Raw genomic sequence first — 57,671 nt, forward strand, 5'->3', positions numbered from 1 at the left:
TATCTAAAGCAGCAGGCAATGAAGCAGTGTATAATGAAACCTATGATGTTTTTGGACCAGAAGTGATTACCTATAAAGATATGTTACTACAATTTGCTGAAGTTAGGGGCTTAAAACGGTACATATTAACAGTGCCTGTGATGACGCCTAAATTGTCTTCTTACTGGCTATATTTTGTAACATCCACCTCATACAAATTAGCATCGTCTTTAGTGGATAGTATGGGGATTCAAATCATAGGAAAAGAAAGTGATATTAATGCATTATTAGAGGTTAATCCAATAACCTATAAAGAAGCAGTTGCACTAGCTTTTGAAAAAATTGAGCAGAATAGTATTGTTTCCAGTTGGAAAGACTCTATGGTAAGTAGCGGCAGACTTAGAAATAATTTACATAAATATGTGAATGTACCTAAGTTTGGTTGTTTTAAAGATTACAAAGAACGCTATGTGATTGATACCAAGGAAACCATTGAAAAAATATGGAGTATTGGCGGTACTAATGGCTGGTATTATGGCACCATCTTATGGCGTATTAGAGGCTATATCGATAAACTTTTTGGCGGTATTGGTTTAAGACGAGGACGTACAAACCCAACTGAGTTGAAAGCAGGTGATGCTTTAGATTTTTGGCGTGTTATTTTTGCCAATAAATCCCAACAAAAACTACTGCTTTATGCAGAAATGCGCTTACCTGGAGAGGCTTGGTTAGAATTTAAAATAGAAGACAATAAATTAAAACAAACAGCAACTTTTAGACCTCGCGGACTTTGGGGTAGATTATACTGGTACACTGTACTTCCCTTCCATGGATTTATTTTTTCTGGAATGATTAATAAACTTGTTAAAGTTGAGTCACAAAAAGCAACATTTACCACAGAAAACGTGTCTAATTTGTAAACGCCCTTTCGCATGGAGAAAGAAATGGGAAAAGAATTGGGAACATGTAAAATATTGTAGTGAACGATGCAGGAGAAACAAAACAATATCGGCTTAGTATGGTTTAGAAACGATTTAAGAGTTGAAGATAATACCGTTTTAAACCAAGCCATTAAAAACCATAAACACGTTATTGCAGTTTACTGTTTTGACCCAAGGCATTTTGAAATGGACAAGTTTGGTTTCAAAAAAACGGAACAATTTAGAGCCAAGTTTTTAATTGAAACTATACATGATTTAAAAAAAAATTTAAAGGCTTTAAATATTGACTTGCTCGTTTATATAGAAAAACCTGAAATAGCTATTAAAGCTATCATTGAAACTTTCAATATTAATAGTGTTTACCTTCAAAAGGAATGGACAACCGAAGAATCATCAGTATTTCAAAATGTAAAATCCGCTTTATCACATACTATCTTATTTAAAGGCTATTTTGATCAATTTCTATTTCATCCAAAAGATATTGATATGTCTTTTTCTGAAATCCCGAAAGTGTTTACTAATTTCAGAAAGCATATTGAGAAACAGAGTAAAGTAAGATTTTCTGTTGAAAATAACGAAATCAAAAATAATATCTCATCTGAAAACAACACACAAATACCTACGCTTAAAGATTTAGGTTTTGAAGATTTTGAAGCTCATCCTAATACTGCTTTTCCATTTAAAGGCGGAGAAACAAACGCTATAGAGAGGTTACAGCATTATTTTTTTGAAACAAAAAAACTTGGGTTTTACAAAAAGACAAGAAATGGTTTAATTGGAAAAGACTACAGCTCAAAATTTTCGCCTTGGTTAGCAAATGGTAGTATTTCAGCTAGAACCATTTATTGGCAAGTGAAACAATTTGAAAAAGAACATTATAAAAATCAATCCACATATTGGCTCATTTTTGAATTAATCTGGCGCGATTATTTTAAATACATTTCGCTAAAACATGGAAGTAATATCTTCAAAATTGGTGGCATTCTTCAAAAAGATTACGAGTGGAAGAATGATAAAAATGTAATTCAAAAATGGATTAATGGAGAAACAAAATCGGCTTTTGTAAATGCCAATATGATTGAACTAAAAAAAACAGGCTGGATGAGTAATAGAGGGAGACAAAACGTAGCCTCTTATTTTGCAAAAGACCTTAAACTAGATTGGAGAATTGGTGCTGCTTATTTTGAGTCAATGCTTATTGACTATGATGTACATAGCAATTATGGTAATTGGTTGTATGTGTCTGGTGTTGGTAACGACCCCAGAGATAGAAAGTTTAATGTGAATTTACAGACTGAACGTTATGATTCGTCTGGTAAATTTCAAAATTTATGGTTACAAGAAACCTTATTTTAAATGAAAATACTTAGGCTCATATTAGGTGATCAACTGAACATCAAACACTCGTGGTTTAAGGAAACAAACGATGCTATTATGTATTGCATGTTTGAAATGCGTCAAGAAACAGACTATGTAGCCCATCATATTCAAAAGGTTATCGGTTTTTTTGCTGCAATGCGTGAGTTTTCAAAAGACATGAAGAGCAAAGACCACAAGGTTATTTATTTAAAAATTAATGATGAAGATAACACTCAAAGTCTTGCCGATAATCTTTCATTTTTAATAAAGAAGCTTGAGATTGAAACTTTTGAATACATCTATCCTGATGAGTATAGATTAGATGAACAATTACATACATTCTGTAAATCATTATCCATCCCCTCAAAAGTAGTTTCGGCAGAACATTTTTATACAAAACGTGAAGATTTAAGCAATTTCTTCAAAGGCAAAAAGCAATATCTCATGGAAAACTTCTATAGAGACATGCGTAAAAAGTACAATATCTTAATGATTGCCAATCAACCTGAAGGTGGTAAATGGAACTACGATAAAAGCAACAGAAATAAATGGAAAGGCGATGTTGAAATCCCAAATTACAAACTATTTAAAAATGATGTTTCAGAAATAGCAAAAGACATAGAAAACACTAAAATTAAAACCATTGGAACCTTTGAAACCAAAACATTCTCCTACCCTATTTCTCGTACTCAAGCCTTAGAACAGCTCAAATATTTTTGCGAACATCTGCTAATTCATTTTGGCGATTATCAAGATGCTATGCATACTGATGAAGACTATTTATTTCATTCACGATTATCATTTGCAATGAATTTAAAACTCATTTCTCCAAAAGACATTGTAACTACAATAATGAATTATTATAGGAAACATGGAGAACACATCAACATCTCTCAAGTAGAAGGTTTTATTAGACAAATAATTGGCTGGCGGGAATATATGCGTGGAATGTATTGGACATTTATGCCTGAATACAAAACTAAAAACGAACTCGAAAATCATAATAAACTACCCGACTTTTTCTGGACAGGTAATACCAAAATGAATTGTTTAAAACACGCCATTACTAATTCTCTGGACAATGGTTATGCACACCACATTCAACGTTTGATGATTACTGGAAACTACGCTCTTTTAACACAAACTAATCCAGACGAAGTTGATGCTTGGTATTTGGGTATTTATGTAGATGCAATAGAGTGGGTTCAACTTACCAATACTAGAGGTATGAGTCAATTTGCTGATGGTGGTAAAATTGCAACAAAACCTTATGTGTCTTCAGGGTCATACATCAATAAAATGAGCAATTATTGTTCGGGTTGCCATTACAACAAAAGCAAGAAATTAGAAGACGATGCATGTCCGTTTAACAGCCTATACTGGAATTTTTTAGATGAAAAACGCGAATATTTAGGAAATAACTTCAGAATGGGGATGATGTATAATTTACTTGATAAGATGGATAAAACCGAACTACAAAATATAAAAGAAAAAGCGCAACATATCATAGCAAATCAGGATGACTACTAAACCACAAATACATATAGTTTGGTTGAAGCGTGATTTACGCCTTCAGGATAATGAAGCCATTTTTAATGCGCTAAAATCTAAAAAAACTGTACTTCTATTATATTGTTTTGAACCCTTACTTATCAATGATCCTCATTATAGCAAACGCCATTGGAATTTTATAAAAGAATCCATTTTAGATTTAAATAAAACGCTAGAAACCCACAACTCTAAAATACTTGCTATTCAGTCTGATATTATCGCCGCAATTAATCAATTACAAAATCATTATAGTATTTCAGACATCTATTCACATCAAGAAACAGGCATTTTAACAACTTTTGAACGTGATAAAAATTTTAAGCGATATTGTAAAAACAATCTAATTAATTGGCACGAAAACGTAAACAATGGTGTTCAAAGAGGGTTAAAAAACAGAGATAGTTGGAATAAAATGGTAGATGCTTTTTATGCCCTAGAACCATTACCATTTAATCCTAGTGAAAATCAATTATTATCTATTCAAGATATTACTATTTTAGAACAAAACTTCAATCTTCCAGAGTTAAAAACACCTGAGCAGACCCCATTTCAAAAAGGCGGACGCACTATGGGGCTTAGATATTTAAAATCGTTTTTTGAGGGTCGTTATCAAAATTACATGTTCAATATTTCTAAACCAGAACAAGCAAGAACAAGCTGCAGTAGAATTTCGCCATACATTGCTTGGGGTAATTTATCAGTAAGAGAAGTGTATCATCTGGCCTATCATTTAAAGAAAACATCAAAACACAAAAAAGCTTTAGAAGCCTTTATGTCTCGTTTACGTTGGCAAACGCATTTTATTCAAAAGTTTGAAATGGAACACACCATGGAAGAAGCTAGCGTAAATAAGGGGTTTCATAAATTAAAAAAAGCCATTTCAAAACAATACCAAATAGCTTGGAAAACAGGACAAACAGGCTACCCACTAGTTGATGCCTGTATGCGTTGTTTGAATGAAACAGGTTATTTAAATTTTAGAATGCGTGCTTTAGTGGTTTCTTTTTTTACACATAATCTTTGGCAACCATGGCAAGAAGCTACTACACACCTTTCACAAATGTTTTTGGATTTTGAACCTGGAATCCACTTTCCACAACTGCAAATGCAGGCTGGAGAAACTGGAACAAACATGTTACGCATATATAATCCTGTTAAGAACAGTTTGGAACACGACCCTGATGCTATATTCATTAAGAAGTGGGCTCCAGAATTAAAACATTTGGACACACCTTTTGTGCACGAGCCTTATTTAATGACAGACATGGAACAACAATTCTATAATTTCAAATTAGGTGTTGATTATCCAAATCCGATTGTAGATATAGAAACAACAAGAAAAAAGGCAGGAGATACACTCTGGAATCTCAGAAAAAACAAAACTGTAATAAAAGAAAGTAAAAGAATACTCCAAAAACATACCCAAAGAAAACGTTCACCTAACACGTAACTCTATAAATATCAAAAACTTAAACTAGCTATAAGTTTTATCAATACTATGATTTTATTTTTTGTTTAACTTTTTTTATAATAAGTTAAACATTTTGTATATTTGAAGTATCAAGTAATAAAAATGATACTAGATACTACATACCTCGACAAAAAACATAAACACCTATTAAGTGATTTAGTGGGTAGATCTTTCACTTTATTAGAGTCTTTGAAAATGAAAGGTATTGGTTCTAAACGCATGATAATTGAAGATGTTAGCCCAAACTTACAATCTTACATGAATACAGTGTCAGACGCTAACTATGCAAATATAGAATTACGGAAAAATGGCATTTTACTATTCATAAATAAAGGATTACAAAATTTTACTTGGGCAATCCCTTACTATCAATTAGTTATTTACAAAACAAACGGAGCTAGTATTCATGCGCAAGGAAAATTTATTCACTTTAAAAACAATAAAACATTTAAAGAGAATAAGCGATTTTTTGAGAAAATGCTAGATGAAAAGATTAAATATGACGAACAGTATAAATTTCAAAATATATGACTTTAACTGTTGAAGATATTGATAGAATTATAGAAATGGCTTGGGAAGACCGAACTACTTTTGAATCTATACATTTTCAATTTGGTTTAAAAGAGCAGGAAGTTATTGAATTAATGCGAAGAGAAATGAAACCTAGTAGTTTCAGAATGTGGCGCAAACGGGTTCAAGGGCGTTCCACAAAACATGAAAAATTAAGAGTATTTGAAAAGGGACGCTTTAAATGTAGTAGACAGAAACAGATAACACACAATAAAATATCAAAACGTTAACGTGCTTTGATTGGTTGTAATAGATTAAGACAGCACATAAAAAAGAAGCTATGCAATTAGAAAAATTAAGAACAAACGGACACAAGTTAAACGGATTCTCTTTAGATGATATTGGAGATGACCATCTCTATACAGGTCTAGAAACACCAATGAAAGCTGATGCTTTCAAATTATCTGACGAAGAAAAAAAAGAACGTATTGCCATTTTGTTTGAAGAAATAATGGATGTTATGGGCTTAGATTTAACTGATGATTCGTTACAAGGCACTCCTAAACGTGTTGCAAAAATGTACATAGATGAAATATTTTCAGGTTTAAACCCTGCTAATAAACCAAAAGTAGCCTTGTTTGATAATAAGTATCAATACAATCAAATGTTGGTTGAGAAAAACATCACGTTCTATTCAAATTGTGAGCATCATTTTGTACCTATTATTGGTAAAGCACATGTGGCTTACATTTCATCTGGAAAAGTAATTGGCCTTTCAAAATTAAACAGAATAGTACAATATTATGCGAAACGCCCGCAAGTTCAAGAGCGTTTAACAAACCAAATAGCTAACGAGTTAAAATCAATTTTAGACACAGAAGATGTAGCAGTAATAATAGATGCTAAACATTTATGTGTGTCTTCTAGAGGTATTAAAGATGATACTTCTTCGACGGTTACCGCGTTTTATGGCGGACAATTTAATACTTCAGAAAAAATTACAGAATTGCAAAATTATTTAAACAGTTAATATTATGGAATTAATAAACAGAGCCTTAGAATTTGAGCAAAGAAAAATGAGATCATTGTCTACTAGCGATCGTGTTAAAATCTCTAGAGAAGCAAAAGCATTAATATTAGATTTAAATCAAATCTATAAACAGCATAAAGATGAGCATATAATGGATATCATGAAGCGCTTAACCGTTATTAAAAGAAAAGTGGAAAAGCGATTAAAAGGACGTTTATTATGATAGTATAACTTTCAATATATATATTGAAATATTAGTAAATATTAAATTTTACCTAATAATCATCAATAAAAATAGTTAATCTCACATAATTTACTATATTGGCAAAATTGGTATGCAAATTGCACCAATTAAGATAGATTAAAGATTAAAAAAAATTATGGAGATTATTGACAAAGCTTTAGAGTTCGAGCAACGTAGACACACGTTTAAGACAACGAGTGAGCGTATCGAGTCATCTAGAGAAGTAAAAAGTTTAATATTAGGTTTAAACGATATCTACAAAGTAGAAAAAGATCCTGAGATTATGGATTTAATGAAGCGTTTAACAGTCATTAAACAAAAAATAGAAAAGCGGCTAAAGGGCAGGCCATAAAAACTAAATGCCCTGAAACCCATGAAAACGATAATAGTAGTTGGTGGAAGTAAGGGCATTGGAAAAGCTTTAGTTGAAAAACTATTAGCCAATTTTAATGTTATAAACATTAGCAGAAGTACTCCAGAAATATCGCACAACAACCTAACTCACCACCAATGCGATGTTACACAAGACGAATTACCAGAAATTGATAATGCAGACGGACTTGTTTATTGTCCTGGGAGCATTAACTTAAAACCTATAGGACGTTTAGGTATTGATGATTTTAAAAATGATTTTGAAATCAATGTACTTGGTGCTGTAAAAGTGATTCAAAAATATCTTCCAATCTTAAAGAATGGAAGCAAACCTTCTATTGTTTTATTTAGTACTGTGGCAGCAAAACTAGGTATGCCTTACCACGCTAGTATAGCAGTTGCAAAATCGGGTATTGAAGGCTTAGTAAAATCATTAGGTGCAGAACTAGCGCCTACCCTACGTATAAATGCAATTGCGCCAACAGTAACTGATACAGATTTAGCTTCAAAGCTATTACGAAACGAGAAGATGATAGAAAATATTACTGATCGTCATCCACTAAAGAAATTTTTATCTCCAGAGGAAGTTGCAGATATGGCTGCATTTCTATTATCTGAAAAGTCATCATCTCTTTCAGGGCAAATATTTGAAATGGATTGTGGTATTGTAAGTTTTAAAATTTAAATTATGAATACACTAAAAGCATTTGTAGCAACATTCAGTTCAAAATCAACAGTTAAAAAGATGGATATAGACTCTATTTATGATATTAAAATTAATGCTCTTAACGATAAACCTATTGACTTAGCTAATTTTAAAGGAAAACACGTCCTTTTTGTAAATGTAGCTTCAAAATGTGGTTTTACGCCGCAGTATGAAGGTTTACAAAAGCTACACGATACTCATAAAGATAAAATTCAAATTATCGGTGTGCCTTGTAACCAATTTGGTGGACAAGAGCCTGGTAATGCTGAAGCTATAGAATCCTTTTGTCAGGTAAATTATGGTGTTACATTTCAAATTACAGAAAAAATTGATGTTAAAGGAAAGCACCAACACCCTTTGTATACTTGGTTAACACAAAAAATTAATAATGGCGTAAAAGATTCTTCTGTAAAATGGAATTTTCAAAAATATTTAATTGATCCAGATGGCAATTTGATAGATTATTTCTTTTCATCTACAAATCCATTAAGTTCAAAAATCACAACACATTTAAAAAAATAAAGTTATGTTCGGATTATTTAAAAAGAAATCAAAATTAGAAAAACTAGAAGACAAGTTTAAAAAACTGATGAAAGAATGGCATGAGTTATCTACCATAAACCGGTCTGCAAGTGATGAAAAATATGCAGAAGCGCAAATTATTGCAGAACAAATTAATGCATTAAGAAATGAAGCTGCTTAAATACATCTTTGTCTTTTTAATAATAAATTTTGGTGCCTTAGCTATTGGCAGTTGGCTTATGGATAATGGCCCTCAAACTGTATGGTATACCAATTTAAATCAAGCACCTTGGACACCTCCAGGATGGGTTTTTGGTGTTGCTTGGACTACTATAATGATTTGTTTTTCAATCTACATGGCATATTTATATAAATTGAAACCAAACGCAACAGTCATCTTTTTATTTGTTGTTCAATTTATATTTAATGTTATTTGGAACTATATTTTTTTCAATCAGCATTTGATTGGTTTTGGATTTACAACCATTTTATTACTAACTTTTATTGTTGCTACATTTACTTTTTACTTCAAAAAAGATATGGGTGCAAAAACACTTCTTATTCTCCCATATCTAATTTGGCTTTGTATTGCTACCTCTTTAAATGGATATATTTTACTGAATAACTAAATATGAAAATATACAGACTTCATAAAAAACAGAATTTACCAATTACTATAGATCAAGCTTGGGATTTTCTATCAGACCCTAAGAACTTGAAAACTATTACGCCCGATTATATGGGGTTTCATATTCTATCTGGTGCAGACAGACCTATGTTTGCAGGACAAATTATTCAATACATCGTAACTCCAGTATTAGGTATTAAAACCAAATGGGTTACGGAGATTACACATAGTGTTGATAAGCATTATTTTGTAGACGAGCAACGCTTTGGCCCTTATGCACTATGGCATCACAAGCATTTTATTAAAGAAATTAAAGGTGGTGTAGAAATGGAGGACATTATTGATTATAAAGTGCCTTTTGGTTTGCTAGGGCAACTTGTACACCCTATTTTAGTAAAACCAAAATTGGAAGAAATTTTTAGTTATAGAACTGAAAAACTAGAGGAACTTTTTGGTAAATACTAATTCTATTGTCATTAAATTTATTTTTTTTAAATGAAACAAACAGTAAATATATTCTGGTTTCGTCGTGATTTAAGATTAAATGATAATGTTGGTTTTTACGAAGCTTTAAAAGGTAAAAATCCTGTTTTACCCATTTTTATTTTTGATTCTGAAATTTTAGATAAACTCCCTGAAGACGATGCTCGTGTAATGTTTATACACGAAACACTTCAGGAAATGAAATCTACTTTACAAGACAAACACAACAGTAGCATTGCTTTGTTTTATGGTAAACCGATAAGTATTTACAAAGCATTAATTGAGGCATATAATATTGAAGCGGTTTACACCAATCATGATTACGAGCCTTATGCTAAAAAGCGTGATGCTGAAATAGACACGTTTTTATCTAAACATCATATTCAATTTAACACTTTTAAAGATCAGGTTATTTTTGAAAAAGACGATGTAACAAAAAGTGATGGTAATCCGTATTTGGTATACACACCATACATGAAACGTTGGAAAGAAACGTTTAGGAAACTGGATTTTAAAATTTATACTTCTGAAAAATTGCTTGATAATTTAATTTCGGGAGTAGATTTACCAAGTTTAAATTTATCGGATATTGGATTTAAAAAATCTAACCAAAAGATTGAACCCTATACTGTAAATCCAAAATTGATTCAAGACTACGAAGCTACACGAAATTTCCCTGCACAAGATGCGACTTCTAAATTAGGACCACATTTGCGTTTTGGAACAGTAAGTGTACGTAAAATGGTAAAAAAAGCCATTGCTGAAACCAATGAAATATTTTGGCAAGAACTTATTTGGCGCGAGTTTTTTATGCAGATTCTTTGGCATTTTCCTCATACAAAAGATTCCAGTTTTAAGCCAAAGTACGACCGTATTGAATGGCGTAATAACGAAAACGAGTTTAAAGCTTGGTGTGAAGGTAAAACTGGCTACACGTTAGTTGATGCTGGTATGCGCCAACTAAATCAAACTGGGTTTATGCATAACCGTGTACGTATGTTAGTAGGTAGTTTTTTATGCAAACATTTACTTATTGATTGGCGCTGGGGAGAAGCCTATTTTGCAGAAAAACTCCACGATTACGATATGGCAAGCAATGTTGGTAACTGGCAATGGGTTGCTGGTTGTGGTGTTGATGCTGCACCTTACTTCAGGATTTTTAACCCAACTACACAAATACAAAAGTTCGATAAGGATTTAAACTACATAAAACAATGGGTTCCAGATTTTCAGGAACTGACGTATCCACAACCTATTGTAGATCATAAATTTGCTAGAGAACGCTGTTTGGAGACATATAAGCGTGCTTTGAATTTGTAAATAAAAACTACGCAAAACAACGTTTATAATTAATTACTAGTATTCAACTACCTACAAAAAACCATGTGGTTTTCTATTTGATTAGTATTTGTTAAATTAGTTCCTCAAATACTCAACGACATTATACACAAAGCCGCTAATTCAAAATCAAATAAAGATGAAAGTTACTGCAGAAAAAAATGAAAAAGTCGCTAATATGATATTTGCATTCATTTATCCGCTTTACTTGAATAGGCTGGTGAAAAATGATAGAACAAAAGAAGAACTTGACCAAGTAATAGAATGGTTTACTGGTTTTGATAAAGATGATTTACAAACACTTATAAAAGATAAAGTAACTTTTGGAACATTTTTTAAAAAAGCAAAAATACACCCTAATGCACACTTGATTAAAGGTGTTGTTTGTGGTTATAGAATTGAAGACATAGAAGAAGAATTTGAATTGTACAAACAGTGCAGACAAATGGAAAAGCTGATTGATGAATTAGCAAGAGGTCGTAAAATGGATAAAATTTTACGGGAAGAAAAGAAATAAATCTGGTGTTTAAAAAATAATTAACTTGAAGCTACTTTGATAAATCATATTCAAATACGCTAAAACTAACCTCTCCAAAAGTAATATACCTGTTAATTAAAAACTTAAGCTTTCAAACCGACCCGCGTTAGGGATTGCAGCGGCATCCTTTTTTGAGGTACGATAAAAAGATATAGCGGAAAGCCCGACCCTTGTGGTAACGCCCAAACAAATACACAAAAAAATCATAACATTTTATTAAGGTTTGTGTGTTTAAAATTTTAGTACTTTTATAATTCATCAAAAACAAACTAAAATTATGAATACGCAAGAAGTAGCAAATAAATGGGCGCAAATGTGCCGTGAGGGAAAGAATTTAGAGTGTATACAAGAACTTTATGGCGAGCATGTAACGAGTAAGGAAATGCCTGGGGTGCCTTATAGCGAAGTAGTTACGGGTAAGCAACATGTTTGGGAGAAAAGCAAACAGTGGTTGGACAACGTGGTGGAGTTTCATGGTGGTGAGATTAGCGATCCTGTGGTGGCTGATAATCATTTTACTAGTAAAATGAGTTTTGACGTGACGTTTAAAGATCGTGGAAGACAGCAAATGGAGGAAGTTTGTGTGTTTGAGGTTAACGACGGTAAGATTGTGAACGAGCAGTTTTTCTATACGATGTAGGCTTTTAAAACTCTTAATATTAAATTCTAATAAGGTTATACTACTTTTAAAAATAGAATGATGAAAAAGATTTATTCGGTTGAAGAGTATATTGAGGAGCACGAAAATTTTGGTGAAGCCTTAACGCTTCTTCGATCTATTATAACATCTACAGAGGTTGGAGAAACCGTAAAGTGGAGCGCGCCTGTTTATACCGTAAATGGCAAAAATGTTTTAGGGCTAGGTGCTTTTAAAAACCACTTTGGTATATGGTTTTTTAATGGTGTTTTTCTTAAAGACCAACATAATTTACTGGTTAACGCCCAAGAAAACAAAACTAAAGCCTTGAGGCAAATGCGCTTTAAATCGATTGATGACATTGACAAAAACATTGTGCTGAGCTACGTCAAGGAAGCTATTGAAAATCAAAAATTGGGTAAAGAAATTAAACCCGATAGAAAGAAAAAGGAAACGGTTATACCTGTGGAGCTTAAAAGTGTTTTAGATGCTAATACGGAGTTAAACTTGGCGTTTAATAACTTATCGCCATATAAACAACGGGAATACTGTGAATATATACAAACAGCCAAACGAGAAGCTACCAAACAAACAAGATTGGAAAAAATAACGCCTATGATTATACAAGGTGTTGGATTACATGATAAATATAAAAATTGTTAGGTTTTATTGCTGATTCTTAATTTAAATTCATAAAAAAAGCTTCCAAAAATGGAAGCTTTTATATTTTATTGCAATTAGCTAAATTACTTTACAGTAGCAGGAGCATTAAGTTTAGAACTCATTTCCATAGAAATAGCAGATCTATCAAACTTTAACTTTCCAGCCATAGTTTCAATAACACAACTATTATCTTTATCATTTAAATCTGCAATTTTACCATGTAAACCGCTTTTGGTAATTACTCTATCACCACGTTTTAATTCGGCTGCAAATTTCTTTTCTTTTTTAGCTCGTTTCATTTGTGGTGCAATCATAAAGAAATACACTACAACAAACATTAGCACAAATGGTAGTAAACTACCGAATCCTCCTTCTCCCATTATTTAATTTATTTAGCTTTTGGCTGCTACAGGTTTAACAACTTTATTAGGGTCTGGTTTTACAAAAGCTGTAATTCTTACAGTTTCAGAACCTTTTTCAGTATTAGCAGTAACTGTTATTGTTTTAGATACTTTGTTAGATCCACTTCCGTTAAACTTAACAGAAAACTTTCCAGATTCTCCTGGTAATAATGGTGCTCTACTCCAATCTTGAGGTACTGTACAACCACAAGAACTTTTAATATCAGTAATTACTAAAGGAGCATCACCAGAATTTTTATAGTTAAATGTAGTTTCTACAGCTGTTTTAGCTTCAATTTCACCAAAATCATGTTCTTTTTTATCGAACTCAATTACAGGAAATTTTGTTGCTACAGCATCTCTTTCAGCTGCTGCTGCGATATTTGTTTCGTCAATTTTTTTAGCTGCATTCTCTTTACAAGAAGCAAATGCAATTAAACACATTGCGCTAAGGCCTAATATTATTTTCTTCATAATAGATATTTTTAATATTTTTTTAGTTGAGCAAAAATAGTAATTATTTAACCGATTAAAAATTTTTGTATTCTTCTTAACAATAATTTACACTTATTAATACTATTTACATTAAGCCTCTGCCCATTTTATTTAGTTCTCCAGCAGCTTCATACTCTTTAACCAACTTATCTAAAATACCATTAATAAAAATGCTGCTTTTTGGTGTAGAGTATTCCTTAGAAATTTCTAAATACTCATTAATAGTCACTTTTACAGGTATAGAAGAGAAGTTTTTTAACTCGCAAATAGCCATTTGTAACAACACAAAATCAACAGTAGCAATACGTTCAGAATCCCAATTTTTGGTTTTTAAATCAATCTCCTTATTAATAGCTGTTCTGTTTAAAAGTGTTTTCTTAAATAAATCCACAGCAAACTGTTTATCATCTATATCTTTATACAGTTTTGGTGTAAAATAATTCTCAGGTGCATTTACTTTCACCTTTCTAAGTAGCTTCAAAATGGTAGTATTCACCGTTGGAAGATCATCTAACCAAGTTAGGTTTTTATCCTCCATATAGTCATAAAGCTTATCGTTTGGTGCAATAATATCCTTAAAAACATCAACAATAAAATCTTTATCTTCCTTAAAATCAGACACCCTAGTTTTCATATAATCCTTATACAAATCACTAGCAATAATAGCCTTAAAAATAACATCAATATACTCCCCGTCAAGCTCCCAATTAGTAATTTTATGGGCTTCTAGTTGGTTTTTTAACTGGACATTTTCTTTAAGCAGTTTCAATAACTGGTTGTTAACAAACTTCCTATTAGGGTCTTTGTCTTCTTTAGTGGCAAGATGTTTTTTTTGCTTCTTTTGTAAGTCGTTTTCGGCTCTTTTCTGAACCTCAATCAATAAAGACATCAACAATAAATACAAGTTGTACATATTATCAATACTAAAAAGTAAAAATTTCTGATCTTTAGCAAAATCATCACTCTCATTACCTTTAAAAGCATACATAGTCTGCATCACTTTTACACGTATATGTCTTCTATTTAGCATCATTACAAAGAACTTTTTTAAAAATTATGAAATACTTTCATTGTTTTTAGAGCTGCAAAAATAACACTATATTTTAGTACACAATAATATAATTAAAGTTATTTGGCCGTTACCCAAAAAGGGTCGGGATAAAGTTTATCCTGAGCGCAGTCTAAGGGTTACAAATCCTCGCACCTCTTCCGATAGCTATCGGGATCGGGCTGTGGGCTATCCACTACTCTCCCTAACGCAATCATACTTAAAAACACCAGCTCATATTCCATACTTATTTCATTTTTTTAAAGGATATTTAACACTTTGCAAACCTTATAAACCATCATATTCCTTATTAATAAGTTATATTTGCAATCCTATTCCCAATAGTATAAATGAAAGAATTAAGGCATCTAAACAAATACTTTTTTAAATACAGATTGCACCTTATAATTGGTTCTATAATAACCATTGTAGCACGTTTGTTTTTACTTTACACACCGCGTTATGTAAAGAAAATATTTATTGCCATCGAAAAATATTTTGATAAATCTATCTCTGAAGATGTTTTTAGAGCAGATTTACTAGAAGCCATTTTATATATTATTGGTGCCGCAATTATTGCTGCTATCCTCACCTTTTTCATGAGGCAAACTATTATTAATGTGTCTCGTTATATTGAGTACGATTTAAAAAATGAAATTTATGCGCAATACCAAAGGTTATCCTTAAACTTTTACAAACAAAACAGAACTGGTGATTTAATGAATCGTATCACTGAAGATGTTTCAAGAGTTAGAATGTATGGTGGTCCAGCCTTAATGTACAGTATCAACACGCTTGCGCTTTTCGTTATTGTAATTATTTACATGATAAATGCATCACCAAAATTAACGCTGTACACAATAGTACCGCTTCCTATTCTGTCGGTTATCATTTATAAATTAAGTAAAGAAATACACAAGCGAAGCACTATTGTACAAGAATACCTTTCGAAACTTTCAACCTACACACAAGAATCTTTTAGTGGTATTTCTGTAATTAAAGCCTATGGCATAGAGCCACAAACGTCTGTAAATTTCAAAACACTTGCTGCAGAAAGTAAAGCAAAACAAATAAACTTAACTAAAGTACAAGCTTGGTTTTTTCCAATGATGATATTACTTATAGGCACAAGTAACCTTTTGGTAATTTACATTGGTGGCATGCAATACATCAACGGAGAAATTGAGAGTATTGGCACCATTGCAGAGTTTATTATATATGTAAATATGCTCACATGGCCAGTGGCAACTGTAGGCTGGGTAACATCCATTGTTCAACAAGCTGAAGCTTCTCAAAAACGAATTAACGAGTTTTTAAAAATAGAGCCTGAAATTAAAAACACTGTAAATACACAAACAGAAATTACTGGAGATATAGCTTTTAAGAATGTCTCCTTTACTTATGATGACACTAACATACAAGCATTAAAAGACGTTAATTTTGAAATAAAAACAGGACAAACCTTGGCCATTCTAGGAAAAACTGGATCGGGAAAATCAACTATTTTAGATTTAATAGGTCGGCTTTATGACATTGATGCAGGTTCCATTTCAATTAATAACACAGAAATTGATAAGCTAAATTTAACAGATTTGCGCGATAGCATTGGTTATGTCCCTCAAGATGCTTTCTTGTTTTCAGACACCATAAAAACTAATATTAAGTTTGGAAAACAAGATGCTACAGATGATGATGTTATTGAAGCAGCCAAAAATGCACAAGTACACAAAAACATCATAAAGTTTAATAAAGGTTATGATACCGTTTTAGGAGAACGTGGTATTACATTATCCGGTGGACAAAAACAGCGAGTATCAATTGCTAGAGCGATTATTAAATCGCCTAAAATCTTATTGTTTGATGATTGTTTATCGGCAGTAGACACTGAAACTGAAGAGAAAATCCTAAAAAACCTCAGCAAAATTTCTAAAGGCAAAACATCAATTATAGTAAGTCATAGAGTGTCCTCAGCAAAAAATGCTGACAAAATAATTGTTTTAGATGATGGTAAAATTGTACAAGAAGGCAAACATGACACACTTATAGATATTGATGGTTACTACAAAGATTTATATCTAAAACAACTAAGCGAAACCTCTTCCAATACGTCTTAAATATTTAAAATATAAGCATATAAATTGTGTATTTAATTTTTAGTTTCATAAAATTGATGAAAATCAATTTTAAATTAAATGCAACAAAATTGAATATTTTAAAAAGAAAATTTATTATTTATTGGTTATTACCGTTTTTTTTTAGATTTTTGATACTATAATTAGATAATAAATTTATAGAATTTTAATGATATGATGGAGAAAGAGGAAATTTTTTCGAAAGTATTAAGAGCAGGCAGAAGAACCTATTTTTTTGATGTAAGAGCTACTAAAGCTGAAGATTATTACTTAACAATTACAGAAAGTAAAAAATTCACTAATGACGATGGATCGTTTCATTACAAAAAACATAAAATTTACATTTACAAAGAAGACTTTGCTGAGTTTAAAGAGATTTTAGCTGAAATGACTGATTATATTATTGCTGAAAAGGGTGATGAAGTAATTAGTGACCGTCATCAAAAAGATTTCAAAAAGGAATATGAAGACGACGGATCTCGAGTTACTGAAGCAGATTTAAAAACTAAAACACCAGAAAGTTTTACTGATATAGATTTTGATGATATTTAATCTTCAAAAAAATAAGTAAAAAAACCGCAATTTTAAGTTGCGGTTTTTTTATGCCTTAACTGCAACTATAGAAATAATTATTATAGCTATTAAACATAAAGAAGCTAAACTCCAACTTAAAGTAACTCCAAAAGCTAGAAATAAAATAATTAACCATACTGGAGCTAAAGTTACAACAGCTGCAAATCTAAAAGTTGATAAAAACTCTATTTCTTTAATTCTTGGTTTTATTAAAAACTTCCATAAAATATAAGGGATTGGAAATATTAAAATTAAAAGGAATTTAGAGAAATACTCTAAAAACATGTTTCGTCTTACCTTCTTTATTTTACAATCTTTAAAGTTAAAGTCTATGCATGCATTAACAGCTTTCGGGTTTAAAAAATCAGTTTCCATTAACTTTAACTTCCCTAAAATAACTTCATAATCGTCTTTTGGAATATTTGTAGTTAATTGAGAGATTTCAGATTGAATTTTAGACTTCAAACTAACTACATCATTATTTTTATCTCCTGAAATATAATTTTTAGCTTCAATTGTTTTTCCAAAATAAATTGCAGTACTATCGGGAAATTTTACAGCATCTTGATAGTTTAATCCAACAGGAAGCAACTGTAAATCTATATTAGGGTATTTTTCAAAAGTGTTTAAAACTATTCTTGTAAAACCTTTGCTTAACGGTCTTACTCTTCGCATTAAATTATGATTGCCTTCAGGAAAAATAACAACACATTCCTTTTTATTTAAAAGCTCAGAGCAGGTTTCAAAAATAGCATTGTTATTACTTAAATTACCCCAACCATCTCTAACTCTATAAACTGGGAGCATTTGTAAACTCTTCAATAATTTTGCTACAAAAGGTTTTTGAAAAACACCAGCTCTAGTCAAGAAATAAGAATATCTATTTGATTTTGTAGCAATCAATAGAGCGTCTAAAAGCGCATTTTGATGATTGCTTAATAGCAAAACGGATTTGTTTTTAGGAATATTTTCAATACCAAAAACTTTAATCCTTCTAAAATAGAAAAACATTCCAGCGCTTATATAAGCTCTAACACATAATAACCAAATACGTCTCAAATCTGTTCTTTTTTTCTAGACCAAAAAAAGGCTAATAACAATCCTGATATAATATGCCATATTCCCCAAAAAGCTGCCAGAATTGCCATTCCACCTAAATCATTAAAAAACGAAAAAATTAATAACAAGCCTAGACCAGAGTTTTGTATTCCCGTTTCTATAGCTAATGTTTTTTGATTTTTAAAAGATAGTTTAAATAACTTCGCTATACCAAAACCAAGTAAAAGTGCCAATATATTATGCGCAATTCCCAAAGCTAAAACATGATGTATGTATGTATTAAAAACATCTATATTTTTTGAAAAAGCAATAACAACAATTGCTACAAATACCAAAATGGATAATGGCTTTAAGAATTTAGATAACTTTATTGCTAAAAGTGGACATTTAAACCGAAGTAACATTCCCAAAACCAGAGGGATTCCTAAAATAAGTAATACGAGTTTCACCAATGCAAACCCGTCTAATTGAACTGTTTTTAATATCTCAGCAGTAGGTTCGTATAATCCACTATAAAACTGAAAGTTAAATGGCGTCATAAACATAGCCAAAAAGGTTGCAAATGCTGTCAAGCTAACTGATAATGCCGTATTTCCTTTTGCCAAATGCGTCATGAAGTTTGAAATATTACCACCAGGACAAGCAGCAACCATTAGCATTCCTAAAGCAATACTAGGTTGTGGCTTAATTAAAACAACTAAAAGAAACGATGCAAGAGGTAATAATATAAATTGACATAAAACACCCAATAAAACTAACTTAGGCTCTTTGAATAATTGCTTAAAGTCATTTATAGTAATGTTTAGAGCTACTCCAAACATAACAACTGCAAGAGCAATATTCAACACCCATAATCCGCTACTATCAAAATTTATCTGAACTGCATCTAGGTCTTCCATAAATTAATTTACAGGTGTTCCGTTTTTAACTTTACTTTCTGGGTTTAATAGTATAACATCTTTACCATTAACAGCACCAAGCACTAAACATTCACTCATAAATTTAGCAATTTGCTTTTTGGGAAAGTTAACTACTGCAATAATTTGTCTATTTAATAAATCTTCTTTTTTGTAAAGCGTTGTGATTTGTGCAGAAGATTTTTTAATACCTAAATCTCCAAAATCGATAGTTAGTTGGTAAGCAGGGTTTCTGGCTTCAGGAAAGTCATTAACTTCAATTATGGTTCCTACTCGTAAATCTACTTTAGTAAAATCTTCAAAAGATATTGTATCGCTCATTTTTTAAAAATACAAATAATTACGAACTTTGAAGAAATTAAAATTATGGCTAGAACACCTTCAAATATGCTTCCACTAGGAACCACAGCTCCAGATTTTTCGCTATTAGACACCGTTTCTGATGCAGTTTTAAAATTGAATGATATTAAAGGTGAAAAAGGCACAGTTATAATGTTTATCTGTAACCACTGTCCTTTTGTGATTCATGTAAATCCTGAATTGGTTTCTATTGCAAACTTATATACTAGTAAAGGCTTGAGTTTTATTGCTATTTCTAGCAATGACGCTGTTAATTATCCACAAGATTCTCCAGAAAAAATGAAACTTCATGCTGAATCTGAAAATTATCCTTTTCCCTATTTATATGATGAAACACAGGATGTCGCAAAGGCTTATGATGCAGCTTGCACACCTGATTTTTATGTTTTTGATAAAGATTTAAAATTAACTTATAGAGGGCAACTTGATAATTCTAGACCTGGAAATGGTATTCCAATAACAGGCAAAGATATGAGACACGCTATAGATTGCTTACTTGAAGGTAAAGACAATACACAAACCCAAAAACCAAGTATTGGTTGTAATATCAAGTGGAAATCTAGCTAAGTTTTAATTGCCAGATACCAATGTTTTGCCATTCTCCAAACTTCATACCTACTTCTTTCAGGTTAGCTACCTGCTCGAAACCTAATTTCTCATGAAGTTTTATACTTGCATCATTAGGAATAGTTAAAACACCGAGAACTGAATGTAAATCTGTTTTTTTGAGTAATCTAATTAATTCTTCATATAACTTGGTTCCTATTTGCTTGCCATGTGCTGTATGCTTTACATATACAGTAGATTCTGCTACAAAATCATAGGCGGGTCTTGGTCTAAATCTGCTTCCATAAGCATATCCTAAAATTTCATTGTTTTCCTCATAAACGATATAAGGATAATTAGGAATTATATGATTTAACTTTTTAGTAAAAGTCTCAAGCGATAAAGGCTCAATATCAAAGTTTGCAGTTGTATTTATAACATAATAATTATAAATTTCTAACAATTCTTGAGCATCATCAATTTTAACTGGTCTTATCATTTACAACCAACCTTTACGTTTCATTACGTTTTCAATATGTGCATAATGGTGGTTACTATGCCACGCATAATTACCAACATTATAACTAAGTAATACCTCACTATTACTTTCTGGGTGAATAAAACTCTTCTTTAAATCATCTTCAGATAATGATTTTAAAAGATTTACTAATTTATAATGTATCGCTTTTAAATGCTCTATTGACATTTGGATAGGTGCTGATTTACTATCGCTTAATTCTGCCCAAAGTGCTTCATCATAAGCTTTTATAACAGGTTTATCTTCTGTTAATGCCCATTTAAAACGTGTATAACTATGATGATGACTATCAGAAACATGGTGAACCGTTTGTCTAATAGTCCACCCACCAGGTCTGTAAGGTGTATCTAACTGCTCTTTAGTTAGATGTTTTACAAGAGCTTCAAAACGAATAGGAAATTGCTCTAAAGTTGTTATCCAGTCTTCAATATGTTGTTTAGAAAGATTTGTTGGATATTCAAACTGTCCTATAGGATATTTTAGTTGTTCTAGTTCTGAAGCATTCACGAGACATAATTTTTAAGTGAACCTCTAAAATAAGTATAATTTACGATTATGCAACCTCAGCAGTTCCTTTTTTAGCCCAATTAATTGCAGAATATAATGAGCTAAAACTTTTAATTTTATTTTTAAAAAATAAACTTTCTACCATTAAATTGAGTTTTCCAACAGGGCTATCTGAAACCACATAGTACCCTTTTAAAAAGTAACTATTCTTGAAAAATTTTAACCAATCCATAGCGACTACTGCATAAGAATTAATACGATTGGAAATATAAATTAAATCGCTTCCATCAGTACCTAAAAAGCAAGATACATCTTGTACGATTTGATTAGCATGTTCACTCCAACTAAAGTTAACACCAGATTTTATCTCAGATACTATAAAACCTTTGAAAATGAAGATATCACCAAAAGAATAATTGAGTTCTTTTAGTACTTCTGATTTTAAGTGGGTTTGGTTGATACTAATCACAAAGCGAAAATAAATATCATTTTCGCCTTGTTAAAATATAATCGATAATTAATATAATTAAACGTTATGCTACCAAAACAAACAAGACACCTTAAAAAAGGTGTCTTGTTATCGAGTTTATATATTCTTTATCGATTATTTCACATCCATTAACTCCACATCAAAAACAAGTGTAGCATCTGGTGGAATAACACCACCTGCACCAGCACTTCCGTATCCTAAATGACTAGGAATTACTAAACGTGCCTTATCTCCTACTTTTAATAAGCTAATCCCTTCATCCCATCCTGGAATAACTTGACCAACACCTAATGGAAAATCTATTGGTGCGTTACGTTTGTATGACGAATCAAAAACAGTTCCGTCTGATAACTGACCTTTGTAGTGTACAGAAACAGTTTGTCCTTTTTCTGCTTTAGCACCAGAACCTTTTTGGATAATTTGGTAACGTAAACCACTATCGGTTTTATCAAAACCAGTTGCTAGTTTATCTAATTCTGCCTCAGCAGTAGCTTTTGCTTCTGCTATTCTTTTAGCTCTTGATCCTTCAAAAGTTCTAAATGCTTCAATAGCGTTATAACCTTCTGCATCTGCGCCTACTCTTACTATTTCTAAACTTTCAATTTTATCACCTTGAGCAATAGCATCAACAATATTTTGACCTTCTACTACTTTACCAAAAACGGTATGTTTACCATCTAACCAATCCGTAGCTGTATGCGTGATGAAAAACTGACTTCCGTTTGTTCCTGGGCCTGCATTTGCCATAGATAACACTCCTGGGCCGTCGTGTTTTAAATCTGGGTGAAACTCATCATCAAACTGGTAACCTGGATTTCCAGCTCCTGAACCTTGTGGGCATCCCCCTTGAATCATAAAATCTGGAATCACTCTATGGAATTTTAAACCATCATAATATGGTGTGCCTTGAGCTTTTACTTTGTTTTCTAAATTACCTTCAGCCAAAGCAACAAAATTACCTACTGTTCCTGGTGTTTTTTGGTACTCTAAAGCAACAAGAATCTCTCCTTTTGTTGTATTAAATTTTGCGTATAATCCGTCTTGCATTGTTCTATTTTTTAATAAGTTGCAAATATATAAAACATACATAACTAAAACTTAATACTTATACAAAATCATAACATGTATATCACATTTATCCTTCTTACTATATATAGATAAAATTTCATGAAATGATTTACTACTTTAGTTTTGCTCTTATTAATTATAATTCTAGTTTTACAAAAAACGTAATACAATGAAATTTGGTTTAAATAAAATTCGTGCTGCTTTTAGTGATAAGAAACAAACTCATAATGAAAATCAAATAGATGATATTATTAAGTCTATTGATGAAGAAGCGTTTGCTGTTTCTGAAGAAAATGTGTTATTTGGAAAAACCTCCGAACTTGGAGGCTATTTTTATGTAATAACCATTATAGTAGGTGCTTTTAAAATTAAAACTAATAAAGGTGCTAAACTTGCATTAAAGGGTCAGGATTTTGATTTGGTTTTAAACTCAGATATGGATGAGTTTGAATCTGACCACTCTTATATTAATAATAGATATATTACCAGAATAGATTTCCAAATTGAAAAAGAAGATGTTGCTAATTTTGATAAAAATAAGATTACTGCTTTAACCTTGAGTGTTAAGAAACAAGAGGTTGTTTTTAAGACGCTTTAAGCTGAAGATTTTAGTTTACTTTACTACTTGATTTTGTCAGAAAATTTTTCTAAATTCGTTTAGAATTGGATATAAAACACATGTACAGAGCTTCTTTTAATATTAAAATAATTTCATATCCACTGAATATTATATAAGATATGAAAAAATCACTTCAAATATTTATAACAATCGCTTTAATTTCAAGTTTCTTGTTTTCTCAAAACCAGAAAATGGAAAATAATATTAAATACTTTGACGAAAACTATAACCCAATTTTAAAAACGGAATATGAAAACAGAAAATGGGAAAACGGATTATTAAGTATTCAAGGAGATTCTATTAACCATAAAATTCTTTCTGTAAGGGAAAATCGGGGAACTATAGAAAACAAAAAAAAACTTGATTCATTGCTAACTTCAATCATAAATAAAAAAATTGATTCATCTAAAACAATAGTAATTATTTATTACCCAGGAAAAGACCTTTGTAATTCAAGTGGTTCTGCTTCAAAAAGTTACATAAAATCTTGGTTTAAGAGACTTGAAAAAAAACTGTATAAAATAACTCAAACGAAACCTATATATATTTATAAAGACAAAGAGGGTCTTGAAAAATATGGGAATGGGGTAATGAATTGGTATAAAGACCCTAATGAAATAATTGAAAAACTCTTTTTTAAGTACCATTATCCGTGTAGCAGTTTTGTAACCATCTCAAAAAAAGGAGATTTCATTAGTTATTTTGGAGAGTTCTCCAAAGAATACGTTTGGAAATCAGCTGAAATATTAACAAAATAATGTTTAGATTAGTTTGCTACTTCGCTAATGAATTTGATACGGTATAGACGGAGTTCTTCATCGTCATAATCACCATCAAACTCATCGATAGCTGCGTCTATATCATCTGTTTCGGATTCCATAAAGTAATCGTGGATTTCTTCTTGTTGGTCTTCATCCAAGATATCATGCAACCAATAATCGATGTTTAATTTAGTGCCTGAATAAACGATGACTTCCATTTCTTTAATAAAATCTTCCATAGACATACCTTTTGAAGAGGCAATATCGTCTAGCGGTAATTTTCTATCTACATTTTGAATGATATATAGCTTGTTTGCAGAGTTGCTTCCGGTGGATTTTACCACCAAATCGTCTGGACGAATGATATCATTTTCCTCAACATAGTTTGCAATAAGGGCTACAAAATCTTTACCGTATTTTTTAGCTTTCCCCTCGCCTACACCGTGTACATTACTTAACTCGGTAAGGTTTATTGGGTATTTCAAAGCCATATCTTCTAAGGATGGGTCTTGAAAAATAACGAATGGCGGTACACCTAACTTTTTTGCGCTCTTTTTTCTGAGGTCTTTTAACATGCCCATTAAAACTTCATCAGCAACAGCTCCTGCACCTTTTGCTGCAGTAATTATTGAACCATCCTCTTGCTCACCTTCAAAAATATGATCTTCGGTCATCATGAAAGACACTGGTTTTTTTATAAAGTCTCTACCAGAATCATGTAACTTAATTACACCATAGGTTTCTATATCTTTTTTTAGAAAACCTGATACTAGTACTTGCCTTAAAAGCGCCATCCAGTACTTATTATCTTGGTGTTTTCCTGCACCAAAAAAGGGTTGTTCGTTTGTTTTATGGGAGTTAATCAGGGCGTTTTCTTTACCTATTATAACGTTTACTAAATCTTTAGATTTATATTTTTCATTCGTGTTATCTATCGTTTCTAGTAGAAGTTTTACATTGTCTTTGGCTTCCACCTTCTTTTTTGGATGTCTTACGTTATCATCCATATCACCACCATCACCTGTTTTGGTATCAAACTCTTCACCGAAATAATGAAGGATAAATTTTCTTCTGGAAATAGAAGTTTCAGCAAAAGCGACCACCTCTTGTAATAATGCTTGACCTATTTCTTGTTCTGCTACAGGTTTTCCAGACATGAATTTTTCTAATTTTTCTATGTCTTTATATGCGTAGTAAGCTAAACAATGGCCTTCGCCGCCGTCTCTACCTGCTCTACCCGTTTCTTGATAGTAGCTTTCTATACTTTTAGGAATATCGTGATGGATTACAAATCGTACATCGGGTTTATCAATCCCCATACCAAAGGCAATGGTTGCAACCACAACATCTACATCTTCCATTAAGAATTTATCTTGATGGCTAGAACGTGTTTTAGCATCTAAACCTGCATGATAGGGCACTGCATTTATGCCATTTACTTGAAGTACTTGTGCTAATTCTTCAACACGTTTTCTACTTAAACAATAAACGATACCAGATTTACCTTCGTTCTGTTTTATAAAACGAATAATATCTACATCTACATTTTTTGTTTTTGGCCTTACTTCATAATATAAATTAGGTCTGTTAAAGGATGCTTTAAAAGTTGTTGCATCTCCAATCCCTAAATTCTTAATAATATCTTCTTGAACCTTTGGTGTTGCTGTAGCTGTTAAACCAATTATTGGAATATTATCGCCTATACGTTTTATAATATGACGTAGATTTCTGTACTCTGGTCTAAAATCATGTCCCCATTCACTAATACAATGCGCTTCATCTATGGCCATAAAAGATATTTTTACGGTCCTTAAAAACTCAACGTTTTCTTCTTTGGTTAAAGATTCTGGAGCTACATAAAGTAATTTAGTAATCCCATTAGTGATATCCTCCTTAACCTGCTTAATTTCAGTTTTATTTAATGAAGAGTTTAACACGTGTGCTACACCATTTTCTTTTGACACACCTCTTATGGCATCTACTTGGTTTTTCATTAAAGCAATTAGCGGAGAAACAACTATTGCTGTACCTTCTTGCATTAAAGCGGGTAATTGGTAACAAAGAGATTTACCACCGCCTGTTGGCATAATAACGAAAGTGTGATTTCCTGATAGTAAACTTTCTACAACATCTTCCTGAAGTCCTTTGAATTTATTAAACCCAAAATATTTTTTAAGAGCAGCATGCAAGTCACTTTTTGTTATTGACATGAATTGTATAAAATTATTATTTGATTAAATCTCTAAATAGCAGAAATATTGGTTGATTAATTTCATATGGCATTTAGAGAACCCTCATATTTTTTTCGTTAGTTTTGTAACGAATTTTCAAATTACAACAAAATTCAATTTGATTTACACTAAAGATAACAAAATCTTTAAATATCAACTCAAAAATAATAAATTTTGAAAGACAAAAGTTCTATTATTGATATTGCGAGACAAACTATTGAAATGGAAAGTAAAGCCATTTTAAACTTGTCGAGTTTAATTACAGATGATTTTGCAGAGGCAACACAACTTATTTACAACTCTAAAGGGCGTGTTATAATTACGGGAATTGGTAAAAGTGCCATTATAGCAAACAAAATTGTAGCTACTTTAAATTCTACAGGAACACCTGCCGTTTTTATGCATGCCGCAGATGCCATTCATGGCGATTTAGGACTTATACTTAAAGATGATGTTGTAATTTGTATTTCGAAAAGTGGAAATACTCCTGAAATTAAAGTACTTGTGCCTTTAATTAAGAGCGCAAAAAATAAAATGATTGCCATTACTGGTAATACAGACTCTTTTTTAGGACAGCATGCTGATTTTATACTTAATGCCTATGTCGAAAAAGAAGCATGCCCGAATAATTTAGCACCCACAACAAGTACTACAGCACAACTTGTTATTGGTGATGCATTAGCGGTTTGTTTGTTAGAATTACGCGGTTTTTCTAGTAACGATTTTGCAAAATATCATCCTGGAGGTGCTCTTGGGAAGAAACTATATTTACGTGTTCAAGATATTTCTTCTATAAATGAAAAACCCAAAGTAACCCCTACAACTAGCATTAAAGATGTTATTGTTGAAATTACAGAAAAAATGCTTGGTGTTACAGCAGTTGTTGAAAACGATGTTATTATAGGTATTATTACCGATGGTGATTTACGTAGAATGCTAAGTAAAGTAGACAACTTTTCTAACTTAACAGCAAATGATATTATGAGTGCTAACCCTAAACGTATTGATGGCGAAGCTATGGCTATTGATGCTTTAGAAGTTATGGAAACAAACGAGATTTCTCAGTTGCTAGTTGAAGAAAATGGCAAATACTCAGGTATTGTTCATTTACATGATTTGATAAAAGAAGGCATTATATAATGGCAAAGAAGAATATTAATGAGATGTCTTTTTTAGATCATCTTGAAGATTTACGATGGCACTTAATTCGAATAATAACTGCAGTTGTTATTGTTGCTACCTTGGTTTTTATTTTTAGTCGTTTTGTTTTCGATCAAATTATTTTTGCACCTTTAGATATGAGTTTCCCTACTTATAATCTATTGTGTCAAACTGCTAAATTTATTGGTGTAGATACTACATTTTGCGCAGAAGAAATGCCAATGATACTCCAAAACCGTACTATGGCAGGACAGTTTTCTGCAGATATTTGGACAGCCATTTTGGGCGGTTTCATTATCTCTTTTCCTTACGTTATATATCAGTTATGGAAGTTTATTAGTCCAGGTTTACATAGTAATGAGCGTAAACATTCGCGTGGTTTTATCATTATTTCTTCTATGCTCTTTTTTATTGGAGTACTTTTTGGCTACTATATTGTAACCCCTTTATCTTTAAACTTTTTAGCTAACTATAGTATTTCCACTAAGGTTGATAATCAAATAGATATCAGTTCTTACATCGCATTAGTAAGATCTTCCGCTTTGGCCTCAGGCCTAATTTTCGAGCTACCAATCATCATCTATTTTCTAACCAAAATAGGGTTGGTAACCCCCGAAATATTAAGAAAATATAGAAAATACGCTTTAGTAATTGTTTTAATTCTTTCAGCAATTATCACACCTCCAGACATTGCAAGTCAAGTTATAGTAGCCATTCCTATTTTAATTCTATACCAAGTAAGTATTTATATTTCTAAAGTTGTTATTAAGAATCAAAAGAAAAAAGAAAAACAACTTGTCTAAAATTAGTAAATTATAAGGAAGAAAAATAAAATTAAACATTCCGTTATTATAGTGTATATGATTTTACTACTTTTAGCGTTCAGTATATAAAATATGATTTTAAAAGCCGAAAATTTAATGAAGTCCTATAGCGGACGAAAAGTAGTGAAGGATGTTTCTCTTGAAGTAAACCAAGGTGAAATTGTTGGATTATTAGGGCCAAATGGTGCTGGAAAAACAACATCTTTCTACATGATTGTTGGTTTGATTAAGCCAAATGGTGGTCATATTTTTTTAGATAACACTGAAATTACTAAATACCCCATGTACAAGCGTGCACAGAATGGTATTGGATATTTGGCGCAAGAAGCTTCAGTATTCAGAAAACTTAGTATTGAAGATAATATTTTAAGTGTATTACAACTTACAAAACTTAGTAAGAAGGAGCAACATGATAAAATGGAATCGCTTATTGAAGAATTTAGCTTAGGTCATATTCGTAAAAGTCGTGGTGATTTATTGTCTGGTGGAGAGCGCCGTAGAACTGAAATTGCTCGTGCTTTAGCTACCGACCCAAATTTTATTCTTTTAGATGAACCTTTTGCTGGAGTTGACCCTGTTGCTGTTGAAGATATTCAGCGTATTGTAGCTCAACTTACCAAAAAGAATATTGGTATTCTTATTACCGATCATAACGTACAAGAAACCCTAGCCATTACTGATAGAACATACCTAATGTTTGAAGGTGGTATTTTAAAACACGGTATTCCTGAAGATCTTGCTAACGATGAAATGGTTCGAAAGGTTTATTTAGGGCAGAATTTTGAATTGCGTAAAAAGAAGATTCGCGATTAAAGCCACTTATCAAATTAAACTAAATTAAGGTAGAAAAACCACTTGCTGATTTGCCCGCGTTAGGGATTGTAGTGGATAGCCCAGATCCCGATAGCTATCGGGAGAGGTGCGAGGACTTGGAACGAAACATTTATGTTCATGAATTCAAAAATTTAAAATAGAAATGCATGAATAAAAGCCCGACCCTTTAGGGTAACGCCCAAATTATTAATTCTTATCACTTACCTCCTGCTCCTGCAACAACTTTTTCTGGTAGCGCCCTTGAACAACATCAACAATTACTAGAACTACAATAACAAAATAGAAGGTTGTTTTACTCATAGGCACAATTTCGTTATCAAAAATCTTTAAATGCGCTAAATGTCCACCCTCGGTAACTAACATAATACCAACAATAAAGAGTATAAATAACCCTAATACTTCATACATTCTATTTTTAGCTAAAAACGCAGAGATTCTATCTGCTAATATAAGCATTAATAATCCGCTAAATACTATAGCTATTGCCATTATAATAAATGCTGTTGTAGAATTTTCAATAGAACTTGTTAATCCAATAGCTGCTAAAATAGAATCAAAAGAAAACACTAAATTCATGATAACAATACTAGTAATAGCGGCATTTGCAGATTTCATTCGTTTTGAATCACCTTCAACATCATGACTTAAGTCTTTGACTGAAATCATGTGCCAAATTTCTTTAATAGCAGTGTAAATTATAAAACCACCTCCTGCTAATACAATTATACTGTGTCCGTTAAAAGCAAACTTCAAAACATCATCAATACCTCCAGTTAAAAAAGAAAATGGCTCTTGGAAGAAATCTATAATTGATACCAGTACAAAAAGCAATACAATTCTTAGCGCAATAGCAATTAAAATACCCACTTTTCTAACGCGTTTTTGATCAGAAATAGGCGCCTTTTTACTTTCAAGAGATATGTATAATAGGTTGTCAAATCCTAAAACAGCTTGTAAAAGCACTAACATTAATAGTGTGAAAATGTTTTCTAACATGAGTTTTAATTTATTTTGAGGTTGAATTGTCTAAAACAGACATGATGATGTAAAGTAATATGATAATTGGAATTGCTGCAAATTGTAAAACAATTAGAAGTACAATACACAAAATTATAAATACGTAACGGATAGCATTATCTTTAAAACTATAATTTTTAAACTTCAATGCAAATAACTTTATACCAGAATTAAGTAAATAACAGCTTAAAAAAGTAAGACCTATTAAAAACCATTTATTAAGAATAATAGCATTTATAGCGTCGCTGTTCTGAAATTCAATAATTAATGGTATAGAAATAATTAATAACGTATTTGCGGGGGTTGGTAAGCCTTTGAAAAAACCTTGCTGATCTTCATCAATATTGAATTGTGCTAGTCTATAAGCAGAAGCAAGTGTTATTAGCAAACCCAATAATGGCAAAGTTGCTATTTTAAATCCTTCAAATCTAACGATAGAATCCCAATCATTTGATATTTCAGGCATATCAACTGTTAAGCTTAAAAGTTTGTACATGAAAATACCTGGAACTAATCCGCTAGTTACCATATCTGCAAGCGAATCTAATTGCAAACCCAATTCACTTTGAACATTTAGCTTTCTAGCTGCAAAACCATCAAAAAAATCAAAAAATATACCCAGAAACACAAATATAGCTGCAGAAACAAAATTGCTATTAACTGCAAGAATAGTAGCAATACAACCGCACAAAAGGTTTAAAAGTGTAAGTGCATTGGGTATTTGTTTTTTCATATTCTGTATTTTAATGTTGTAAAAATAACAAACAAATTGAGTCTAGAGCAATATCTATTATATTTTGAAGTTTTAAAGAATGTAAATTATGTGCATCTTTGTAAAAAAATTGCGATTGAGACTTTACATCACCACATTATTTTGTGTTTTATCTGCTTCTTTATTTAGTCAAACAGTTAGAAAATATTCTAATGAGTTTATGAATATTGGTGTGGATGCTGCTGCATTGGGTATGAGTAGCGCTGTTACATCCCACACATCAGATGTAAATGCAGGATATTGGAACCCTGCAGGCTTATTAAAACTTGAAGACAATCAACTTTCTTTAATGCATTCTAGTTATTTTGCAAACATAGCAAACTACGATTATGCAGCTTATGCAATGCCTTTAGATGATAGAAGTGCTGTTGGGATTTCCTTAATTCGCTTTGCAGTTGATGATATTTTAAACACCACGCAACTTATTGATGCAGAAGGCAATATAAATTATGATAGAATCAGTTTGTTTTCCACTGCAGATTATGGTTTAACATTTTCATACGCTAGAAAGCTACCTGTTCAAGGTTTAAATTATGGCGTAAATGCAAAAGTGATTAGAAGGGTTATTGGAGATTTTGCTTCTTCATGGGGATTTGGTTTAGATGTTGGTATTCAATTTGAAACAGATAACGATTGGAAGTTTGGTATTATGGCAAGGGATATTACTACTACCTTTAATGCTTGGGCTATTGATGAAGATGAATTTGCAACTATTAGTGATGCTGTTGAAGGTCAGAATCAAGAACTACCAGAAAGTACAGAAATTACAATACCAAAACTACAAATAGGAATTTCTAAGTTAGTCGATTTTAATTTTGATTATACGCTACTAACCGCTGTTAATTTGAATGTTCGTTTTGAAGAAAATAACGATATCATTTCAACATCGTTTGCAAGTATTAATCCTGCGTTAGGTTTTGAGTTTGGCTATATAGATATGGTTTACCTAAGAGCTGGCATGGGTAACTTTCAAAATGAATTACAGATTGATAACAGCGAACAATTAAGTTTTCAACCTAGTTTTGGCTTAGGCTTTAAGTATAACGGTATTCAAATTGATTATGCCTTCACTGACATTGGCGACCAAAGTGTAGCACTTTATTCTAATGTGTTCTCTTTGAAACTTGATTTTAGTATCTTTAGATAATGCAAAAAAAATTACTTTTTATATTTCTTCTTTTATTTGTTGAAATAACTATTGCTCAACAAAATAAATTATCTCTACAAGCAGAAATAAGCGTATTAACAGTTGGCCCTGGAACATCTTTAAATGATGCTTTTGGACATAGTGCTTTCAGGATTAAAGACCATAAAAAAGGACTTGATGTGGTTTATGGTTATGGTGAATATGATTTTGATGCGCCTAATTTCTATTTAAAGTTTGCACAAGGAAAACTAAATTACCTAATAAACAAGACTAATTTTACTAGATTTCATCAAATATACACCTACTTCAATAGAAGCATAAAAGAGCAAGTTTTAAACCTTAATCAATCTGAAAAGCAGAAACTTTACGATTATTTAATAAATAATTACAAACCAGAAAACAGACGCTATTTATACGAGTTTTTTTATGATAACTGTGCAACAAAAATTAAAGACGTTAGTAATATAGCTTTAAACAATACCATTACTTTTAATAACCCTGAAGACTACCAAGACGCTACATTTAGAACACTTATTCAAAATAACTTAAATAGAAATTCTTGGGGTAGTTTAGGGATAGATTTAGCTTTAGGCTCTGTTATAGACAGGAAAGCCTCTCCTGAACATCATATGTTTTTACCAGAAAATATATTTAAGTTTTTTGAAAAGGCAAAAATTAAAAATACTGGTAAATCACTTGTAAAAGAAAGTGTTGTTTTATACTCTAAAAAGGAAACTAAAAAAGCTAGCAACTTTCTATTGAGTCCACTTTTTATTTTAGGTATAATTGGAATACTAATAGTTTACATAACCTACAATGATTACAAGAAAGAGAAGAGAACTAAATGGCTTGACGTAACCTTATTTTTAATAACTGGCCTAATAGGTATTATGATACTATTACTATGGTTTGCAACGGATCATACTGGTACGCATCAAAACTATAACCTGCTTTGGGCCTTTGCACTAAATATTTTGATGATTGGCCAACTTTTAAAAACAAAAGCAAATACTTGGTTTGTAAAATACATTAAGCTATTGATTATTCTACTTTGCCTTTTAGTGTTGCACTGGAGTATTGGCGTTCAAGTTTTTGCCATTGGGTTAATCCCGTTATTAATAGCACTATTTATAAGGTATATTTTCTTAGTAAAACACTACAATAAACTTTAACTGAGACTGAGACTGAGACTGAGACTGAGACTGTAAACTAAATTACTGCCCTCTAAAGAAAATAACTGTACTCATCGTTTTTATTAAAATATTCATGTCTAAAAAGAAGCCTCTGTGTTTTATGTAGTACAAATCGTATTGAAGTTTAAGTAAACTATCATCTATCGATGCAGCGTATCTTGTTTTTACCTGCGCCCAACCAGTTAGACCAGGCTTAACTATATGTCTAGTCTCATAAAAAGGCAACATTTTAGACAACTCTCTTACAAAAAACGGACGTTCTGGTCTAGGACCAATTAAACTCATATCCCCTTTCAAAATATTAATAAACTGTGGAATTTCATCTAATCTAGAGTGTCTTAAAAATTTACCAAATGGAGTTACTCTTACATCTCCTTTTTTAGCCCATTTGATACCCGATTGTTCAGCATCTTTTATCATGGTTCGGAATTTTATAATCTTAAAAAGGTTTCCGTTTTTACCAACTCTTTCTTGTGAATAAAATAGTGGTCCTTTATTACCAATAAAATTTCCTAACAAAATAAATGGCAAAAATATTAATCCTATTAAAACACCAATTAATGAGATTAAAACATCAAATAAACGATGATAAAATAAATAAAGCTTGTTCTGATTATTTCTACTAAAAGGGAAATATTTATAAAAATCTTTACCTACAAATTGAACTGGTATACGCTGTGTTAAGTCTTCGTATACTTGAGTATATTCGTTAATTGGAAAACCTTCTTCTAATAATTTTATAAGTGTATAATAGATTTCTGAAGTGATATTCTCAGAGCTATAGCTTGCCACTACAACTTCTGATAAATTTTCTTGTTTTATAACATCTCTTATATGCCTCGGTGCATATTCTTTAATTCCATTGAACTTAACAGCAGACATTTTGTCTTTTTCACAATTAACAAATCCAACTATTTTATAATTAGGATCTGAACTTTTAAAAGCCTCAACAATGGTTTCAATATTAGACGTTTCTCCAATAATTAAAACCTTTTTATAAAACCTAGGAGAAACTATAAACGTAATATAAGCTAATCGCCATAGAAATAAAGCTAAAAGAATAGCAAAATAAAAGAATACTATTTGCAACCTATTATCTGGTAAAACAGGTGTGTAATATGGCGTTAAAAGATAAAAAAGCACTGTTATTGAGACTGTAAAAACGATTCCAGAAGTAATTTTTTCAATTTTACTTGACTTTTGTAAATCGTAAAGCTCAAAAACTGTAGCAAAAATGGATATATATAAAACTAGTACTAAAACCCATGTCCAATTTTCTTTAGTAATTGTAAAATAGTCAAAATCGAAGCTATTACTCACTAAATAAAGCACAAAAAGAATAGAAAGCACATCAAAAATACGCAAGAGAATTTTCCTCTCAGAGATATTAAAATGTATACCGCTTTTAGCCATTCTTTAGGGAGTTGTTAAGAATGCATAAATATAGCAAGTAATTTCATTGTTTGTTAATTATTTCAACAGTTTAATCCAATGGTTTTTAACAATTTCCCAATCAAATTGTTCTACATAATCTCTACCCTCTTTAGCTATTTGATTCGTTTTTTCTGGTGAATTAGTGAGGTTAATGATTGTATCAACAAACAGATTAGATGCTCCAGACTCAACTAGAAAACCATTTTTATTATGTTGAATTAGAAACGACAACCCTCCAACGTTAGTTGACACCACTGGTAAACCTAGAGCCATAGCTTCAATAACGCTAACAGGCATGTTGTCAAAATTTGTAGTATTAATAAAAATATTAAAATTTTTTGATAATTTAATCCACTCTTGTTTAGTCAGTTTTCCTCTAAAATCGACTTTAACACCTAATTTCTCTGCATGTTTTTTTGTTTCTAACAAACTTCCATCTCCATCAGGACCAACCATACAAAGTTCTGCCTCTATATTTTTATCTTTAAGCACCTTTAAAACATCAATAGCCAACAAAGGATTATAAATTTTTGAAAAAGAACGCACCCATAGCAATTTTATACTATCAAAAGTTCTTTCTTTAAATAAGTAATTTTTAATCTCTATTGAATTAGGGATACAAACAATATTATTGTAACCCAAACTTTTAAAATTTGATTCAGTGTAAGCTGAAGGGGCAATATTTACATAGGCATTATTAAAAATTGCTTTGGATAACCTAGGCGTATTTTTTAACCTATTTGGTAAACTACCACCATGTAGAATAGGAATATATTTTAATTTCAATACTCTACACCATTGACTCACAAAATAAGCATAGTAAAAATTTAATGTGCTATAGGTGTCAATTAACACATAATCGGCTTGTTTTCTGTATCTAAAGCAAGTCCATATCATATCTAACAACCTAATAACTAAATTCTTTTTACTAGAAGCGCAATAGATATTATAACCACTTTCTTTAAGTAACTTACCCAATATATCAATTGAAGTCAAGTTTGCACCTTCCTTAACTCCAGACTTATTTCCTATGTATATTAGAGTTTTCATTGATTGGCTAATATTAAACACTTTTCTTTTTTAATACTTTTCTTTTTTTTATCGAACCAGATTTATATTGAATATCCAACAAGCATAATCCGTAAACAAATGCGGGTGCTGCTATACGCATAGATGAATGATTAATAGTTAAAAACCAAAAAAGGTAAAGTGAATAGAAGAAAACATTCGTCCTATTTCGTATTCGAAAAAGTAAAGGAGCAATTAATAAAATTATGAAAGCTGCCATTCCAAACAAACCATGTTCTGATAAAATTCTGCTCATTTCGTTATGAGATGCAGCTTCAATACCTTCACTTTTCTGTCTAAGTTCTTTTATTTTACCTACTCCTACACCTAAAACTGGATTTTTCAAAAATTCATCAATTTCAAAAGAAACTAAATCTGCCCTACCTGTTGAAATATCAGCCTTTTCTCTACCTAAAGCATCTCTGTTAGTATAGCGTTTATCTATTAACCCACTAGTTTGAATTGATGAAAACAACCAAATCAATAATCCGATACTTAAAAAAAGAAAAACGGTTCTGCTAATTCTGAATTTTGCTTTCACGTTTACTTTTATAAAATAGAAATAAACAAAAGCTACAATCATTATCAACGCTACTATTACACCTCCTCTACTAAATGTTACTATGGCTCTATAACTAATTGCTGATACTAATAACCCATTAATAATTTTTAAAAACAAAGACGGGGAAAGCATAAAAAAGCGAATACTAAAAATAAACATTCCTAAACCCAAAACGGTAGCTACTTGATTAGGACCAAAACCTCCTGAAGCCGCAAAATTAGATCCTGTACCTGTTACAGTATCTCTAATACTAGGTGCATAAACAAATAAATACGTTGTTATGGTAACTAAAGGCAATGCCATAGCCAACAATACTTTATGCATACTTTGGTAGGTTAATTTTTGCTTATAACAGAATATAGATACAACACCTAAACACACAGGTCCACTTAAATTAAACGCTATTGCAGTACGAATAGTAGTTTGTTCTGTCATGTTAAAACCTGCTACTAAAATCCCTGGAACAAGTAAAAAAATATAGACAATGTAAGGTATTGGTTGTTTAAGCCTGATACCTAATATTCCAATCAAACAAAAAAGAATTACTAAATATTTTGATGTTTCATAAAGTAAGCTACCTCCAGTCATTCTTAAAAACACCTCAGCACCAACTACATAACTACAAGCCATTAAAACATGTAATACTTTTTGAGAAGGCTTACTTTTAATAATTCTATTAGAAAAATAAAGAAAGATTACTAACAAGTAAACTTTTGATAGAACTCCAAAACTAAATATGGCAATTCCTATAAGAATATGCAAAAATATAAGTTTTATGTAATTAGAGTTTTTCAAATTATTTGATGATATCTTTATAAATTTTAATGATTTTTTCTAATTGAGATTTTTCTGAAAAATGCTCTTGAATATAATTTTTATAGTGCTTAGAATATTCATTTCGAAGCTTTCTATTGTCAATATATTTAATTAAAGTATTATATAACATTTTATAATCTAAAGAATTGATTAAAAACCCATTAACATTATTTTCAATAACATTTTTACATTCTCCTACATCAGTAGCAATTACAGCTAAACCTGCCAAACCATACTCGAGTAAAGCAATTGGCAAACCTTCTGATTTTGAAGATAAGACACCTATTTCACATTGACTCAAAACATAATAAATATCAGGTTTACTGTCATAAAAAAATACAGATCTACTTAAACCTAATGTTTTTACTTTAGATTTAACTTTCTTAGAATACTCATCTTGAAAATCTTTACCGATACAATGCAAAGTCCAATCTGGATAAAGATTATTAACGCTTTTAAAAGCTTCAACTAATGTAAAATGATCTTTTTGAGGTCTTAAATTTGCTAAACATACAATACGTTTCCCAGAAACACCATTAAGTTTTGTTTCAGACAAATTTTTATCAACAGAAGCAAAATTAGGTAAATAGCTTACGCTTCTTGCATTAAGTTTACGTTTTGCCCAATTTTCCAAATTTCTATTTACACTAAATACATGTGAAAAATATTTTGAACAAAATTTTAATATGCCATTTTTTCTACTTTCCAAAAACTCACTATTTCCATAATGATCATGCCATATAATCGATGTTTTTTTATTAGAAATTTTAACTATTGTAGCTAAAAAAAATGATGTGGAATGCGCATGAATTATATCTATATTATTAGTTTTAACAAACGTACTTAACCTTTTAATTACCTTAAAATCAATTGTTTTTTGCTTATTCAGAAACAGATAATTAACATTATCAGACAAACCCTCTTTCAACAATCCTTCTTTCCTTGTTGCGCATAAAAATGACTTCTCTATTTCAGCAGACAAAACATTAGCTAAATTAACAGCAACGCGTTCAGCACCCCCAGTTTCTAAAGAATCTATTAATTGTAATACACGCATTTGTAATTATAATAATTTAACAATCTCAGACTCAAACTTATCCAATGTATACTTTTGAGACCAAACAAACGCCTCTTCAGACATTGTTTTTAGGAGCTCTGGATCAACCAAACACCTCTTAACAGCTTCTACTGCATTTTGCAACTCAAAATCTATTAAAACACCTCTTTTCCCATAATCTAACATATAAGGCACGCAGGAAATTGAAGTTGAGATAGGAATTACACCAAAAAACATCGCTTCAGCTATGGCTTTTGGCCAACCTTCTGATTTTGATGCTAAAATTAAAAAATGAGCTTCTTTCAAAGCTCCTTTTATAGTTTCTTTGCTCTGATTCCCTAATAATTTGATTTTATTCTGTAAAGTTTTTTCGTTTATATAAGCTTTTAAAGCTTTTTTCAAAATACCATCACCATACAAATCCAAAGACACATTATAACCAAGCTCATTTAATTTCTCAATAATTTGAATAGCAAACAACGGGCGCTTCCCTTCAACTAATCCTCCAACAAAAACAAATTTTAGTTTACCTGAATAATCCCTATGTGCTCTTATTTCTCGTTCTTCATTAGCATAACTTGCCGTAAAAAAAGGCTTTATGTTTTTTGTTTGATTTTCCCAATCACCATAAACTAATGCAGTCATATTTTTGGTTAAAAATGTATTTGAAAGTATACGTTTTTGAAACTTATAGCTCACAGGTTGAACAGCTTCTGGATCCCAATTCCCAGCGTATTTAGCTGTTTTAATTTTCTTTGGAAAAAAAATTTGAACTATACTCCCGAGCAAACCAATATTTCCAGGACATCTTAAATGAATATGATCCGCTTTTTTACAAGCACTGAAAATTTTAATTAAGATTATGGGTAATTTAATTATGGAAAAAATCAATTTTTTTATATTCGTAAACTCTATTGATGGTATTTCATTAAATATCAGGTTATCATGATTATAAGGCAAATCAATTACAGTTTTGCTTCTAGTACTTTTTGGGGCAATTAAAAGCACTTCATCTACATGCTTCAACCAAATATTCATCTCTCTTACATAAGGTGCGTAAGCTGATATTTCATCATCTTTAAATTTATGAGCAACATGCGTTAAGATTAAAAATCTCATGGATTTACCTTCGGTTTATTGAAAAGTAAAGATAGCCATCCTACCTTTCTTCCCAAAGTTTCCGTAAAGGCTTCTTTTTTATCTTTTGTTGTAAACACATTTAAAAATCGAATAGTTGTCAACAATAAAACAGTTAAGCTCCACTTTACCTTCGCTTTAAAATTTGGTTTCTCATATTTTACCCGCCATACATACCAACCGTTTCTTACCACCATTTTCCCATATTTAAATTTATTTGGTCGTCCTGATGCATCATGGTGATGAGATAATTCCGCACTGGTATTCACATACAGTTTCCCAAGTTTAGCTATTCTTAGAGAAAAATCTGCATCTTCATACAATCCATAACCTTCAAAATAGGTTGAAAATGATAAGTTATCAAAAATGGACTTTTTATAACTAGAAACCCCTCCCATAATTAATTCAACAGGATACACTTTACCAGAAGGCGGCAAAAAGCCAATAGACCTACCGTGAGCAAAAGTTGGCAAAACACCTGGAGGCGTATCAGGTTCCAAACCAAACTTTTTTCTAAGCTTAAATCTAGAAGGCTCCTTTCTTTCCCAACCATCAAAATAAAACATATTAGCATTTCCTTGTTTAGAAACTTTCTTCCACACGACCTCATTAGCAATATAACCACCAACAGCAAGAGCATCTGGATGCAAACTATATGTACTAATTAAGTTTTCAAAATAAGCTGGTGTTAAAACAATATCATCATCAAGAAAACAAATTATCTCCGAATCTTTAGAAACTAGATTCACACCATAATTACGTTGTTTAGTTAACCCCCTTTGCTCTGGTTTAACTTTAAAATATTTTAAGTTATTAAAATGATTTTGCTTTAATATAACCTGAGTTTCATCATTTGTTGACCCATCAATTATTAATATTTCATTTGGATACAAGCTTTGATTTCTAACAGAAATTAATAGCTTAAGCAATGCTTGAGATCTTAAATAAGTACAAATTATTAATGAAAAATTTTTAGTCATATCATTTTAATTTATTCTTAAAACTATCATGTACAACCTTAAAAAAAGCTTCTCTGTTTAAGTAATTCTTCCATAGTAACCTATTACTTTCTTGTAATTGAGTAAAAGCTTTATCATCCAATTTATTATGAAATTCTATTATCTTTTCAACCATTCTATCATCTTCAGATTCATCAATAATTAAAGAATGCTGATTCCAATCAATTACACCTGATAAAGGTAATCTACAATCGGTATTTATTAGTATAGGAATTCTACCAACAGCTAAAGTTTCATAAAATCTAACAGAAAAATTACCAGCACCTCTCAAGCAAAATGTATATGGATTAGTATATAAGTTATTGTAAAACTCATTTGTTGTCAATAATTTCTCTTTAGCGGTTCTAACTCCTGCTCTATAAGATTTTCTTAAAATAAAATTTGATTTAAGCGCTTTTGATTTTGATAATGCATTTAAATAACTAGCCCTTTTAATACTTGATGGGTAAAATGATTGATAATCTTTCTTTTCTTTAAATAGAATGCGTTTTACATTACTCTTAATATAGCTTAAAAGCTCTTTAAAATACTTTTTTGCTCCAGTATTGGCATGACCTACAAAACCAATTTTTGGAGAATCAACCTTGTCCAAGGTCTTAAAACTTGAATTTAAATGTGCCTTATAAGGATCATTTATAAATGAGGGCATTATTATGGTTCTTTCATTCAATTTACTATGAAAACCACTTAATCTGAAATTGTAAATAGTTTTATCTTTTAATGAAAAACCAAAATCGCCACCGGAATATACCCAAAGATTTTTTTTTAGAGACTTAGCTTTATTATGTATATCTATTACTTCTCTTTTATAGAATTTTAAAGCATAAGTATATTCTAAAGGTGAAATAAAAATATCCGCACTATTAGCATCTTCAACTATTACATAAATGTCACTCAAGTATTTATTTTGAGTAAAATGCAAATCAAATAATAAGGGGAAAACGTAACTACGATTCTCTTCTGTTAACAAACTAGTATTTGTATAAACCTTAAGCATATGCTTGTAGCTTTTTTGCCCAAAAAAGACTAACATCCCATTTTTTATTCATCAAAGAAATATAACGAAATGGATTCTTAATTTTTTGATGTTTATAAAATTTTATGAACAAGAGTAACTTATAAGCTTGTACTTGCGATTTTGTAAAATAATTTAAGTTAAGAAGCATAATTGTAGGCGCTGGCTTAGGTAAGATATCCTCATCAAACCAAGGATGTTCGACTTTAATCCTATAACCACCAACTGGTGCTTTTAAATGTGTAATTATAATATCTGGTACAGAAATAACATCAGCTCCTAGATTTCTGATTTGCATTCCAAAATCAGAATCCTCTCCATACCCATACTCATAGCTTAAATTAAATTTAATATGCTCGAGCAATTCAGATTTAACAATACTAGTTCCAGAACCAAAAATGGGTGTTTGCGCTATTTTTAAATATTTTTGAACTTCGTCAACTTGTAAACAAGCTAGATTAATTGATTTTACTCCTAGGCTCTCAATTCTTGAAAATGATTTTTCTAATAAATCTTTTTCAAATCTAATATCATCATCCCCAAAAAACACCCACTCACTTTCTACTAAACTAATAGCTATATTTCTTGCATTACAAACACCGCTTTTATGGATAAACCTGTGTTTGATTTTAAATGGCCATTCCTCAGAAGTCAAATAATCAAGTTCTGATTTAGAATCCAACAAAGGGTTTTGTTCAACTATGATTACATTATTTGGGAGGATAGTTTGTTTTGATAAATCTTTTAAAACATCATACAAATAAGGTTTTCTACCAATTGTTGGTATAATAACATCAATACTTTTTTGAGATATTACTTTTCTATTAGAATTAAGAGGAATTGAGGAAAAATCTAATTCTAAATTATCTCTTGAATAAAACAAAGTTCTCAAAAAAGGAAGTAATGGAAATCTTTTCAAGTAAATCACAAAACAAAAAAACAGAATATAACTCCAAACCCATTTATAATTTGTTTTAACAAACTTAAATAGTTGATAAATTGTTGCTTTGTTATTAACTTCAGATTTTGGTTTCTCTAAAAACAACCTTGGTTCTGAGTAACAAAACAAACCTTGCGACATTGCCGTTTTTGCTAAACAATTAAGATAATAATCAAAATCTTTATACTTATTAAAAGCAGAAAATGCGGTATTTAGAAGGCTTAAATGCACTCCTCCAACATCACTACTCATTAACCACGTTGGGTAAGTATTCGTTTTATTTACTTTTAAATAAATAGACTGATCTACAAAACCTATTTGCTCTGGAAGAAAGTTTTCAAGGTTTACAGTATATGATGCGAAAATACGCTTATGATGAAAAATGGTGCTTAAACTATCCTTATCAATTAAATCAAAATAATCTTGATAACACCAAATTAAAAGAGCTTCAGGATACGTTTTAGCCAACTCATAAAGTGTGCTCGTTATAGATTTACTTTTTTCAAATGGTAATTCGTTTAAGCTATCATTTAATACCTTTTGAACACTATTATTTTTATGAATCAAATAAATCATGTAATGATAGATTTATAATACTCAATATTTATATCCGCATTTTTATTAATATCAAAAAGATCTTCCACTTTTAATTTTGCTGCTTTTCCGATTTGCTCGCACAACTTTTCATCATTTAACAACGTTACTATTTTTGCTGCATAATCATCAACCTTTGTTGGATGAACCAAATAGCCACTAACATTGTCTTCTATTAGCTCTTGCGCCCAACCAATACTTGTATTGACAACAGGCTTTTGCATAGCCATAGACTCTATTGTTACCATTCCTAAAGTTTCAGCGAAAGAAGGGTATGTACAAACATGCGCCTTTTTAATGTGTTCTTTTACCTCTTCATAAGGTATTTTACCTAAGTAATTTACTTGCTTTTTAGCTTCATCAGAAAAAATATGCTCCATCAATTTAAAGGTTGAAGTTGTTCCTGTTTTTATATCTGATGAATCCCCTCCTATTAAAATCAGTTTAGCGTTAGGTTTTTCTTTAATTACCTTATTGAAAATTTCAGCGAGTTCTAAAACACCTTTTTTTCTTATGATGGTTCCTATGTATAAAATGGTATCTCTATTGTAAATACTTGGGTTATCATTTTGAAAATTATCTAACTGCAATCCATAATGGATGGTTTTTATTTTCTTTTTGTTTAATCCGAAAATTTTCTGGGTTTCTATACCTGCATAAGTTGTTGGTGCAACATAAGCTTTAGCTTTCTGTAAAGCTAGTTTTTCAAACATAAAGTTCTTAAACTTCTGCTTGCGTCCATCTAATTTACAAAAATAAGCATCACTACCATGAAACCTTATAACCAGTGGCGCTTTGAAATTCATAAAAGCAGTAATTCCGGTCCAGTCTGCTGCTTCAAGAACATCTATATCCTTTTCTTTCACAACTTTATTTACATATTTCTGAACATATTTTCTATAGAAATACCATGTAAATAGTTTAAATGTTTCTTTTTTTATAAGATGAATTTCGACACCCTCATCAAAAACAATTGTAGATTCTTTTTGGTGATAAACAAACACAGTTACATTTTGTCCCTTTTTAACCAATGCTACTGCTAAATTCTTAATACTGGTAGCAATTCCAGCAGCATGACTTACTTTAGGATGGGGATATTCTGATGTTATAAAACCTATTTTCATTTCAAAAGTGAATCAATAGTATTCCAAATATTTTTTGAAGCTTGAGTAGGTTCTTTTCCTGCTACAATCTGATACCAATCCTCACAAATTTCAACATTTGAAAGCTTACCATCTAAAATTTGCTTCACCAAACTTTCTAAGTCTTTTTTATCTGTACAAAATACAGCAGCTTCCTTAGAAGGCATGCTTCTAAAATGTACATACTTGTAATTCTGCCCTATATCTCTAATACCCTTTTTCAACTGAGGCTGTTCATAATTATAATAAATACAAGGTTTGTTATGTGCTACAAAATCAAAAACAGTTGAAGAACATACATTAGTAACAAACTCGCTATGTTCACAAACATTATAAAGCATTTTAAAATCTTCTGGAGTTGGCAACACCTGATTCCATTGACTACCAACTTGCTTCCAAATGGGGTCTAAAACTTCAATAATATCTTTATTAGCCTCAATAACAGCATTATATCTAGGTGTAAAATCTACAGGGCATTTTCTATAAATTATTCCTAAATTTTCGCCTTTATTATTTAAATGCCTTACTACGTTAGCTAAATCTTCTAGATAATACTGATCTAAAGGCGAAGTGGTTTCATCATCACCAGAGTAACAGATGTATTTTTTATTTACATCTAAATTGTAAGTATTGAAAAAATCTACTCTGGACTCTTTTAATGAAGCGTCATAATGAGGTTCGAACTGTGGAGTTCCTGTCACAAAAACTTGTTCTTCTTTTACAAAAGGATAATATTTCAGCACTTCTTCTTTCATCAAATCACTCCACACAAAATAATAATTAGTCTCAACAACTTGCATCGCTTTTGGTACATTATCCCAAGAATACACAAACGCAACTGTAGGAATACCTAAATCTTGAGCAGCAAGAAGTGCACTAATTGATTGTGTTGATCGTTGCGTAGTACAAAATACTAAATCTGGCTTATGGGTTTCTAATTGTGCTTTACAGTATTTATACTTTGAAGTTGAACGTTCTAAGTTATTAATCTTTTGTCTTAATTTAATAATGCCTTTTTCTGACGAATACAATCCAATTAGACACTTAGTGTATATACTTTTTAAGCTGTTTTTTAAACCTTTATAATTGAATGGAAACTTATACGTTGGATATACACCATCACTAAACTTATCTCTTGATACATTTAATTCGGCACGTTTTCTTGCTCTTGAATATATTGGCAATAATGGATGTGTTGAGTGGTCTTCAATCTTAACTTCATTGAATCCTAAATTATCTTTTAATGAAAAAATAGTGTTGTTCCAATAGGTAATATCAAAACCCATATTTTCACCAATACTTTTAAAATCTGTAAAAGCAAAATTTCTTAGACCTACACCATCAGGAAAAAAAACGAATACTTTTTTCTTCATTTTTTAATTTTAGACCTTTTTATTTTTCAACTTGTCTCGCTGAACTTGCTCAATAGGCAAAATATCTTGACTTTTAAATTGAAGTGCTTTATAAACCGCATTAACATCTCTAGTAAGTTTACGCAAGCCCATTGGTTCTAGTGAAGCAGCATGGTCCGTACCTTTCCATGTTCTATCAATAGTGTAATGTCTTTCAATAATATTAGCCCCTAGTGTAAACGCAGCAACATCAACGGCTATTCCTAAATGATGTCCAGAAAAGCCTATATGTTTTACACTATCTCCATACTCATCAATCAATATATTAATATCTAAAAGACAAACATCTTCAAAAGGAACCGGATAACCAGATGTACAATTGTAGAGCACTAAATCTTTATTCCTATTTTTTCTTTTGAAAAGATTAACCAAATCTTCAATTTCAGATTTAGTAGTCATTCCTGTAGAAATATGCAATTCACCTTGATAATTATCACACAACCATTCTAACATCTCTACATTATTATTACATGCTGATGGAATTTTAATAAATTCTGGATTTAGAGATGAAATTTCCTTAGCAGAAGTTAAATCCCAAACAGAGGTAGAATATGTAATTCCTATTTCTTCACAATACGACTTTAAATCTGCATGTTGATTTACATCAAACTCTAAATACTCTCTATGAGCTCCATAGGTATCTCCATAAGAGTTTATTGGGTTAGGATGTGGTTGATTATACTGATCTTCAGTTAATAACTCTCTATTATTTCGTTTTTGAAATTTTACTGCATCTACATTACAAAAAATCTTAGCAACCTTTATAAGTTCTTTAGCAATTTCCATATCGCCTTTGTGGTTGCATCCAATCTCAGCTATAACATAAGGCTTCTTATAAGTATTCATAAAATCTAGGACGTATTAAAATCTTTTATTATAATTTGAAATAAACTGACATGCTTCTCTAATAGCACCAGCTCCAGAGTTTTTTGAAAGCACTACATCGGCATTAGCTTTTACAATATCTGTAGCATTATTAGGTGCTAAAGACCAACCTACACTACAGATATTAGTTAAATCGTTAACATCATCACCAACGTAAGCCACATTGCTTATACTAATATCAGCGTCATTAATAATACTTTTTAATAAGGTGTATTTATCTTTAACTCCAAGAAACACATGTTTTAATTTAAGTTTCTCCATGCGTTTAGCAACTAGTTGAGAGTTTTCAGAAGTCATAATCATGACCTGAATACCAAACTGTCTTAAAATTTCAAGTCCCATTCCATCTCGCATATCAAAACTCTTAGTATGCTCTCCATCTTTAGTATAAGTAATGGTTCCATCAGTAAAAACGCCATCAACATCTAAAACAAGGTGTGTGATTTTTTTAGACTCCTTTTCTCTTTTCTGTCTCTCAATTAATAAACTTTCAATAGCTATCCAATCAGATTCGCTATCAATTTCCAACAAAGAATCTTCTGGCATTTTTACAACTGCAGTTTTTTCTCCAATTCTATTTTTGTGGGTTTTTAGCGCTTCCTTAGTAACGGTATAAACAGCTCCGTTTTCTATTAATAGTCCTTCAAAATCCTGACGTCTTGGTCTCTCTAAAGGATTATAATTTATTGGCTTTCCATCTTCATTCCATAAAAATCGATGTGTATTGACAACCGTTAATGCAGAATCATAACCATCATTTAATTTAGCTAAACAATTATTTATATCATCTTTCCTAGTAAAAGGAGATGTTGCTTGTAATAAACAAAATGTATCAAAATTATAATCAATTGACTCACAGAATTCATTCATAGCCGTTTCAGTTGAAGCCGTATCTGTTGCACTAATATCACTTCGTTTTAAGGCTTTAACTTTATCTGTCCAATGATATTCTTTATTTATAAAATCAATTATATCTTCATCATCAGTGTAAACATATACTTCATCTAGATTAGAAAATATAGCTTCTCCTAAAACCCAAGTAAATAATGGTCTTCCAACCATTTTTCGTTTGTTCTTGTTAGAAATACCTTTTGAACCCTTTCTAAGTGGAATAAAGCCTATTTTTTTCATAAATAAAACACCTTAATAATCGCTAAAATACACTTTTTTTCAGTTGAAAGTAGCTGTTTTTAGTATAAAAGATAAAATATTCAATTAGAATTATTTTTAATAAAATCACTTATTTCTGATGTAAAAACAGATGCACCATTTTTAAAAAGGTGTGATTGATCATAATAGTATTCTTTTTGTTTATAAATTGAATTTAAAGTATCATAAACAACCCATTTGCTTTCTGGCTTCAACAATACCTTAAAACGCTCAACAAAAGTTGCATTATAAGTACTATAATTTGGCGGTATCACACAAATTAATTCAATATCATTAACACTGCATAACTTTTGAATATTATTGAATGCTTCAATCTTTTCTTTTAATTCAAACTCAGGGTTGTAAGGTTCAGTATCATCTAAATATTCAAACTTCTTTTTTAAATTTCGCTTTACATAAGGTCTAGATCCAGAATTATCAAAGGGATTATACTGATTGGTTTCTTTTTCACTAAGCTGAAAGTTAGATCTATTTACTCGAGATAAAGCAAAAAACTTTGATAGCATATTCTTTTTGCCTTTACCAATCAATTCATCATTAATGTGATTGTATTTTGAAAGCGGATATAAACGATCGTACCTAAACACAAGTGAAGGTTCATTAATAAATTGATAGTGGGTATCTATTAACAATATTATTTTTTTTGGAGCTGTATTATGCTTTATTAGCGTTTTTAAAATGAAATGGTGAAAAACAATATGTGACCCTTCATACGATAGGTTGTATGAAGCAAGACCTGTTTCATTTCCTAACTGACTTGCAAGTATATTTGATGCACCTTTTGAAGACCCAAGCACAATTAAATCTTTATTCATTTCACCTTCAAGAACAAACTCCAATCTTCTATCTTGCTCTAACTCTGGAGCCTTCCATAAAACAAAAAGCACACTTTTTTCTATTATAAAGAAAAACAGAAAAAACAAGGCTCCATATTTTAAAAACGACTTCATATTTAGAATTGAAAATAAATAAATGTTTGTTGAGATTCTCCACTAAAAATAAAAATCAAGGCCATTAAAAATGAATAAAAAATCCATTTTAGAAGCCTAGGTTTTTTCAGTAATAACACTTCTATGGCATAATGTTGACACCTTCCTATCCATTCAACTATAATAAAAAATACAAGTAAAACGAGAAGATTTGTTGGTCTTACTTCTGGTAAACTCAAAAAACTAAAAGAAAAAATGCCTTTTATATAATCCCAAGCATGAGCCATATTTTCTGCCCTAAAAAACACCCAAGCGAGTGTAGTCAAACAAAAAGTAATCGCCATTTGGAATACCTCTTTAAACGTTGGCAAATTTTGATTCTGAGCAATTATATTTAAGTTATTCCTATTTTGTTTTCTAATGAGTAATGGTAAAAAATATAATGCATTTAAAAATCCCCAAAATATAAAGGTCCAATTAGCACCATGCCAAAAACCACTAACTATAAAAATTATAAATATGTTTCTTATTTTTTTCCAAGTACCAACTTGACTTCCACCTAAAGGAATATATAAATAATCTCTAAACCAAGTGGATAATGATATGTGCCAGCGTCTCCAAAATTCTGCTATATCTCTAGAAAAATAAGGGAATGCAAAATTTTGTTTCAAGCTAAACCCAAACAACCTTGATGTACCAATAGCTATATCTGAATACCCTGAAAAATCTCCATAAATCTGAAATGCGAAAAAAATAGCACCAACAAAAAGCGTGCTCCCTGAGTAAGAATCAGAGTTATTAAATATGGTGTTAGCGTATACTGCACATTGGTCGGCAATAACAATTTTTTTAAATAGACCCCAAAGTATTTGTCTGCAACCATCTGTAGCTGCTGAAAAATGAAATACTCTTTTTATATAAAATTGTGGTAATAAATTTGTAGCCCTCTCAATAGGTCCTGCCACTAATTGTGGAAAGAAACTTACGAAGGCTAAAAACGAAATTACATCATCTGTTGGCTCTAATTTTTTCTTATAGACATCTATTGTATAACTAAGTGTTTGAAATGTGTAAAAGCTAATACCTACTGGTAAAATAATATCTAAAGTATTAGGCTGTATTTTGTTTCCGAAAAAAGAAAAGGCTTCAACAAAATTATCAATAAAGAAATTATAATATTTAAAAAACCCGAGAAATCCTAAATTTACAAGTATACTTATCCAAAGTAAAATTTTTCTTTTAATTGGCTCTTCTTCATTTCTTAGCTTTTTCCCTATGGCATAGTCTACCAGAGAACTAAAGATAATAAGTGCTAAAAATCGATAATCCCACCAGCCATAAAACACATAACTAGCAAGAATCAATAAAACATTTTGCAGTTTTATGTTTCTTTTAAAAACAAACCAGTACAGTATAAAAACTGAAGGTAAAAAAATTGCAAAATCTAAAGAATTAAATAGCATTTAAGCAGAATAGTTTAGAGGTTTTAATTCTTGTTTTAACTTTATAATATCCTTTTTTACAGGTTTTCTATATTTTAAAATTTTAGGCAGCTTAAAAATTATTAAAAAACATACTTTAATAAATGATTTAAAGTAATTCCAATCAACAATAGCATATTTTTTAAAATTATGCAATAGCGCTTTTAGGATACTTAAAATGGGATTAGGGTAATACACTAAAAAGTACCGAAGTGTATTTTGCAGTTGTTTTTCAAATCTAAAATAATTGCGGCCTTGTAATTTGCGCTTTTCAACATCAACTCTATGATTTACTTTTATTTCTGGTTCATATAAAATAGTATAATCAAGATTTAAAACCTCTAAAGCCAAAGCTGGTTCCTCACCATAAATATCTATCCAAACAGGAAATCCTTCTGTTTTATTATAAACTGTTTTCTTTATTGAAAAACCACAACCAACAAAATCATTGGTAAGGTAAGCTTCTCTAGATTGAGATTGTTCTAAAGCTTCAGTATCGGATTTAAATATTCCGCGAACTTCTTGAAAAGCAATAATTCCTAAATTTTCATTTTCAGAATAACTCTCTTCAATACGTTTAATAAAATCAGTACTTATAGGATGTGCATCGTCATCTAAACCAATAAAAATTTCGCCAATAGCTTTTTTATAAAGTAAGTTTCTAGCTGGAGATGCACTTATACTTTCTTCTATAACTGTCCAATTTACCCAATTAAAGTCCTGAATAATAGCCTCAGTTTCCTTGCAACCATCAACACCTACCAAAACTTCATGAATTGATAAATCTAGCATCAATTTAAGTTTATTCAAAGTAAAAGCTAAAGCTTCAGCCCTATTTTTTGTGACAATTAAAAAAGAAATTTGCATTTAAAATGATTTCGCATTAACACTTTCATAAAGTGCTTGTATCTCTGGTTGCAATGTAGCACGATTATAATATTTCTGAATATAATTTATATTAAAATTTTGAGCATCCTTTCTTAAAGTTTCATTATTTATAGCATTTTGAATATGCACTGCTATCTCTTCAGGACTATTAGGGTTACTAATTAATAAACCATTTTTGTTATGCTCAACAACTTCTTCTGTAACTTGACCTGGGTTTGATTGAATAGGAAAAGCTCCCATAGCCATAGCTTCTAATAAAGCATTTGGCATACCATCAGAAATACTATTGGCTATATGAATACAACTTTGCCCCATAAAACTCAATAATTTTTCGTTTTCAATAAAAGCATATCTTGAATATATCTTTATTGATAAATTTGATAGTTGCTTTGATACTTCAACTTGTCTTTTTATTGTATCATCAGCACTGTAAACAACAACTTCTTTATTTTGAAAAAATGCTTTTGGTATACTTTCTAAAGCTTTAAATATTATTGAAGCTTTTCCAACACCATCATCATATCCTTTTATCAAAATAATTTTCCTCTTTGAAACTGGTAGAATTTTAGATACATCAACTTCCAACCCCCCATTACCAGGAAAAACACCTAAAAAAGCACTATTAAATCCATTATTAACTGCAATTTTATAGTCTCGTTTGCAATCTGTTATTAAATAGTCCACACGATTATAAAAACTTTTTAAATCCTCATTAGTAACACCTAATTGTTCAAAATAAAATACATCACTTCCCCAAGACGAATACATAAAAGGAACATTATTCTGTTCCATAATTGAAAGAATTGGCAATCCAGATAATTGCATTTCAAAACAGTGAACAATATCTGGTTTAATGGTTTCCATTTGACTTTTAAACTCATCGTAAACAGTATTTTCATTATACTTTTGTATAAACTTATAAATACTTGGAAATGCTTTTTTTATTCTACTCCTAAAAGGAAAATCCCATTTTAACTTCCAACCTTTAATTTGTTTTACCCAATTTATCCTATCTGATTTTGGGCCACCATCAGTAACATCAAACCAAAATACCTCATACCCAGAATTTTTCAATTGGTTTACCCATTGAAAAAAATGATGATTTGGTATGGCTACCATGAGTATTTTCATTAATTATTGATTAAAAGTTTTTGATAGGATTTGTTGAATTTTTTAATGTTGAAATTCTCAATAGCGTAATTATGAGACCTTTCAGTTATTAACTTAAATTCTGAAGTATCATTAATTAAATGCTGAATACATTTTACAAAGTCCTTCACCAAAACATCTTCACTTGAATTATCATCAATTAAAAAGCCATTTTCTGAATTGGTTATATGTTCACTCACACCGCCTACATTAGTACTAATAGGAATAACACCATATAACATTGACTCCATGAAAACCATAGGAAATCCCTCGTAAACAGAGGATATTACACATATATTAAGAGCATTATATAATTCTTTCAATTCTGAATTATCGGTAATTTCTCCTAAAAATAATACACCCGAATTTTCTATAGCATCAATATTAGATTTCATTCCGGTACCAGCCATTACAAATGAAACATTATCATACAAATTATTAATAATTTTAGCTGTTTTTAAAAATACATTTGGTCTTTTCTCTTCAGACCATCTTCCTATAAATCCAATTTTAATTTTTGAAAAATCTTTATCATTAATATTAAAATCAAATTCTTCGGGAATTGAAATACCATTTTGAATCGTATTAATTTTATTTAATAAACCAGAAGGGATATTGTAGGATTTATAAAGGGCTTCAAAATCTTTTTTGCCTTTTTTATTTATAACGATTCTGTTATCTAAAAATCTAGCTGATTTTGTTAGTAAAATTTCTCTATCGTCATTTTCTGCTAATGCATGTATTAAATCAACTCGTAGTTTACTATAACTTATCTTAGGCAATATTTCATAGAAATAATTAGAGTTTGCACCAAAAACAGTCTTAATATGAATTGAATTATTCATAGCTTTCAATAATGTATTCTCTAATATTTTATTAATTGTTTTACTACGCTTATTTAATATTGAATTTAACTCTACAACACTTCCAATCTGTTTAAAGCCTTTAAGAAAATTTTGTGTTGCTGAGTTTTGAGTAAATATGATGCAACATTTTTTATTTGAAACAGCTTGTACTATGTTTAAATGTACTCTTTCTGCTCCACCTGTATGATAAAAAGGAAAGAAAAAAACCAACTCTGAGTTTTTCATCTTCTTATAATCTAGTAAATACAACTTAAAGATATTAAAAAGGCCTATAAAAAAGTCTAATATCTTTTTGATTTGCCTCTTCATGGATTAAGCAATATTTTTATTAGTTGCTTTACAACATACCATGGTATCATTATTTAAAAGAAAGACCTCATCAACCTTTAAATTTGAATATTTTTGAATTTGATTTTTAAGTGTAAATGGGCTATACCAGCAATTATGGTCTGGATGCACTACTTCAATAATTTTGTTTTTTGAGTAATAGTTTCTTTCCATATGCACTTTAGCAAAACAATTTGGTGCTGTAATATAAAACACATCTGCATTTACAGTTGATAAACCTTCTAAGAATGTTCTAACATTATCAACATGCTCTATAGTTTCAGGAACCAAACAAACATCAAAGTGTTTATTTTTTAGTGATTCAAATGTAGAATAATATGGCTGATCTACATATTTTTTTAAATTAGCTATACCCTCTTCATCAATATCAAATCCATTAATTTCTTTAGTAACTTTAGCTAATTTTATGTGTAAATTATAGCTAGGATCAAAAATAGGCCAATCAGTACAACCAAAATGCAATACCTTTTTTTCTTTACTTATGGTTTCAAAAAAAGAAAAACGATCATCTATTGATTTAAAGTTTACTTCTTGTTGCCAAAAATCGCCATGTAAGGTATAATTAGCTTTCTTTATCAACCCGAGTTTATTAAGTATTTTTTTTATCATTTCTAGTTACTAATCAATTTACTTATTGAAATATTTTACATTAAATATTGGCTTGTTCTTATATGCCAATGCTTTTTTCTCTATTAAATGCCAAGATAGATAACCCAAAGTTATTGAAATAATAATAGAAAAAAACATAAGTTGATACACATCTAATTTATAGTAATAAACTAGCGCCTGTTGAACAGGAAAACTGTAAATATATATTCCATAAGACATATCCCCTATTTTTCCAAAATTATTAAAGAAAGGAAGTGTTGCAAAACCTAGCAATAAAATAATTACTGGTAAAATTACATGTTTAATTGCATTATAAAATTGAAAATAAATTGATATTAATAACGCTAAAAAAGCTATAAATAAAATCCATTTATTTTTTATTTTTTCGAAATTAAAAGTTGCCAACAAACTTCCGCCAACAAAAAAGGTTCCTAAATCTAAAATTTCGAACCCCAACATTCCAAAAATTGACGAACCAGAAAACCTAGTCAGGAAAAAATTATTTAATATAATTAACCCCAAAAAGCATAATGATAATAATCCCTTTTGAACTTTTTTGCTTTTTCTGAAAAAATAAAGTAGTGATAGTGCTATATATAAAGAAAACTCATAACGTATAGTCCACAAAGATCCGTTTATTGCGTGGTATGGGTTAGCATTAAATACACCATTTACCACACCTTGAAAGTTGTATAATAGCAAATTATTAGGCAAGTATGTAAAATATGATTCGTTTTTAGTTAACGGGAATTGTCCTTCATAAACAAAAGGAATCAATAAAACACTTAACAGTAAAACGACAAATAATCCAGGAAAAATTCTGAGAAAACGTTTTTTAAAATAACTAAATAGTGATTCACTTCTTTGTAAGCTGCGATAAATAAAGAAACCACTTATAACAAAAAAACCACTTAAACCAATTCTAGCTAGTACAATTTGTCCTTGCGTGACTTGATAAATCCATTGAGAACTTTCATCATTTCCTGATAAAGGGTAAGAATGAGATATAACGACTAAAAGAGCAAATAAAAATCTTAAGAAATCAAAATTATTGTTCTTATTCATGCTTAAGATTTAATCCTTTTAATCATTTACTCAGATGCTTTTTAAAATTTATTTGGTTTATTAAACATGAATTTCAATGAATACAAATAACGCTTTATTGTGTACCAAATATCAATAAAAAAGCCAATAATCAATCTAAAAACAGTCATAATAAAGCCTTTTGAAGCTTTCAAAAAGCTTATGTCTTCATGCCAAAGTTGATAATTACCAATTAAGTCGTTTTTAAACCTAAAATACAATTGCTTTTTGTTTCTTTTAATTTGATAACAGAAAATAGAAGCTACCATATCAATCTCATAACCTGCTTTTAGCACTCTATTAGTCCACTCTTTATCCTCAAAGGTGGCTACATCTTCTCTAAAAGGATGAGCTTCCCAAATTTTCTTACTAAATGCAGATCCTGAAAAAATCAACCCCGATTTATTAGGGTCTTCATTTGCTGATATTTTATTGATATAATTTCTGTAATCATTTGGAGAATGCAAGCATCTTAAACCCGCAAGGTTTGAGTTTTTATCAAACTTATCTTTTATCAACTTGAAAAAATCATGGCTTACAGGATAAGAATGTGCGCTAAACATAACCACAATAGGAAACTTAGCTTGTTTAGCTGCAAAATTTGCGCTACCTCCATAACTAAATTTTTCAATTGTTACAAATCGTGCTCCATATTGCTTAGAGAATTCTTCGCTTTTATCTGTAGATAAATTATCAATTACTATAATCTCTCCAATATCATTTAAATACCTTTCCGTTAAATTCTTTAACAGAAAGCCTAATGCATTGTCTTGGTTTTTATTTCTTATAACTACTGAAATCATTTTTTAAATATTGTTTTTAGCAATTTAAATGGTTTAGTAATTAATTTACCTACTTTATATTCCAAAGACTTTTTCATTTTTGTTTCACTGGCTCTATATGTTTTTAATTGATGAAACAAAACCGTCATACAATTATCAAAATCATCAATATATAAATCATTATGTTTTTTAAAGATATATTCTTTATTAGATTCAAAATGATTGTTAATAGTATCAACAAGCATTGATTTTTTTGCTTTCCTATAATAGAATAAAAAATCATCTACTACTTTATACTCCCAACCTTGTTTTGTAATGGCAATCCAGAACTCCCAATCTTCAAAACCCGTTTTCATTTGCTCATCATAACCACCAACTTGTTCCCAACATTTTTTCCTGTAGAGAGAAGTTGCTACTAATTGATTTACATAAAGCAAATAATGATAGGTATTTCCTTTAGGTTTTAGTTCATTTATAATATTAGTAATATCGCCTTCGAAAAATTTACTGTTACAAGAAATAATAGCTAAATCATCATTTTCAAGCAACTCTGGAACTGTTTTATCTAAAAAATCTTCTCTAATAATATCATCAGCATCTAATGGTAATATATAATCTCCTAAACTCGTTTTTATTCCTGAATTTCTAGCATTAGACAATCCTTTGTTCTGCTGTTTAACGTACTTAAATCTATTATCTTTTTTAGTCCAGTTTAAAACAGTTTGTTCAGTATTATCAGTACTTCCATCGTTAATAATTATACATTCCCAATTAGAATAAGATTGTTTTAAAACAGAATTTAAAGATTCATTTAAAAAATGAGCTTGATTATAACAAGGAACAATTATGGAAACCAGTTTACTCATTTTTAAAATTTATTTAAAACACCAAGCTTTATAAACAATTTAATAATTCTAGATGCTCTTAAATTGTTTATGGTTTTTCTATATGAAATAATATCATCAACACCTTGATTGAAAAGTGAATATGCTCCATTAAATACTTCACTTTTTTCGTTAAACTTAACTGATCTATTTTCTGGGTTAGAGCTCATTCCTCCAATATAAAATGTTGATAGCGTTTTTGCTACTCTTTTATAACTCAAATTATATTTACAAATAGCATCTATAAAAAATTTCCAATCTGAAACTATTTTAAAATCTTCTTTATATAAATTCGTTTTCAAAAAAGCTGTTTTTTTAATGAATGTTGCAGGGTGAGGAAGTGTATCTTCAACAAAATAAGAAAACGATAATACATCTGGATACTTTTTCACAAAAGTTTTTTTGCCTTCAACAACTTCTAAATCGAAATAAATAATATCAGAATCATTAATATATTCTTGATTTTTTTCAAGCACTTTATCATTATAAAAATGATCTCCACTATTTAAAAACAGGAGGTATTCACCTGTAGCTTTTTCTATTCCTTTATTCATGGCTTGGTAAACACCTTTATCTGGTTCGCTTATCCAATAATCAAAATACACTTCGTTCTCTTTAATATAATCTGCACTTCCATCATCCGAATTTCCGTCTATAACAAGAAACTCAAACGCTTTAAAGGTTTGATTTCTAACACTCTTTATTGTTTTTTTAAGACCTTCAAGATTGTTATAGT

The 57,671-nt window shown here is 30.5% G+C and carries 64 protein-coding genes (2 of these 64 only partly in view); 29 read left to right on the forward strand and 35 right to left on the reverse strand.

The genetic code is table 11. The features are described 5' to 3' along the window. The 19 genes from DIS18_RS10985 to DIS18_RS11075 all read left to right on the forward strand — a co-directional run. Nucleotides 1-899: the 3' portion of an SDR family oxidoreductase gene (locus tag DIS18_RS10985; RefSeq protein WP_109353105.1), read on the forward strand. Its footprint begins 571 nt before the window's first position; only the last 899 of its 1,470 coding nucleotides appear in the window; its start codon lies off the left edge, out of view; its stop codon occupies nt 897-899. Next, the gene (locus DIS18_RS10990) at nt 850-996 is read left to right on the forward strand and encodes a DUF2256 domain-containing protein (protein WP_109353106.1); all 147 of its coding nucleotides are present in this window, start codon (nt 850-852) and stop codon (nt 994-996) included. Before DIS18_RS10985 ends, DIS18_RS10990 begins: the two co-directional genes overlap by 50 nt. Next, entirely contained in the window at nt 966-2,276 is a 1,311-nt protein-coding gene (locus DIS18_RS10995) for a DASH family cryptochrome (RefSeq protein ID WP_109353107.1), read from the forward strand. Before DIS18_RS10990 ends, DIS18_RS10995 begins: the two co-directional genes overlap by 31 nt. After that, nucleotides 2,277-3,809 carry a cryptochrome/photolyase family protein gene (locus DIS18_RS11000; RefSeq protein WP_109353108.1) on the forward strand — a complete coding sequence of 511 codons (1,533 nt, stop codon included), beginning with the start codon at nt 2,277-2,279 and terminating at the stop codon, nt 3,807-3,809. It abuts the gene before it with no gap. Further along, nucleotides 3,799-5,280, forward strand: a complete 1,482-nt coding sequence (locus DIS18_RS11005) for a cryptochrome/deoxyribodipyrimidine photo-lyase family protein (protein WP_109353109.1) — start codon at nt 3,799-3,801, stop codon at nt 5,278-5,280. Before DIS18_RS11000 ends, DIS18_RS11005 begins: the two co-directional genes overlap by 11 nt. Before the next feature lie 102 nt (nt 5,281-5,382). Beyond that, nucleotides 5,383-5,832, forward strand: coding sequence for a hypothetical protein (locus DIS18_RS11010; RefSeq protein WP_342752169.1), 450 nt, complete (start codon nt 5,383-5,385; stop codon nt 5,830-5,832). Beyond that, nucleotides 5,829-6,101 (forward strand): TIGR03643 family protein, encoded by a 273-nt coding sequence (locus DIS18_RS11015; protein ID WP_109353111.1) that lies wholly within the window; start codon nt 5,829-5,831, stop codon nt 6,099-6,101. Before DIS18_RS11010 ends, DIS18_RS11015 begins: the two co-directional genes overlap by 4 nt. Nucleotides 6,102-6,151: 50 nt before the next feature. Next, nucleotides 6,152-6,841, forward strand: coding sequence for a GTP cyclohydrolase I FolE (gene folE, locus DIS18_RS11020; RefSeq protein ID WP_109353112.1), 690 nt, complete (start codon nt 6,152-6,154; stop codon nt 6,839-6,841). A gap of 4 nt (nt 6,842-6,845) precedes the next feature. Further along, on the forward strand, nt 6,846-7,064 hold the full coding sequence (locus DIS18_RS11025) for a hypothetical protein (RefSeq protein WP_109353113.1): 219 nt from the start codon (nt 6,846-6,848) through the stop codon (nt 7,062-7,064). Between the two features lie 157 nt (nt 7,065-7,221). After that, nucleotides 7,222-7,437 (forward strand): hypothetical protein, encoded by a 216-nt coding sequence (locus DIS18_RS11030; protein ID WP_109353114.1) that lies wholly within the window; start codon nt 7,222-7,224, stop codon nt 7,435-7,437. Between the two features lie 21 nt (nt 7,438-7,458). Further along, nucleotides 7,459-8,142 carry an SDR family NAD(P)-dependent oxidoreductase gene (locus DIS18_RS11035; protein ID WP_109353115.1) on the forward strand — a complete coding sequence of 228 codons (684 nt, stop codon included), beginning with the start codon at nt 7,459-7,461 and terminating at the stop codon, nt 8,140-8,142. 3 nt (nt 8,143-8,145) lie between these two features. Further along, nucleotides 8,146-8,685 (forward strand): glutathione peroxidase, encoded by a 540-nt coding sequence (locus DIS18_RS11040; protein ID WP_109353116.1) that lies wholly within the window; start codon nt 8,146-8,148, stop codon nt 8,683-8,685. A gap of 4 nt (nt 8,686-8,689) precedes the next feature. After that, nucleotides 8,690-8,866: a Lacal_2735 family protein gene (locus DIS18_RS11045; RefSeq protein ID WP_109353117.1), complete on the forward strand. Its 177-nt coding sequence runs from the start codon at nt 8,690-8,692 to the stop codon at nt 8,864-8,866. Continuing rightward, nucleotides 8,853-9,314: a TspO/MBR family protein gene (locus DIS18_RS11050; protein WP_109353118.1), complete on the forward strand. Its 462-nt coding sequence runs from the start codon at nt 8,853-8,855 to the stop codon at nt 9,312-9,314. Before DIS18_RS11045 ends, DIS18_RS11050 begins: the two co-directional genes overlap by 14 nt. Nucleotides 9,315-9,316: 2 nt before the next feature. Further along, entirely contained in the window at nt 9,317-9,778 is a 462-nt protein-coding gene (locus DIS18_RS11055) for an SRPBCC family protein (RefSeq protein ID WP_109353119.1), read from the forward strand. 30 nt (nt 9,779-9,808) lie between these two features. After that, the gene (locus tag DIS18_RS11060; protein WP_109353120.1) at nt 9,809-11,116 is read left to right on the forward strand and encodes a cryptochrome/photolyase family protein; all 1,308 of its coding nucleotides are present in this window, start codon (nt 9,809-9,811) and stop codon (nt 11,114-11,116) included. 157 nt (nt 11,117-11,273) lie between these two features. Further along, nucleotides 11,274-11,651, forward strand: a complete 378-nt coding sequence (locus DIS18_RS11065; protein WP_109353121.1) for a DUF2200 domain-containing protein — start codon at nt 11,274-11,276, stop codon at nt 11,649-11,651. Nucleotides 11,652-11,949: 298 nt separating this feature from the next. Beyond that, entirely contained in the window at nt 11,950-12,312 is a 363-nt protein-coding gene (locus DIS18_RS11070; protein ID WP_109353122.1) for a SnoaL-like domain-containing protein, read from the forward strand. 60 nt (nt 12,313-12,372) lie between these two features. Next, nucleotides 12,373-12,972: a YdeI/OmpD-associated family protein gene (locus tag DIS18_RS11075; RefSeq protein ID WP_109353245.1), complete on the forward strand. Its 600-nt coding sequence runs from the start codon at nt 12,373-12,375 to the stop codon at nt 12,970-12,972. Nucleotides 12,973-13,055: 83 nt separating this feature from the next. Here DIS18_RS11075 and yajC read toward each other — a convergent pair whose 3' ends face one another. The 3 genes from yajC to nusB form a co-directional block, all read right to left on the reverse strand. Beyond that, a complete protein-coding gene (gene yajC, locus DIS18_RS11080) occupies nt 13,056-13,352 on the reverse strand; it encodes a preprotein translocase subunit YajC (RefSeq protein WP_109353123.1) in 297 nt (98 codons plus the stop codon). Between the two features lie 12 nt (nt 13,353-13,364). Next, entirely contained in the window at nt 13,365-13,847 is a 483-nt protein-coding gene (locus DIS18_RS11085) for a DUF1573 domain-containing protein (protein ID WP_109353124.1), read from the reverse strand. Nucleotides 13,848-13,953: 106 nt separating this feature from the next. Next, entirely contained in the window at nt 13,954-14,901 is a 948-nt protein-coding gene (gene nusB, locus DIS18_RS11090) for a transcription antitermination factor NusB (protein ID WP_109353125.1), read from the reverse strand. Between the two features lie 365 nt (nt 14,902-15,266). Between nusB and DIS18_RS11095 the strand changes: the two genes are divergently transcribed. Then, a complete protein-coding gene (locus DIS18_RS11095) occupies nt 15,267-17,030 on the forward strand; it encodes an ABC transporter ATP-binding protein (RefSeq protein WP_109353126.1) in 1,764 nt (587 codons plus the stop codon). A 192-nt stretch (nt 17,031-17,222) separates the two neighbouring features. Beyond that, nucleotides 17,223-17,600 carry a PUR family DNA/RNA-binding protein gene (locus DIS18_RS11100; RefSeq protein ID WP_109353127.1) on the forward strand — a complete coding sequence of 126 codons (378 nt, stop codon included), beginning with the start codon at nt 17,223-17,225 and terminating at the stop codon, nt 17,598-17,600. A 48-nt stretch (nt 17,601-17,648) separates the two neighbouring features. Here DIS18_RS11100 and DIS18_RS11105 read toward each other — a convergent pair whose 3' ends face one another. The 3 genes from DIS18_RS11105 to DIS18_RS11115 are packed head-to-tail and all read right to left on the reverse strand — an operon-like array spanning nt 17,649 to nt 19,918. Beyond that, nucleotides 17,649-18,680 carry a lysophospholipid acyltransferase family protein gene (locus tag DIS18_RS11105; protein ID WP_245925673.1) on the reverse strand — a complete coding sequence of 344 codons (1,032 nt, stop codon included), beginning with the start codon at nt 18,678-18,680 and terminating at the stop codon, nt 17,649-17,651. Beyond that, nucleotides 18,677-19,579, reverse strand: a complete 903-nt coding sequence (locus DIS18_RS11110; RefSeq protein WP_109353128.1) for a bile acid:sodium symporter family protein — start codon at nt 19,577-19,579, stop codon at nt 18,677-18,679. Before DIS18_RS11110 ends, DIS18_RS11105 begins: the two co-directional genes overlap by 4 nt. A 3-nt stretch (nt 19,580-19,582) precedes the next feature. Beyond that, nucleotides 19,583-19,918, reverse strand: coding sequence for a tRNA-binding protein (locus DIS18_RS11115; RefSeq protein WP_109353129.1), 336 nt, complete (start codon nt 19,916-19,918; stop codon nt 19,583-19,585). Nucleotides 19,919-19,963: 45 nt separating this feature from the next. Between DIS18_RS11115 and DIS18_RS11120 the strand changes: the two genes are divergently transcribed. After that, nucleotides 19,964-20,524 (forward strand): thioredoxin family protein, encoded by a 561-nt coding sequence (locus DIS18_RS11120; RefSeq protein ID WP_109353130.1) that lies wholly within the window; start codon nt 19,964-19,966, stop codon nt 20,522-20,524. Here DIS18_RS11120 and DIS18_RS11125 read toward each other — a convergent pair. The 4 genes from DIS18_RS11125 to DIS18_RS11140 all read right to left on the reverse strand — a co-directional run bounded on the left by DIS18_RS11125 (nt 20,517) and on the right by DIS18_RS11140 (nt 23,085). Beyond that, complete coding sequence (locus DIS18_RS11125; RefSeq protein WP_109353131.1) at nt 20,517-21,002, reverse strand: GNAT family N-acetyltransferase; 486 nt, start codon at nt 21,000-21,002, stop codon at nt 20,517-20,519. The two genes, DIS18_RS11120 and DIS18_RS11125, sit on opposite strands and share 8 nt — an antisense overlap. Beyond that, nucleotides 21,003-21,548: a YfiT family bacillithiol transferase gene (locus tag DIS18_RS11130; RefSeq protein WP_109353132.1), complete on the reverse strand. Its 546-nt coding sequence runs from the start codon at nt 21,546-21,548 to the stop codon at nt 21,003-21,005. 46 nt (nt 21,549-21,594) lie between these two features. Further along, a complete protein-coding gene (locus tag DIS18_RS11135; protein WP_109353133.1) occupies nt 21,595-22,017 on the reverse strand; it encodes a hypothetical protein in 423 nt (140 codons plus the stop codon). Between the two features lie 135 nt (nt 22,018-22,152). Beyond that, nucleotides 22,153-23,085, reverse strand: coding sequence for a peptidylprolyl isomerase (locus DIS18_RS11140; RefSeq protein ID WP_109353247.1), 933 nt, complete (start codon nt 23,083-23,085; stop codon nt 22,153-22,155). 190 nt (nt 23,086-23,275) lie between these two features. On the opposite strand from DIS18_RS11140, the gene DIS18_RS11145 reads away from it, so the two are divergent. Together DIS18_RS11145 and DIS18_RS11150 are read left to right on the forward strand one after the other, a co-directional pair. After that, nucleotides 23,276-23,704 (forward strand): hypothetical protein, encoded by a 429-nt coding sequence (locus tag DIS18_RS11145; protein WP_109353134.1) that lies wholly within the window; start codon nt 23,276-23,278, stop codon nt 23,702-23,704. 140 nt (nt 23,705-23,844) lie between these two features. After that, entirely contained in the window at nt 23,845-24,483 is a 639-nt protein-coding gene (locus DIS18_RS11150) for a hypothetical protein (protein ID WP_109353135.1), read from the forward strand. 8 nt (nt 24,484-24,491) lie between these two features. Here the strand turns inward: DIS18_RS11150 and DIS18_RS11155 are convergent, their stop codons facing one another. Beyond that, on the reverse strand, nt 24,492-26,696 hold the full coding sequence (locus DIS18_RS11155) for a RecQ family ATP-dependent DNA helicase (protein ID WP_109353136.1): 2,205 nt from the start codon (nt 26,694-26,696) through the stop codon (nt 24,492-24,494). A gap of 243 nt (nt 26,697-26,939) precedes the next feature. Between DIS18_RS11155 and DIS18_RS11160 the strand changes: the two genes are divergently transcribed. The 3 genes from DIS18_RS11160 (at nt 26,940) to lptB (ending at nt 29,515) form a co-directional block, all read left to right on the forward strand. Continuing rightward, nucleotides 26,940-27,857, forward strand: coding sequence for a KpsF/GutQ family sugar-phosphate isomerase (locus DIS18_RS11160; protein WP_425428179.1), 918 nt, complete (start codon nt 26,940-26,942; stop codon nt 27,855-27,857). Continuing rightward, nucleotides 27,857-28,681 (forward strand): twin-arginine translocase subunit TatC, encoded by an 825-nt coding sequence (tatC, locus tag DIS18_RS11165; protein ID WP_109353138.1) that lies wholly within the window; start codon nt 27,857-27,859, stop codon nt 28,679-28,681. The genes DIS18_RS11160 and tatC overlap by 1 nt, the downstream gene beginning before the upstream one ends. A 93-nt stretch (nt 28,682-28,774) precedes the next feature. Beyond that, on the forward strand, nt 28,775-29,515 hold the full coding sequence (lptB, locus tag DIS18_RS11170; protein WP_109353139.1) for an LPS export ABC transporter ATP-binding protein: 741 nt from the start codon (nt 28,775-28,777) through the stop codon (nt 29,513-29,515). 207 nt (nt 29,516-29,722) lie between these two features. On the opposite strand, the gene DIS18_RS11175 is transcribed toward lptB, so the two are convergent. Next, nucleotides 29,723-30,532 carry a TerC family protein gene (locus DIS18_RS11175; protein WP_109353140.1) on the reverse strand — a complete coding sequence of 270 codons (810 nt, stop codon included), beginning with the start codon at nt 30,530-30,532 and terminating at the stop codon, nt 29,723-29,725. 10 nt (nt 30,533-30,542) lie between these two features. Next, nucleotides 30,543-31,286 carry a CDP-alcohol phosphatidyltransferase family protein gene (locus DIS18_RS11180; RefSeq protein WP_109353141.1) on the reverse strand — a complete coding sequence of 248 codons (744 nt, stop codon included), beginning with the start codon at nt 31,284-31,286 and terminating at the stop codon, nt 30,543-30,545. 115 nt (nt 31,287-31,401) lie between these two features. On the opposite strand from DIS18_RS11180, the gene DIS18_RS11185 reads away from it, so the two are divergent. Both DIS18_RS11185 and DIS18_RS11190 read left to right on the forward strand, forming a co-directional pair. Further along, nucleotides 31,402-32,472 carry a putative type IX sorting system protein PorV2 gene (locus tag DIS18_RS11185; protein WP_483860583.1) on the forward strand — a complete coding sequence of 357 codons (1,071 nt, stop codon included), beginning with the start codon at nt 31,402-31,404 and terminating at the stop codon, nt 32,470-32,472. Continuing rightward, nucleotides 32,472-33,644 carry a lipoprotein N-acyltransferase Lnb domain-containing protein gene (locus tag DIS18_RS11190; protein ID WP_109353142.1) on the forward strand — a complete coding sequence of 391 codons (1,173 nt, stop codon included), beginning with the start codon at nt 32,472-32,474 and terminating at the stop codon, nt 33,642-33,644. Before DIS18_RS11185 ends, DIS18_RS11190 begins: the two co-directional genes overlap by 1 nt. A gap of 42 nt (nt 33,645-33,686) precedes the next feature. Here DIS18_RS11190 and DIS18_RS11195 read toward each other — a convergent pair whose 3' ends face one another. The 22 genes from DIS18_RS11195 to DIS18_RS11300 form a co-directional block, all read right to left on the reverse strand. Next, nucleotides 33,687-35,078: a sugar transferase gene (locus DIS18_RS11195; RefSeq protein WP_109353143.1), complete on the reverse strand. Its 1,392-nt coding sequence runs from the start codon at nt 35,076-35,078 to the stop codon at nt 33,687-33,689. A 57-nt stretch (nt 35,079-35,135) separates the two neighbouring features. After that, entirely contained in the window at nt 35,136-36,149 is a 1,014-nt protein-coding gene (locus tag DIS18_RS11200) for a glycosyltransferase family 4 protein (RefSeq protein WP_109353144.1), read from the reverse strand. A gap of 13 nt (nt 36,150-36,162) precedes the next feature. Next, nucleotides 36,163-37,491, reverse strand: coding sequence for an O-antigen ligase family protein (locus DIS18_RS11205; RefSeq protein WP_245925674.1), 1,329 nt, complete (start codon nt 37,489-37,491; stop codon nt 36,163-36,165). A 34-nt stretch (nt 37,492-37,525) separates the two neighbouring features. After that, nucleotides 37,526-38,602, reverse strand: a complete 1,077-nt coding sequence (locus DIS18_RS11210) for a glycosyltransferase (protein WP_109353145.1) — start codon at nt 38,600-38,602, stop codon at nt 37,526-37,528. Nucleotides 38,603-38,608: 6 nt separating this feature from the next. Next, complete coding sequence (locus DIS18_RS11215; RefSeq protein WP_109353146.1) at nt 38,609-39,721, reverse strand: glycosyltransferase family 4 protein; 1,113 nt, start codon at nt 39,719-39,721, stop codon at nt 38,609-38,611. Then, a complete protein-coding gene (locus DIS18_RS11220) occupies nt 39,718-40,719 on the reverse strand; it encodes a glycosyltransferase family 2 protein (RefSeq protein ID WP_109353147.1) in 1,002 nt (333 codons plus the stop codon). Before DIS18_RS11220 ends, DIS18_RS11215 begins: the two co-directional genes overlap by 4 nt. A gap of 1 nt (nt 40,720) precedes the next feature. Further along, complete coding sequence (locus tag DIS18_RS11225; RefSeq protein ID WP_181364036.1) at nt 40,721-41,656, reverse strand: exostosin domain-containing protein; 936 nt, start codon at nt 41,654-41,656, stop codon at nt 40,721-40,723. A gap of 91 nt (nt 41,657-41,747) precedes the next feature. Beyond that, a complete protein-coding gene (locus tag DIS18_RS11230; RefSeq protein WP_109353149.1) occupies nt 41,748-43,289 on the reverse strand; it encodes a glycosyltransferase family 2 protein in 1,542 nt (513 codons plus the stop codon). Then, nucleotides 43,286-44,431, reverse strand: a complete 1,146-nt coding sequence (locus DIS18_RS11235; protein WP_109353150.1) for a glycosyltransferase family 4 protein — start codon at nt 44,429-44,431, stop codon at nt 43,286-43,288. Before DIS18_RS11235 ends, DIS18_RS11230 begins: the two co-directional genes overlap by 4 nt. Further along, the gene (locus DIS18_RS11240) at nt 44,428-45,822 is read right to left on the reverse strand and encodes a glycosyltransferase family 28 protein (protein ID WP_109353151.1); all 1,395 of its coding nucleotides are present in this window, start codon (nt 45,820-45,822) and stop codon (nt 44,428-44,430) included. The genes DIS18_RS11235 and DIS18_RS11240 overlap by 4 nt, the downstream gene beginning before the upstream one ends. 9 nt (nt 45,823-45,831) lie before the next feature. Beyond that, nucleotides 45,832-46,707 (reverse strand): N-acetylneuraminate synthase family protein, encoded by an 876-nt coding sequence (locus DIS18_RS11245; RefSeq protein ID WP_109353152.1) that lies wholly within the window; start codon nt 46,705-46,707, stop codon nt 45,832-45,834. A 15-nt stretch (nt 46,708-46,722) separates the two neighbouring features. Then, complete coding sequence (locus DIS18_RS11250) at nt 46,723-47,877, reverse strand: acylneuraminate cytidylyltransferase (RefSeq protein ID WP_109353153.1); 1,155 nt, start codon at nt 47,875-47,877, stop codon at nt 46,723-46,725. A gap of 80 nt (nt 47,878-47,957) precedes the next feature. Continuing rightward, nucleotides 47,958-48,866 (reverse strand): hypothetical protein, encoded by a 909-nt coding sequence (locus tag DIS18_RS11255; protein WP_109353154.1) that lies wholly within the window; start codon nt 48,864-48,866, stop codon nt 47,958-47,960. Between the two features lie 2 nt (nt 48,867-48,868). After that, nucleotides 48,869-50,308 (reverse strand): MBOAT family O-acyltransferase, encoded by a 1,440-nt coding sequence (locus DIS18_RS11260; RefSeq protein WP_109353155.1) that lies wholly within the window; start codon nt 50,306-50,308, stop codon nt 48,869-48,871. Next, complete coding sequence (locus DIS18_RS11265; protein WP_109353156.1) at nt 50,309-51,193, reverse strand: glycosyltransferase family 2 protein; 885 nt, start codon at nt 51,191-51,193, stop codon at nt 50,309-50,311. Further along, on the reverse strand, nt 51,194-52,345 hold the full coding sequence (locus DIS18_RS11270; RefSeq protein ID WP_109353157.1) for a glycosyltransferase: 1,152 nt from the start codon (nt 52,343-52,345) through the stop codon (nt 51,194-51,196). Next, nucleotides 52,345-53,538, reverse strand: a complete 1,194-nt coding sequence (locus tag DIS18_RS11275) for a glycosyltransferase family 4 protein (RefSeq protein WP_109353158.1) — start codon at nt 53,536-53,538, stop codon at nt 52,345-52,347. Before DIS18_RS11275 ends, DIS18_RS11270 begins: the two co-directional genes overlap by 1 nt. 3 nt (nt 53,539-53,541) lie before the next feature. Continuing rightward, nucleotides 53,542-54,186, reverse strand: a complete 645-nt coding sequence (locus DIS18_RS11280) for a methyltransferase domain-containing protein (RefSeq protein WP_109353159.1) — start codon at nt 54,184-54,186, stop codon at nt 53,542-53,544. An 18-nt stretch (nt 54,187-54,204) separates the two neighbouring features. Beyond that, a complete protein-coding gene (locus DIS18_RS11285) occupies nt 54,205-55,251 on the reverse strand; it encodes an acyltransferase family protein (RefSeq protein WP_109353160.1) in 1,047 nt (348 codons plus the stop codon). A gap of 41 nt (nt 55,252-55,292) precedes the next feature. Further along, nucleotides 55,293-56,072, reverse strand: coding sequence for a glycosyltransferase family 2 protein (locus DIS18_RS11290; protein WP_109353161.1), 780 nt, complete (start codon nt 56,070-56,072; stop codon nt 55,293-55,295). Further along, complete coding sequence (locus DIS18_RS11295; RefSeq protein WP_109353162.1) at nt 56,069-56,917, reverse strand: glycosyltransferase family 2 protein; 849 nt, start codon at nt 56,915-56,917, stop codon at nt 56,069-56,071. The genes DIS18_RS11290 and DIS18_RS11295 overlap by 4 nt, the downstream gene beginning before the upstream one ends. 2 nt (nt 56,918-56,919) lie before the next feature. Beyond that, on the reverse strand, nt 56,920-57,671 hold the 3' portion of the coding sequence (locus tag DIS18_RS11300) for a glycosyltransferase family 2 protein (protein ID WP_181364037.1). It continues 31 nt past the right edge of the window; the window shows 752 of its 783 coding nt (coding positions 32-783); the start codon falls outside the window, past its right edge — the gene reads right to left on this strand; the stop codon is at nt 56,920-56,922.

This window comes from Algibacter marinivivus (genome assembly GCF_003143755.1).
GTDB classification, from domain to species: domain Bacteria; phylum Bacteroidota; class Bacteroidia; order Flavobacteriales; family Flavobacteriaceae; genus Algibacter_B; species Algibacter_B marinivivus.

Excerpts from the sequence above, each read along its gene's own strand:
- DIS18_RS11270 (WP_109353157.1), bottom strand. The coding sequence starts at position 52,345 with ATGAAAATACTCATGGTAGCCATACCAAATCATCATTTTTTTCAATGG.
- DIS18_RS11230 (WP_109353149.1), bottom strand. The coding sequence starts at position 43,289 with ATGATTTATTTGATTCATAAAAATAATAGTGTTCAAAAGGTATTAAAT.
- DIS18_RS11095 (WP_109353126.1), top strand. The coding sequence starts at position 15,267 with ATGAAAGAATTAAGGCATCTAAACAAATACTTTTTTAAATACAGATTG.
- DIS18_RS11155 (WP_109353136.1), bottom strand. The coding sequence starts at position 26,696 with ATGTCAATAACAAAAAGTGACTTGCATGCTGCTCTTAAAAAATATTTT.
- DIS18_RS11295 (WP_109353162.1), bottom strand. The coding sequence starts at position 56,917 with ATGAGTAAACTGGTTTCCATAATTGTTCCTTGTTATAATCAAGCTCAT.
- DIS18_RS11110 (WP_109353128.1), bottom strand. The coding sequence starts at position 19,579 with ATGGAAGACCTAGATGCAGTTCAGATAAATTTTGATAGTAGCGGATTA.
- DIS18_RS10995 (WP_109353107.1), top strand. The coding sequence starts at position 966 with ATGCAGGAGAAACAAAACAATATCGGCTTAGTATGGTTTAGAAACGAT.
- DIS18_RS11035 (WP_109353115.1), top strand. The coding sequence starts at position 7,459 with ATGAAAACGATAATAGTAGTTGGTGGAAGTAAGGGCATTGGAAAAGCT.
- DIS18_RS11275 (WP_109353158.1), bottom strand. The coding sequence starts at position 53,538 with ATGAAGAGGCAAATCAAAAAGATATTAGACTTTTTTATAGGCCTTTTT.
- DIS18_RS11065 (WP_109353121.1), top strand. The coding sequence starts at position 11,274 with ATGAAAGTTACTGCAGAAAAAAATGAAAAAGTCGCTAATATGATATTT.
- folE (WP_109353112.1), top strand. The coding sequence starts at position 6,152 with ATGCAATTAGAAAAATTAAGAACAAACGGACACAAGTTAAACGGATTC.
- DIS18_RS11160 (WP_425428179.1), top strand. The coding sequence starts at position 26,940 with ATGGAAAGTAAAGCCATTTTAAACTTGTCGAGTTTAATTACAGATGAT.
- DIS18_RS11220 (WP_109353147.1), bottom strand. The coding sequence starts at position 40,719 with ATGACTAAAAATTTTTCATTAATAATTTGTACTTATTTAAGATCTCAA.
- DIS18_RS11015 (WP_109353111.1), top strand. The coding sequence starts at position 5,829 with ATGACTTTAACTGTTGAAGATATTGATAGAATTATAGAAATGGCTTGG.
- DIS18_RS11215 (WP_109353146.1), bottom strand. The coding sequence starts at position 39,721 with ATGAGATTTTTAATCTTAACGCATGTTGCTCATAAATTTAAAGATGAT.
- DIS18_RS11000 (WP_109353108.1), top strand. The coding sequence starts at position 2,277 with ATGAAAATACTTAGGCTCATATTAGGTGATCAACTGAACATCAAACAC.
- DIS18_RS11145 (WP_109353134.1), top strand. The coding sequence starts at position 23,276 with ATGAAATTTGGTTTAAATAAAATTCGTGCTGCTTTTAGTGATAAGAAA.
- DIS18_RS11045 (WP_109353117.1), top strand. The coding sequence starts at position 8,690 with ATGTTCGGATTATTTAAAAAGAAATCAAAATTAGAAAAACTAGAAGAC.
- DIS18_RS11025 (WP_109353113.1), top strand. The coding sequence starts at position 6,846 with ATGGAATTAATAAACAGAGCCTTAGAATTTGAGCAAAGAAAAATGAGA.
- DIS18_RS11150 (WP_109353135.1), top strand. The coding sequence starts at position 23,845 with ATGAAAAAATCACTTCAAATATTTATAACAATCGCTTTAATTTCAAGT.
- DIS18_RS11235 (WP_109353150.1), bottom strand. The coding sequence starts at position 44,431 with ATGAAAATAGGTTTTATAACATCAGAATATCCCCATCCTAAAGTAAGT.
- DIS18_RS11175 (WP_109353140.1), bottom strand. The coding sequence starts at position 30,532 with ATGTTAGAAAACATTTTCACACTATTAATGTTAGTGCTTTTACAAGCT.
- DIS18_RS11265 (WP_109353156.1), bottom strand. The coding sequence starts at position 51,193 with ATGCAAATTTCTTTTTTAATTGTCACAAAAAATAGGGCTGAAGCTTTA.
- DIS18_RS11030 (WP_109353114.1), top strand. The coding sequence starts at position 7,222 with ATGGAGATTATTGACAAAGCTTTAGAGTTCGAGCAACGTAGACACACG.
- DIS18_RS11050 (WP_109353118.1), top strand. The coding sequence starts at position 8,853 with ATGAAGCTGCTTAAATACATCTTTGTCTTTTTAATAATAAATTTTGGT.
- tatC (WP_109353138.1), top strand. The coding sequence starts at position 27,857 with ATGGCAAAGAAGAATATTAATGAGATGTCTTTTTTAGATCATCTTGAA.
- DIS18_RS11060 (WP_109353120.1), top strand. The coding sequence starts at position 9,809 with ATGAAACAAACAGTAAATATATTCTGGTTTCGTCGTGATTTAAGATTA.
- DIS18_RS11240 (WP_109353151.1), bottom strand. The coding sequence starts at position 45,822 with ATGAAGAAAAAAGTATTCGTTTTTTTTCCTGATGGTGTAGGTCTAAGA.
- nusB (WP_109353125.1), bottom strand. The coding sequence starts at position 14,901 with ATGATGCTAAATAGAAGACATATACGTGTAAAAGTGATGCAGACTATG.
- DIS18_RS11085 (WP_109353124.1), bottom strand. The coding sequence starts at position 13,847 with ATGAAGAAAATAATATTAGGCCTTAGCGCAATGTGTTTAATTGCATTT.
- DIS18_RS11055 (WP_109353119.1), top strand. The coding sequence starts at position 9,317 with ATGAAAATATACAGACTTCATAAAAAACAGAATTTACCAATTACTATA.
- DIS18_RS11125 (WP_109353131.1), bottom strand. The coding sequence starts at position 21,002 with ATGATAAGACCAGTTAAAATTGATGATGCTCAAGAATTGTTAGAAATT.
- DIS18_RS11005 (WP_109353109.1), top strand. The coding sequence starts at position 3,799 with ATGACTACTAAACCACAAATACATATAGTTTGGTTGAAGCGTGATTTA.
- yajC (WP_109353123.1), bottom strand. The coding sequence starts at position 13,352 with ATGGGAGAAGGAGGATTCGGTAGTTTACTACCATTTGTGCTAATGTTT.
- DIS18_RS11290 (WP_109353161.1), bottom strand. The coding sequence starts at position 56,072 with ATGATTTCAGTAGTTATAAGAAATAAAAACCAAGACAATGCATTAGGC.
- DIS18_RS11260 (WP_109353155.1), bottom strand. The coding sequence starts at position 50,308 with ATGCTATTTAATTCTTTAGATTTTGCAATTTTTTTACCTTCAGTTTTT.
- DIS18_RS11255 (WP_109353154.1), bottom strand. The coding sequence starts at position 48,866 with ATGAAGTCGTTTTTAAAATATGGAGCCTTGTTTTTTCTGTTTTTCTTT.
- DIS18_RS11040 (WP_109353116.1), top strand. The coding sequence starts at position 8,146 with ATGAATACACTAAAAGCATTTGTAGCAACATTCAGTTCAAAATCAACA.
- DIS18_RS11280 (WP_109353159.1), bottom strand. The coding sequence starts at position 54,186 with ATGATAAAAAAAATACTTAATAAACTCGGGTTGATAAAGAAAGCTAAT.
- DIS18_RS11210 (WP_109353145.1), bottom strand. The coding sequence starts at position 38,602 with ATGCGTGTATTACAATTAATAGATTCTTTAGAAACTGGGGGTGCTGAA.
- DIS18_RS11140 (WP_109353247.1), bottom strand. The coding sequence starts at position 23,085 with ATGCAAGACGGATTATACGCAAAATTTAATACAACAAAAGGAGAGATT.
- lptB (WP_109353139.1), top strand. The coding sequence starts at position 28,775 with ATGATTTTAAAAGCCGAAAATTTAATGAAGTCCTATAGCGGACGAAAA.
- DIS18_RS11115 (WP_109353129.1), bottom strand. The coding sequence starts at position 19,918 with ATGAGCGATACAATATCTTTTGAAGATTTTACTAAAGTAGATTTACGA.
- DIS18_RS11120 (WP_109353130.1), top strand. The coding sequence starts at position 19,964 with ATGGCTAGAACACCTTCAAATATGCTTCCACTAGGAACCACAGCTCCA.
- DIS18_RS11245 (WP_109353152.1), bottom strand. The coding sequence starts at position 46,707 with ATGAATACTTATAAGAAGCCTTATGTTATAGCTGAGATTGGATGCAAC.
- DIS18_RS11070 (WP_109353122.1), top strand. The coding sequence starts at position 11,950 with ATGAATACGCAAGAAGTAGCAAATAAATGGGCGCAAATGTGCCGTGAG.
- DIS18_RS11285 (WP_109353160.1), bottom strand. The coding sequence starts at position 55,251 with ATGAATAAGAACAATAATTTTGATTTCTTAAGATTTTTATTTGCTCTT.
- DIS18_RS11195 (WP_109353143.1), bottom strand. The coding sequence starts at position 35,078 with ATGGCTAAAAGCGGTATACATTTTAATATCTCTGAGAGGAAAATTCTC.
- DIS18_RS11250 (WP_109353153.1), bottom strand. The coding sequence starts at position 47,877 with ATGAAAAAAATAGGCTTTATTCCACTTAGAAAGGGTTCAAAAGGTATT.
- DIS18_RS11190 (WP_109353142.1), top strand. The coding sequence starts at position 32,472 with ATGCAAAAAAAATTACTTTTTATATTTCTTCTTTTATTTGTTGAAATA.
- DIS18_RS11180 (WP_109353141.1), bottom strand. The coding sequence starts at position 31,286 with ATGAAAAAACAAATACCCAATGCACTTACACTTTTAAACCTTTTGTGC.
- DIS18_RS11200 (WP_109353144.1), bottom strand. The coding sequence starts at position 36,149 with ATGAAAACTCTAATATACATAGGAAATAAGTCTGGAGTTAAGGAAGGT.
- DIS18_RS11075 (WP_109353245.1), top strand. The coding sequence starts at position 12,373 with ATGAAAAAGATTTATTCGGTTGAAGAGTATATTGAGGAGCACGAAAAT.
- DIS18_RS11100 (WP_109353127.1), top strand. The coding sequence starts at position 17,223 with ATGATGGAGAAAGAGGAAATTTTTTCGAAAGTATTAAGAGCAGGCAGA.